The sequence below is a fragment of the Pseudomonas sp. MHK4 genome (assembly GCF_054600775.1).
On the sequence record NZ_BAAIAK010000001.1, the window covers coordinates 397,105 to 454,775 of the forward strand.

The following is a 57,671-nucleotide window of genomic DNA, read 5'->3' on the forward strand; positions in this document are numbered from 1 at the left end:
GCCTGGCCGTGCTGCACGACAGCTTTGCCGAGGCGCAACTGGACCTGCTGTCCGGTTCTTCCATCGTCGGCCGGATTCGCGCACTGATCACCGAGCGCTTGAGCCATGGCCAGGGACAATGCGACATGGAGTCGATCGCCGGCGCGATGAGCATCAGCAAGCGAACGCTGCAACGCGCACTGGAAAAGGATGGCACGCAATTTAAGGACGTGCAGAACCTGGTACGGCGAGAATTGGCCGACTTCTACCTGCGCCATTCTCATTTCAACATGAAGAATGTCGCGTATCTCCTTGGTTTTCATGATCACAGCAGTTTCAACAAGGCGTGCAGCCGCTGGTTCGGCATGACCCCCGGCCAGTATCGCGCCGATGAGTCATGTGCAGTGGCGCTTGCCTCTGGCGCCGGGGCGCTGCTTGTCAATGCTTGAGCAGCAGGCTGCCGAGCGCGCCATAGACGCCATAGAAACACAGTTCCTGAGCCGCATCGCGCAGATCGCGGTAGCCGTCAAGGGCATCGTGGACCTGGTTGGAAAACAGCGTCTGCCAGGCCAGTAACGGGTTGTCCGGGCTGGCGGGCTGACGATCATGGCTCACCTGCGCGGCGCTATCGGCCAGCCACCACAGCGCTGGGTTCGCGCTGCTCCAAAACACTTGCTGTTGCTGGAAGGGATGGGCCTTGCGCAGCAGTTCGGCGCCGGGCTCGTTGATCAACTGGCGTAACCACGGCCGGACGAAGCCGTCATACAGGCTGTTGTTGATCGCGGAGGCGCGATCGACCAGGGCGAATTCGCGATCGTCATCGCGCTGGGGCGTTACGTCGCCATGGATGTCGGTTATGCGTCGGCTTTCGAAACGCACGGAGCAGAGTGTTTGCGCGTCTTGCGGCACGTCATCGATAAGCATTTCATACAGCCCGGCCGGAAGCGCATTGATGGTCTCGATCGCGCCCAGCAACTGGCGGTGTTCGCGCCGCGCTACTTCACTGGAAACGAAGATGCCCAGATGACCGATGCTGGCATGGCGCAGGTACACGATGGTGCGCCCGGCGCTGTGCAACACCTGATCGCTTTGGTAGACGTCGGTGATCCAGTCGAGGGCCTGTTGCGGCGAGGTGATATTGTCACCATAGGAACAAAACACCACCACGGGCACTTCTATGCGCTTGAGATCGAGGCCGTTGCTCTTGCGTCCGGGGCCGCCGGACAGGCGATTGCCGATGAACAGGTCGTCGACGATCATTTCGATTTCCTCGCCATTGAGCAGGGTCGGGCTGCCCCACCAACGCTCGAAATCGAGAAACCGTGGCGCTTCGTTGTCGACTTCACTGAACAGATGGTAGTACTTGCCCCACCAGGCATTGGCCGGGTCGAGGTTCTCGAAATTGCTCACCAGCCAGGTGCCATCGAAACGGTCATTGCCCAGGTCGCTGCCCAGGCGCGCCATCCAGCCACCGCCCAGCAGACCGCCGGTGTAGCGCAGCGGATTGCGCCCGTTGACGCCAGCCCAGTACGACAACGGCGCGCCGTTGACGATGATCAGGCCCGGCAATTCCGGGCGGTTCGCCGCCAGGCCCATCAGCGCCCAGCCCGCCTGGCAATTGCCGATCACCACGGGTTTGGCGCTGTGTGGATGGCGCTCACTGACCACTTCGATAAAACGCGCCTGGGCGCTGGCGATGTCCGCCAGCGTCTGCCCGGGTGCAGGGGCATGGCTGAAGGCGATGAAGTAGGTGGGGTGACCGGCGCGCAGGCTCTCGCCGATGACCGAATCCTGTTTGAACCCACCAATGCCCGCGCCGTGGCCGCCACGGGGGTCGATGATGATCACTGGCCGCTGCTGGCTGTCGACCGTTTGCCCGGGCCCCGGGAGAATCTGCAGCAGCGAGTAGTTGACCGGACGCGGCAGATCCATGCCGTCGAGCAGGGTTTGATGATCGAACTTCAATAGCAACGGATACCCGGCGCGTTCGTGGGCCAGCGAGTTGTCGCCGCGCTGCCGCAAGGTATCCCAGAACAATACGCTGCGCTGGCCAAGATCCGTAAGGTATTCATTCCAGTCAGCAGCGCTGGGTGGTCTGAGTTGCCCAAGGCTTGCGGGTGCATAGGTCGTTGCGTGGCGTTGCTGCACGGCTTCGAGGATGTTGCGGGCATTAAGGCGCTGCAGATGATTGAGGTGGTTGAGCGGACCTGCGGCGGTGCATACCGGCTTATCGTGCAGCGCAATATTTGCTTCCTGACCCATCATGATCTCCTGATGCCGTACACGGGGAACGGTTCATGCGAGGCCCATTGATCGAACAGGCACTGGTTAACCGTCTGAGTGCAGGAGTCTAGCGCTAACAGGCGAGGGCTGAGCAAGGTTTATTTTGCGCTGCACAAAATAAGCATTGCCAAAGATTTTTGTGCGCTGCAATATGAAGGCTAACGCGATGACTGCCGGATCGCTGTCGCGTCCTCAGGCCCCTCCGGGCCTTTCAGTACCAGGAGTTCAAGCATGTCTTTTTTCAACCCGGAAAAACTGCAATCCGTCCAGAAAGCCAACCTCGATCTTTTGCAGCAGATCAGCGGCAAAGTCTTCGCCAGCGTTGAACAGCTGAGCCAGTTGCAGTTCAAGGCACTGCGTGAATCCACCGAAGAACAATTCGAAGGCGTGCGTAAACTGCTGGCCGTGCGCGATCCCCAGGGTTTTGCCGATTTGCAGGCTTCTTTCAGCCAACCGGGCGCGCAGACTGAACGCCTGGCCGAGTTCAACCGTCAGGTGCAGGCATTGATCGTGGGTACCCAGTCGGACATCGCCCAACTGACGTCGAGCCAGGTAGAGGCGGGTACTGCGCAGGTTCAGGAGTTTGTAGAAGAGATCAGCAAGAACGCACCGGCCGGTTCGGAGCCCGTGGTAGCGGCATTCAAATCGGGCCTGGCGAATGCCGGTACCGTGTTTGAAAACGCGCAAAAAACCGCGAAACAGGCGACAGAGTCCGCCCAGGGTAGCTTTAACGCCACAACCGAGGCCGCCAGCGCCGCCGCAGCGGAAGCTGTTGCCAAGGCTGCCCCGCAAGCAAGCACCAAGGCCAACAGCGGTAACAAGTAAGTCAAATCAGTAAGGCTGCACCGATGGCGATGGGTTTATTCCCCATCGCCATTTTTTTTGTCGGTGCCATCGGTAGTCGGCTTGGCACCGAACATGCCGAACATGTTCTGCGTATTCAGGTAAAGCGCCTTGGACTGGTCGACGTACTGGCGCATCAGGTCCTGCATCACTGGCGCCTGCTGCTGCATGAAGGTGCTCCAGGCTTCGGACGACTGCGCGCCCGTCTGCGACTGGATGTCGATCACGGTCTGGATGCTCTTGTCGAGGTAGCTGCCGAGTACGCCCTGATAAGGGCCGTAGAACTGGATGATGCCCATCAGCATGTCGCTGGTGAAGATCGGTTCACCGCCGCTTTCGGCTTCGAGGATGACTTGCAGCAGGATGCTGCGGGTCAGGTCTTCGCCACTCTTGGCGTCCACCACCTGGAACGCGACTTTATCGACGACCAGCTGGCGTATGTCCGCCAGGGTCAGGTGGCTGCTGGTGTGGGTGTCATAGAGGCGGCGATTGGGGTACTTCTTGATCAGGCGGGGCGTGTTCCGGTCGGTCATGCGGGTGTCTCGTGGCGAGCCTGGTTTGCAGGCATCTTAACCTACTATGGGCACCGCCGCGGATGTACCCGATCCACTGTAGGAGCTGGCTTGCCAGCGATGGAGGTCAACGATGACGCGGGAAGCCTGACACCCCGCGGCGCCCTTAGTTTTATCGCTGGCAAGCCAGCTCCTACAGGGGAACGTGTGCATTTGAAGATGCACGCTCATCCTGTAGGAGCTGCCGCAGGCTGCGATCTTTTGATCTTGATTCGGCTTACCAGATCGGCAACGTATAGCTGACGATCAGGCGATTTTCATCCAGGTCGCTGCCAAAATTGGTCGAGCGAACCGTCGCGTTACGCCATTTCACCCCGACGTTTTTCAACGCACCGCTTTGTACGACATAACCGATGTCGGTATCGCGCTCCCATTCCTTGCCCTCGGGGCGGTTGTTGCCCAGGTCGATGTTGTCGCCGGTGAGGTAGCGGGTCATGAAGGTCAGGCCGGGCACGCCCATGGCCGCGAAGTTGTAGTCGTAGCGTGCCTGCCAGGACTGTTCGTCCTTGCTGGCGAAGTCGCCGATCTGCACGAAGTTGACCAGGAACGCATCGGCGCCGTTGATGTAGGCGAAACCGGTGTCGCCGCTCATGCCTTGGTAGCCCAGGCCGAAGGCATGGCCGCCGAGGCTGTAGGTGAACATGGCGCCGATTGCGTTGTTGTCGACATTGCTGCCGCCATCGTCGCTGGAGCGGGCGTAACGCAGGTCGGTCTTCAAGGACTGGCCGGTGGTCACGGGCAGTACGTAGGTCAGGTTGACCATGTGCTGGTCGTAGAAATTGTCGAGATGGCCGTAGGCGTAGCCGGTGGTGAGGTTGCCGGTCCACTTGTAGTTGAGGCTGGCGAAATCGAAGCTGTCGCTGCCCACATGTCGGCTGGTGATGCCCTTGGCGCCGGTGCGGGTGATGCCCATGTCCTCATAGTTCGAAGAGTCGCGCTGGTTGACCTGGGTCAGTCGCCCGGCGTCCACGGTCAGGTCTTTGATTTCCAGCGAGGTCAACTGACCGCCTTCGAAGGTTTGCGGCAGCAGCCGTGAGTCGTTGGCCAGAACCGTCGGCAGCTTGGGCAGCAGCGTGCCGAGCTTGAGCGTGCTTTTCGAGGCGCGCAGCTTGGCGGTCAGGCCCAGTTCGCCGTATTCGTCCTGGGCACCTTTGCGCGTGTCGCTGTGGCGTTTGAGCAGTCCCGAACCGGCGCGATCGGGGCTGGAGTCGAGTTTGACGCCGAGCAGGCCGATGGCGTCGAAACCGACGCCGACCAGACCTTCGGTAAAGCCTGACTCATAGCGCAGCAGGAAGCCCTGGGCCCATTCCTCCTGTTTCGATTGCGCGGCGTTGGCCTGGCGAAAGTCACGGTTGAAGTAGAAGTTGCGCAGTTCCAGGCTGGCCTTGCTGTCCTTGATGAAGTCAGCAGAAGCAGGCGTAGCGAGGCTGATGACGCCGCCGGCCAATAGAAGGCGGGAAGCGAGAATGCGAGTGCTGCGGTCCATGGTGAAGCCCCTTGGTTTTTTATTCTTGAAATGACGGGCAGAGCAGCCCCTGCCGTGGTGGCAAGGGCTCGGGAGATAAAAACCGCGTACGCCGAAAGAGAGGAGCTGGCGCCGCGGCGGTTCAATCGTTAGAACTGTTCGGCGCACAGGCCATACAGCGAGGCGCTGCCAGCACGAATGGATTGCTCCAGGCCGAGGATGCGGGGCAACAGGCGGTGTATGTAGAAGTCGGCGGTGGCGATTTTCGCGCCATAGAAACTGTCGTCTGCGCTGCGTTTTTGCCCGGCAACCTGCGCCATGCGTGCCCAGAGCCAGGCGTAGGCGACGTAACCGAACAGGTGCAGATACTCCATCGAGGCTGCACCGGCTTCGTTGCGGTTGGTGGCGGCCCGATCCTGCAGCCAGTCGCTGATGTCCTCCAGCCGCTGCACGGCATCGAGCAGCTGTGTGGCATAGGGTGCGTCGGGCTGAGCGGCGAAGCGGCGAATCTCGCTGGTAAATTGCCCAAGCGCAACACCCTTGTCGGCGAGCACTTTGCGCCCGAGCAGGTCCAGCGCCTGGATGCCGTTGGTGCCTTCGTAGATCTGCGCGATGCGCACATCACGAACCAATTGTTCCTGGCCCCACTCACGAATGTAGCCATGGCCGCCGAACACCTGCTGGCCGTGGATGCAGCTTTCCAGGCCGGTATCAGTGAAAAATGCCTTGGCCACCGGTGTCAGCAGCGCGACCAGGTCCTGTGCGCTTTTTCGTTCCCCGGTATCGTCGGAAAACTTCGCCAGGTCCAGTTGTTGCCCGACATAGCTGGCGAACGCGCGACCACCTTCTGTCATGGCTTTCATGCTCAGCAGCATGCGTCGCACGTCGGGGTGAACAATGATCGGGTCGGCCACTTTGCCCGGGGCCATGGCACCTGTCGGCGAGCGGCTCTGAATGCGTTCGCGGGCGTACGCCACGGCACTCTGGTAGGACGCTTCGGCGCAGCCGATACCCTGGATGCCGATGGACAGGCGTTCGTAGTTCATCATGGTGAACATCGCCGCCAGGCCCTTGTTCTCCTCGCCGACCAGCCAGCCGCTGGCACCGTCGAAGTTCATCACGCACGTCGCCGAGGCCTTGATGCCCATCTTGTGCTCGATTGAACCGCAACCCACGGCGTTGGCAGCGCCCAGGGAACCGTCGGCGTTGACCAGTACCTTAGGCACGACAAACAGCGAAATGCCTTTCGGGCCGGCAGGCGCATCCGGCAGTTTGGCCAGCACCAGGTGAACGATGTTCTCGGTCAGGTCCTGATCGCCGCCGGTGATGAAAATCTTGCTGCCGGTGATGCTGTAGCTGCCGTCTGCCTGGGGCTCGGCGCGGGTGCGGATCAGTCCAAGGTCGGTGCCGGCATGGGCTTCGGTCAGGCACATGGAACCGGCCCAGCGGCCTTCATACATTGGCGGCAGGTAGAGGTTTTTCAGGGTCTCGCTGGCATGGGCATCCAGCGCCAGGCAGGCGCCGGAGCTCAACGCCGAATACAGCGCAAAGCTCGAGTTGGCGCCGTAGAGCATCTCTTCGAACTGCACCGCCAGCATCTTCGGCATGCCCATGCCGCCGAACTCGGCGTTGCCGGACAGCCCGACCCAGCCGCCTTCGATGTAGGTGGCGTAGGCCTGCTTGAAACCGCTGGGCGTGGTGACTCGACCTGCATGCCACTGCGCGCCTTCTTCGTCGCCGCTGCGATTCAAGGGCGCAATCAGGTGCGAGGTGACTTTCGCCGCCTCCTCGAGAATGGCGTCCGCGGTATCGGCGTCGACGCTGTCGGCCAGGGCCGGCAGGCGTGCCCACAGGGCCGGGGCGTCAAAGACTTCATGCAACACAAAGCGCAGGTCGCGCAGGGGGGCTTTGAATTCGGGCATAACATGAACCTCAAAAGGACGATTGTGCGATGGACAGGGCCGCGCATTGGCAGACCCTGTCCTTACAATCAATGACTGGAAGCGCTGGCAGCACCCAGGCCGGTCTGGGCGCGAACGAACTGGTCGGCGTAAGCGTCACGTTCCTTCTCGGCGCGCACACTGCGGTCGAGCCTGGACACCACGACAATCACCAGGAACGCCAGCGGCATGGAGAACAGGGCAGGGTGGTCGTACGGGAAGATGGCGTGGGCATGACCGAGCACGGTCACCCACACCGCGGGCGACAGGATCACCAGCACCAGTGCGCAGATCAGGCCGGCGAAACCGCCGATAATTGCGCCCTTGGTCGTCAGGCCTTTCCAGTACATGGCCATGATCAGCACCGGGAAGTTGGTCGATGCGGCAATGCCGAAGGTCAGGCCCACCAGGAACGCGACGTTCATCTTCTCGAACAGGATGCCCAGCAGGATCGCGATGATGCCCAGGCCCACGGTCGCCATGCGCGTAACACGCATTTCCTGTTTCTCGCTGGCCTGGCCTTTCTTGAACACGGTGGCATAGAGATCGTGGGAGATCGCCGAAGCACCGGCCAGGGCCAGCCCGGAGACCACCGCCAGGATGGTGGCGAACGCCACAGCCGCGAGGAAACCGAAGAACAGGTTGCCGCCGACCGCCTTGGCCAGGTGCATGGCAACCATGTTGCCGCCGCCGATCAGGGCACCGCCGACTTCACCGTTGACGTAGTACTGCGGATCGGTACCGATGATCACCATCGCGGCAAAGCCAAGGGTGCAGACCACGAGGAAGAAGAAGCCGATGAAGCCGGTGGCATAGAACACCGACTTGCGGGCTTCCTTGGCATTGGGCACGGTGAAAAAACGCATCAGGATGTGCGGCAGGCCGGCGATGCCGAACACCAGGCCCAACGACATCGAGGCGGTATTGATCGGGTCGGCGAGCATCGAGCCCGGACCCATGATGTTCCAGCCACTGGCGTGGGCCTGGACGGCCTTGTCGGCCAGGGTCTCGTAGCTGAAACCGAACTGCGACATTGCCATGACCGCAAGCGTGGTGCCGCCGGCCAGCAACAGCACGGCCTTGATGATCTGCACCCAGGTGGTCGCGATCATGCCGCCGAAGATCACGTAGACCAGCATCAACGCACCGACGATAACCACCGCCACCGGGTAGTCGAGGCCAAACAGCAGCTTGATCAACTGGCCCGCGCCCACCATCTGCACGATCAGGTAGCAGCACACCACGGTCAACGAGCCGAAGGCCGCGAAGATTCGCACCTTGTTCTGGTCCAGTCGATAGGAAACGATGTCGGCGAAGGTATAGCGTCCCAAATTGCGCAGACGCTCGGCCATCAGGAAGGTGATGATCGGCCAGCCGACGAAGAAACCGATGGTATAGATGAAACCATCGTAGCCCTTGGCAAACACCAGGCTGGATAGCCCCAGCAGGGTGGCTGCGGACATGTAGTCACCGGCAATCGCCAGGCCGTTCTGGAATCCGGTGATGCCACCGCCCGCGGTGTAGAAGTCGGAGGTGGACTTGGTTTGGCGCGCAGCCCACCAGGTGATGGCCAGCGTGCCCAGCACGAAGACGAAGAACATGCCGATGGCATTCAGGTTGAGCGGTTGTTTTTCCACCACGCCCAGCGCTGGCGCGGCAATGGCGACGGAAAACGGCAACAGGCCGGCGGCGGCGAGGGCAAATATACGCAACAGGTTCATCACTTGCTCTCCTCGAGAATGGTGGCGCCCAGTGCGTCGAATCGGGTGTTGGCGCTGTACACGTACCAGCCGGTCAACAACCAGGAAAACACGATGATCGCCGCGCCCACCGGCATCCCCAGCGTCAACATCCGATGTTCCCCAAGCGGCGCGTGCAGCCACTGCGGGGCAAAGGCCACCACCAGCATGAACAGGTAATAGATGCCCAGCACGGCGGCGCTCAGCGACCAGGCCAGGCGCGAGCGGCTGCTCACCAGTTGCAGGAATTTGGGATTGCTGCGAATGCGTTCGCAGCGCTGAGTGTCGGTTGAATGGATATCGGTCATCGCTAGCTCCACTTTGTTTTTGTTATCAGTCAGTGGGGGCCCGGCAGCCGAATTCGGCGTGCACGAGCCCGAAGCGGCAGGTCAATCACCTGCCGCCTGGGGGGTACAGCGTTGTGTTCGGTTAGAGCGCCTTGGCCCGGTCGCGCAGCACGTACTTCTGCACCTTGCCGGTGGATGTCTTCGGCAACAGGGTGAAGATCACCGTGCGCGGTACCTTGAATCCGGCCAGGTGTTCACGACAGAAACTGATGATGTCGGCTTCGCGAACGTCCTGGTGATCGGCCTTAAGGGTCACGAAGGCGCAGGGCGTTTCACCCCATTTTTCATCGGGACGGGCGACCACGGCCGCTTCCATGACGCCCGGGTGGCGGTAGAGCACGCCTTCGAGTTCGATGGTGGAGATGTTCTCGCCGCCGGAGATGATGATGTCCTTGAGCCGGTCCTTGATCTCGACGTAGCCATCGGGATGACAGACCGCCAGGTCGCCGGTGTGGAACCAGCCGCCTTCGAACGCTTCGGCGGTCGCGGTCGGGTTCTTCAGGTAGCCCTTCATCACGGTGTTGCCGCGCATGAAGATTTCGCCGATGGTCTGGCCGTCACGTGGGGTGGGCTCCAGTGTCGTCGAGTCGCCGACCATCACGCCCTCGAGCGTCGTATAGCGCACGCCCTGGCGGGACTTGATCTGTGCCCGTTCATCCAGGGGCAGTTCGTCCCATTCGGCATGCCAGGCGCACAGCGTCACCGGGCCATAGGTTTCGGTCAGGCCATAGACGTGAGTGACCTTGATGCCCATCTCTTCCACCGCGCCGATTACTTTGGCCGGCGGCGCCGCGCCTGCGACCATGGCATCGACCGGGTGATCGATGGCCGCTTTCGCCGATTCGGGCATGTTCACCAGGGCATTGAGCACAATGGGCGCGCCGCACAGGTGAGTGACCTGGTGCTCGCGGATCAGCGTGAGGATTTTCTGCGGGTCGACCCGGCGCAAAAACACGTGCACACCGGCCATGGCGGTAATGGTCCAGGGGTAGCACCAGCCGTTGCAATGGAACATCGGCAGTGTCCAGAGGTACACCGGATGGTTGCCCATGGCCCAGGTCATCTGGTTGCCCAAGGCATTCAGGTAGGTGCCGCGATGGTGGTAAACCACGCCCTTGGGATTGCCGGTGGTGCCAGAGGTGTAGTTCAGCGAGATGGCTTGCCACTCATTGGCCGGCCATTTCCAGTCGTAGGCAGGATCACCTTCGGCCAGCAACGCTTCGTAGTCCAGGTCGCTGACGGCCTGGCCTTCGCCGTATTCCGGGTCATTGACGTCGATCACCAGCGGCGGGTGATCCAGCATGCCGATGGCCGCGTGAATCACGCTGTGAAACTCGCGGTCGGTAATCAGCACCTTGGCTTCGCCGTGTTGCAGCATGAAGGCGATGGCCTCGGCATCCAGGCGTACGTTGAGCGGGTTGAGCACGGCGCCGATCATTGGCACGCCGAAGTGCACTTCAAGCATTTCGGGGATGTTGGGCAACATCACGGCCACCGTGTCGTCCTTGCCGATACCGCGGCCGGCCAACGCCGAGGCCAGGCGTCGGCAACGGGTGTAGGTCTGTGCCCAGGTGCGACGGATCGAGCCGTGGATCACGGCGGGATAATCCGGGTAAACGTTGGCGGTGCGCTCGATGAAGCTGAGCGGAGACAGGGCAATATGGTTGACAGCCGAAGGGCCTAGCCCTTGTTCATAGATCGACATGTACGGGTACTCGGTGGCTGATTGTTAGCTCTATAGGTGCCGCGGCGGTTTAAGCGCCGGGGTCGCCTTTTATGTCCGGAGTACCTTATATAACATTCAGCCATGGATATGGAAGTACAACCTAGGCAGTATAGTATATATACTATAGTTTCTTCTTTCGGCACCAAATCCAATGCCGCGAAACTTCCCAGGCCGGTATATGCTTGGTTTTCCTGACAAAGTGGAACCGCAATGACCCTGACTCCTGTTCGACTGCACAGCTGGTTGCGCCTGCAACGCGAAGGTGTGTCCCTGGCTGCCCGGGCCGACGCGTTGTGTCATGCGCTGCAGGATTGCCCGGAAGTGCAGCGGGCGGTGTATCTGAGTTGGCAACCCAATGCGCTGATCTACAGCCATGAGGGGGCGGCCCAGCATTTCCCGCCGGGCCTGGGCGATCCGGCGCTGGCCAGCGATCAGTTGCTGTTCGAGCAGTTGGTGGAGGCCGGGCGCCTCGATCTGGCACAGGTCCGCCAGCTCGATTGCTGGCTGGCCGGCCGCCTGCGCCGAGCCGCCATCAGTCATGGCCAGGTGTTCGACCTGGCCTTGCAGCCGGGGCAGGCGGGCTTGCTGCTGGTGGAGGTGTGCGAGGGTGTGAGTCTTGACTGGCTCGGCTGGGTGCGGGATTTGCTGACCACGCTGCTAAGCAGCGTCAACGGCATGCTGCGCGGCTCGCCGCTGCTGGGCCACGATCCTCAACCGAGCCTGTTGCTCGATGCACAGGGCCGACCGCTGGAGTTCAACGCGGCGCTGTTGGCGCTGCTGGCCGAGAAGCCATTGGCTGATGTCTTGGGCTTTCTACCGGTCAATCATCGGGTGCTGGTGCGCGCCTGCCTGGATCAGCAACGGGCCATTGAAGGCGTCGAGGCTCAGTTCGAAACGCAGATCCTGATCTGGACATTCATTCCCGACCCGCAGGATAACCGCGTGCTCGCCCGATGCCGCGACGCCACGAGCCAAGTGCTGGCGGAACGTGAAGCGGCCACCGCACGTCGGCTGTACCGGCTGATCATCGAAAACACCACCGACCTGATTTCCCGCCACACCCCGCACGGGCGCTTCCTCGATGCGTCGCCCGCGTCCTGGACATTGCTTGGCTACTGGCCGGAAGAATTGCGCGGGCAAATGGCCCAGGGCCTGTTCCATGGCCAGGATCTGGCCGGCCTGATGCAGCGCGCCCGGGATGCATTGGAGCAGGACGGCTATCACACCATGACCTATCGCATCCGCCATCGCGACGGCCATTACCTGTGGTTCGAAACCGCCAGCCGGGCCATTCGCGAAACCTACACCGGGACGGTGGTCGAAATAGTCAGCGTATCCCGGGACATTACGGCCCGGGTGCTCGCCGAGGAGAATAAACGACGCCTGGCCGAAGTGGTCGAAGCCAACACCGACCCGGTGCTGTTTATCGCTCCCGAGGGCCATGTCACCTACCTCAATCCCGCCGCGCGCCACATCCTTGGGATTGCAGAGCAGCAAGCAATGCCGACCCTGGCCGATCTGTTCGCCAGCGGTGATTTGGCACGCCTGCAACGGGATGGCTGGAGCAGCGCCGAACGCGACGGCGTCTGGAGCACCGATGCACGCTTGTTACCAACGGGCGGCGGCACGTCAGTGCCGGTGTCGCTGGTGTTGCTGGCCCACCGTTCCGCCGGCGGCGAGCGTTATTACTCGCTGGTGGCGCGGGACATGACCGAACGGGAACTGCGCGAAGCGCAACAACGCCGTCATCAGGATGAACTGGCCCACACCGCGCGCCTGGTCACACTCGGTGAACTGGCTTCGGGCATCGCCCACGAAATCAACCAGCCGCTGGCTGCCGTGGTTAATTACGCCAACGCCAGCCAACGCTATCTGCAGACACTGGCCGCCAATCCCCAGGCTGCCGCCCGGGTGGCGCAAGGCCTGGAGCGCATCACCCATCACGCCACCCACGCTTCCGAAGTGATCCGTCGCTTACGTTCCTTTTTACGCAAGGGCCAGCGTCGCATGCAGGCGCTGAACCTGACCGACGTTGCCCGCGAAGCCGTGCGCTTGTGCGCCTGGGAAGCCAGTAATTGCCAAGTGACAATCGAGGATCGCCTGCCGGATAATCTGCCGCCCGTTTATGCCGACCGCGTGTTGCTGGAACAGGTGCTGCTCAATCTGTTGCGCAATGCCATCGACGCCAACCGTGACCGGCATCCCGACCAGCCTTCGCTGATCGTGATGGCGGTGGAGCAGGGCAGTGGCGCCAGCGTGGAAATCAGCGTGCAGGACCAGGGGCCGGGCGTCACCGAGCCCGAGCTCGAGCAGATATTTACCCCGTTCTATACCAGCAAGCCCGACGGCCTGGGGCTCGGATTGTCCATGAGCCGCAGCATCATCGAAGGTTTCGGTGGCGAACTGAACGCCCGGCGCAGGCCTGTCGGGCTGCTGATGTGTTGCCGATTGCCGCTTGCACCCAACAAAACAACAACAGGAATGACGTAATGGCAGGTGTGGCGGAGCACGTGGTGTATGTGGTCGACGATGACCAGGGGATGCTCGAATCGACGGTCTGGTTACTGGAGTCGGTCGGCCTGACGGCCCTGCCGTTTACCAGTGGCGTCGAGTTTCTCGAGGCCTGCGATGCCAGCCTGGATGCCTGTGTGCTGCTCGACGTGCGCATGCCCGGCATGGGCGGGTTGAACGTGCAGGAAGAAATGCGCGTCCGCCAGCTGAATCTGCCGATCATCTTTGTCAGCGGGCACGCCGATGTGCCAATCGTGGTGCGTGCGTTCAAGGCCGGTGCCCATGATTTCATCGAGAAGCCCTATAACGAGCAGTTGCTGCTGGACAGCGTGCAACAAGCGCTGGGCAATTGTGCTGCGCATCGCTGCGGCAATCAGGGCCAGGAGGCGTTGCAGGCCCGTTTGCTCACGCTCACACCGAGAGAGCGCGACGTCATGTTGCCCTTGGTGCAGGGCTACACCACCCGCGAAATCGCTGAGCAACTGGGCGTCAGTGCCAAAACCGTCGACCTGTATCGTTCTCGCGTGATGAAACGCATGCAGGCCAACACATTGCCCGACCTCGTGGGCATGGCCATCGCGGCAAACATGGTGGATCCACTGAAGCTGCGTTGATCCTTCACGTTGTCAATTGTGCGTCTATGCTGGGCTAACCGAGTTTTCCTTCAGTTAACTGCCAGGAGATGTCCATGGTACCCATGCCGCTGTCAGAGAAGGCCTTGTCCCGCGGGTTGCTCGATATCTTGATCCGCGCCGGACTGATCGTCGTGCTGGTGCTGTTCTGCTTTGAGATTTTCCGTCCGTTTCGCGACTTGATGCTGTGGTCGATCATTCTCGCGATCACCCTCTATCCCTTGCAAACACGGCTCAGGGGACCGATGGGAGAAAAAGACGGACGCATTGCGACGCTGATCGTGCTGGTAGCCATCGCCATCCTCATGGTCCCGATCTACCTGATGGGTACCTCGATTGCCGATTCGGTCGAAAACGCCATGACCGTGGTTCGGGACGAAGGCATCAGCATTCCACCACCGTCCGAATCCGTCGCCAGCTGGCCATTGGTGGGTAAACCGTTGTCGGCGCTGTGGCTGCAGGCTTCCACCGACCTGCCCGGGCTGACGGCGAAGTACATACCGCAAATCAAGGATGTCAGTCTGTCGTTGCTGGGCAAGGTGGCTGGCGTCGGCATGGGTTTGCTGATGTTCATTGTCGCGCTGATCATTGCCGGGATCTTCATGGCCTATGGCGAAGCGGGTAGCCGCGCCTCGGTGCAGATCGCCTCGCGGATCAGCGGACCGGAGAAAGGCCCCCAAGTGGCCGCACTGTGCACCGCAACCATCCGCGCCGTGGCGCTCGGGGTGGTCGGCATTGCGTTCATCCAGATGCTGCTGGTGGGGCTCGGGTTCGTGTTCAAGGGGGTTCCCGGCGCCGGGTTGCTCGCATTGGCGGTGCTGCTGCTGGGTATCATGCAGTTGCCGGCAACCTTGATAACGGTACCGGTCATTGCCTTTGTCATCGGTACCGAAGGGGCCAACACCATGACCATCATCTTCTCCATCTACGTCTTCGTCGCAGGCCTGGTGGACAACGTGCTCAAGCCATTGATGCTGGGGCGCGGGGTCGACGTGCCGATGCCGGTGATATTGATCGGCGCCTTGGGCGGGATGGTCACCGGCGGCATCCTTGGCTTGTTCATCGGCCCGGTGGTGCTGGCGGTGGGTTATCAGTTGTTCTGGCAGTGGGTGCAGGATCCGCCACCGCCGGTGGTGGAGGAACGGCTGTAAAGAGGGTCGAAAAGGGACCGGCACGCCGTCGGCCGGTTCCGGGTTCAGAGCCCGAGGTAACAGCAGTAGACAAGGGCCAATGCGGCGGCGACACCGAAGGCCCCCAGCGCCTTGATGATCAAGGGGTGCGTGGACTCGGGGTTGATCACGGGCTGCAGGCGGGGATCCGGGAAGGCCACCGGTTGATAGCACCCGCGCATGATTGCCAGGTAGGTGTAGCGCAAACCGATCAACAGGAACAGGCTCGCCAGGCTGAGGAGCAGGGTGGCGAAGGTCGCAGGTCCGGTCGCCGTTTTCCCGTGCTCATTTTCGCAGGCCGCGCTGTCGACTTCCACGACACTGATTTGCCCATGATCCGTCGAAGGGCGTACGGCTTCATTGAGCAGCCTGGCCTGTTGCACCAGGTCCAGGGTCTGGTACTGCCAGAGCGTCGTTGAGCCTTCCCGGCAGTAGGTGAACGTCCCAGGGCTTTGCGCGGCAACGATGCATGCGTCGTCAATCCCACGCTTCTTGAGCGTTTCCATGGCTGTTCTGGAGAAATCCAGATCGAGCACCGGAGCAATCCCCGTGGCGCAAACCGCGCCCGAGACCAGCAGTCCCCCCACAACGCCGATAGTTGAAGTTTTCAAGGCTGGATTTCCTGGTTTTTATTGGCTTTTTTGTCAGGGACGCGGAGCTTGAATGAACCTGCCAGTAGTGGAGTCTAGAACGCGTTAGTCACTTTGATAAGCATGCGCATTTAAAAAATTGAACGGGTCGGACTATTCGCAGTCATCGGCAACGGCCTTCTCGGCGCGCTGGATTTCCTGCTTGATGTCGGTGGTGATGCGCTGTTCCTTGCGTTCCTGAACGAGGAACTTTTGCTCGCCCCGGGATTTGACCTCTGCATCTTCGGCATGGATCTGTTTCTCGATGGCGGCAGAATGCTGGTCGATCACGGCATCGACCTCGGCTTCGTTCTTTGCCGTATCCAGCGCCGAGACCAGTTTGCCGGCCTCGGCCTTTTCAGCTTCGGCGTAGGCTTCGACCGACAACCCGGCGGCCAGGGCCCGCGCCTGTACTTCCAGGTCCTTGAGGTGCTGGCGCGCTAACGTACAGACCGCTTCCTGGCGCTGACTCTGGAGCGTTTTCCAGGTGTGCAACCCATAGACAGCGGTACCGATGACGACGACGGTAACAGCGACCCCCAGTAGCTTGGCTTTCATTCCATCCCCTCAAGTGGCCACGAAACAGCCTTAGGCAATGATTCCCGAATCCATTCGGGGGAAAGAAAAGCGTAGCAGACTGGGTGGCACTCCAGTGCCATATGGTTGGCAAGAAAGGCTTTGCAGGAGAAAACTCGCGCTTACGCTGGGTTACTTTCGCTTGACTGGTTGGCGGCGCACCAACGATTTCGTCCCTGTTGTTTCGCCGCATAAAGCAAGGCATCTGCGGCTTTGATCAAGGTAGCCGGCGTCACGCCCTCGACGCTCGGCCGGCTGGTGGTAATGCCCGCACTGGCCGTGACCCTGCCCAAGGGATGGGCATTATGCTCGATGTCCATTGATCGAATGGCTTGCAAAACCTCTTCGGCGACCTGGGCTGCGCCCGCGCCATCGGTGTTGGGAAGCAGTACTGTAAATTCCTCTCCACCGTACCTGACGGCCAGGTCCCCTGGTCTTTTGACCACCCTCTGGATCGCCGCGCCTACCGCGGCCAGGCAATCATCGCCGGCGGCGTGCCCATAGCTGTCGTTGTAGCGCTTGAAGTAATCGACATCGAGCATGATCAATGACAGCGTGGAGCGCTGGCGTGCGGCCAGGCGAATCTCGTCAAGCAGCGCAGTATCCAGGCGCCGACGATTGCCCAGGCCGGTCAGGCTGTCGGTCAGCGCCATGTCACGCATGGCCTGGTGCGCGTGACGCAACTTTCTTTCCGTGACCATTCTCTGGCGCAACTGACTGAGGACGATGAGCCCGAACACCGCGAGCACCCCGATCAGCACCACCAGCACACACCCGGTTTTCAATAGATCACGACGCCAGGGGGCGGTGATCGATTCACGGGAAAGTCCGGCTTCCACCACCAGCGGGTAGGTGGTCAAGGCACGGTAAGCGTACAGGCGTTCGGTGTCGTCCACGACGGCCTTGACTTCGGCGATGCCTTGGTTGGCGCTGGGTAGATAGCGCTTGAAAATTTCGCTGTTCGCCAGGCTCTTGCCGACCACGGAGGCAATGAACGGACGCCGAACCAGGATGCTTCCGCTGCGCGTGGCCAGCACCAGGGCACCCTTGTCATCGATCTTGAAATCGCCGTAGTAGTCGACGAAGTAGCTGACCTTGATCGTCCCCAGCAGAACGCCGGCGAAGGAGCCATCCGGATTGTTCAAGCGCCGGGAGATGGGGATGATCAGGTCGTTGGTGGATCGACTGGTGACCACCTCGCCGATGCGCACGTTTTTATCTTCGTGCGTGCGGTGATACTGGAAGTAATCGCGGTCGGCGTTGTTCACGGGCTCCGGCGTAACGTCCTTGTCTGTCACTATCCATTGCCCGTCAGGGCCGTAGATGAACAGGCCATGCAGCTGCGGCATGATTTTCGATTGCTGGACCAACAGCTTGTGGATACGCGGGACGTCGATATTCTGCAAGCCGTCGCCTTCCACCCGTTCAGCGAGCGCGGCGGTCAGTACATCCACTTGCCGGATGGCATCTTCGGCGTGCTGCGCCGTGGCTCGCGCCAGGTTCGTCACCGAGTCGCGGGCAGAGGCGAAGGCTGACCGGTAATCACGCCACGTGCGCCAACCCTCAACTGCCAGAAACGCCAGGACCACCACCAGCATGAAGCTCACGGTGAGTCGGAAGACAGCTCCAGCCCGCAACGTTCTTGCAGAGACATTCTCAATGCCGCCATCGACCAGGGGGGCGGGCTGCTTGCGTCCAGGCATCAACCTCTCCTTTTGCGAGCGATCCGGACACGCCGCTCACCCTCTTCAACTGCCCGGGCTCGTCGAAACACTGGGCTATACAAGACCGACAAATGACAGGATAACCAGCACGATCACGACGGCACCAACGATGTAGATAATATTGTTCATGGGGACCACCTCTGTATCTCAAGGGATAACGACACCGGGGTGTCTAGTACAAATGACACCTGCGTTCACCCTTGCGTTCCGCAATCGGCCACCATCAGCCCTCGTGTTCGTCTCTGGTTCTCGTGTGAGCCTGCTGATAGATGTGGTTGACCATCGCGAAAAACAGGCCCGTGGATAACCCGCACATGAGAATGCCGGTCAATCCTTCGATTGGCGCGAGCAACCGCCAGGGCGTTGCCAGCACCACCTCTCCGTAGCCAATCGTCGCGTAGGTGACGGCCGAGAAGTACAGGGCCGTTTCGAGATCGGGCAGGCATTGCTGCCACAGATAAAACGCTGCCCAGATCGAGATTTCCGCCAGGTGGAGCAAAACCAGGTAAACGGCCACCCAGGCCAACCTCCAGCTAACGGCCCAGAGTTTCGTCGCAGACTTCCTGCGATCCAGAAGCCTGAGCATCAGCGCGATGCCGACGGCGTGTACGATCACCGTACTGACCGCCAGCCCCCAGGCGAAAAGGATATTTGAAGACATCGGTGTTCCTCCGTCCACATCGACCCAGGCACCCGAGCGTGGCAACAAGGGGGTGCCGCTTGACTCTAGACGATGGATGGCTGGGCAACCAGCCAGCGCCTTCGCGCCTGGGGTTATTGACCCAGCAGGAGAGCGAGCTTGCTCGCGAAAAACCCGAGAGCACCGCGGGGTGTCAGGATCCCCGCGTCATCGTTGACCTTCATCGCTGGCAAGCCAGCTCCTACAGTGGATCGGGTACACCCGCCAATGATTGGGTAGAATTCAATATTCTTGAGGTGTTGCGAACTTCGACAGGTAGTAAAAAAACTTGGCTCGACATTCTGCGTTTTCGCCATGGCTGGCATTGTTGCTACTTTGCCTGACGCTTGAAGTACCCGCCCAGACCCATGCATGCCCGGCTGGCGAAAAGCAGGTGTGTCTGGACAGCTGCATCTGCCTGCCGGACCTGTGGCAGTTGCCTGATGACATCTACCAGATCGCCGCACCGGCTCTGGCACTGTGGCTGACTCAGGCCCGCGCTGAAGCAGCCATCGCCGGCACCCAACCGATTCCAGCGCATATCCGCGAGCAACTGTTGCGCTGGTACGACCCCGGCGTCCTCGATGTCGCGCGCTACAAAGTCAGCGACAACGGCCAGTTCAGCGCCGCCACCGCCATGCTGCGAAACCCCGATGTCGGTGCCGTGACGCTGATCGACATCATCCTCTTTCGCGATGCAGAAACCGCCGAACAGAACGTCGCGCTCTGGGCTCATGAACTCAAGCATGTGCAGCAGTACCAGGAATGGGGGGTAGAAGGGTTCGCCCAGCGCTATACCCAGGATTTCAATGCCGTGGAGGCGCCGGCTTATGCCATCCAGGCGCAGGTCAGGCGGGCGCTGCGGGAAGGGACTTACTGAAGAGCAAAAGATCGCAGCCTGCGGCAGCTCCTACAGGGATCGAGTCAATCTTTGGTTGCGGTGGTGACTCGTCGAGCCATCAACCTGTCCCACCTAAAACAACTCCAAAATGGCCACACCCCATGCACCCGTTACGACAAAGCCTGCATAACGAACTGCACGCGCGCCCGTCCCTGTATTTCGATGAGCCGGCCCATGTGTTTCACCTGGCGTTCCTCGGCGCCGAACAGGTGTGCAATGCCTTTCTTCGAGACTGCAGCCTGGCGGCCCTCGACCTGACTGCCGTCCAGGGCATCACCCGGCTCGATGGTCATGCGCTGAAATGGGAACGCCATGCCGAGTTTTTCACCCTGACCCTGGTGGTTACTTCTTCCAGCGATGAGTTGTCCTGGACGGCGCTGCCCGAAGTGTTGGCGCAGAAAATCCAGGCACATTTGCCGGCGCTCATCAATTCGGTGCAGATCGTGGTACGGGGTGAAGCGCAGCTGGATCTTTCCCGCTACAGCTTCAAGGACCCCTGCGGTTCCTGTGTGGGCGGTGGCGACGCGGTGGTCTGGAGCGATTTTCGCATCAGCGAGGATGGCAGCAACCACCTGTTGTTCATCAACCGGCGCCTGAACGCATACCGCCAGGGGCGGATGATACGTCGCCTGCTGGAAATCGAAACCTATCGGATGATGGCCTCGTTATCCCTGACCATGGCCAAGGACTTGAGCGCGCAGCTGGATGTCTTTGACAAGACCTTGGTCACCCTGTCCGAACGTAATGCCGACCCCAACGGCAGTAATGCCAAGGCCCTGCTGGCGGACATCTCCAACCTTTCCGCCCAGGTGGTCAGCAATACCGCGAAAACCCGCCACCGATTCAGCGCGACCCAGGCCTATGCCCAACTGGTGTTCGAGCGCCTGGGTGAATTGCGCGAAAGCCACGTGGGTGATTGCCAGCGCCTTGGCGTGTTCATCGAACGCCGCTTCAAGCCCACCGTCAGATACTGCACCGCCACCGAGCAGCGACTGGAGCACTTGGCCGAAAGCGTGGCCAACCTGGGCGATCTGCTGCAGGCACGGGTCCAGGTCGAAATGGAAGAACAGAACTCGGAAATCCTCAAAAGCCTGAACGCCCGCGCCGACGCGCAGATCAAGATCCAGCGCGCCGTGGAAGGCCTGTCGATCATAGCCATCAGCTACTACCTGCTGAGTCTGCTCAAGTTGGGTTACTCGGGACTACACCTGCTCGGTGTCGAGCTGACCCCGCGCGAAGCCATGTTGGCCATGGCGCCGCTGGCGATCGGGATTCTTGCGTGGATCATCCTTCATATCAGGAAAGTCAAAGAGCATTGAAACGACGAAAGGACGATGGGCTGCAGTCGAACAACCGGCTGAACCAGCGGGAGAAGGCGCTCAGTTCGGAAAAGCCGAGGACACCGGCAATTTCGCTCAAGGGCTGCTGGGGGTTTGTCAGGTAACGGGTCGCCAGTTCCCTGGGTACTTGCTCCAGCAGCGAAGAAAATGTCGCGCCCTCCATGACCAAGGCGGCCTGAGCGGCAAGAAAGCCCTGGTGACCGTGACCCTGGGCGGGCGTGAACACATGTTCGGCGAGGAAGCGATCCACGGCCCCCTGGATGACATGTTGCGCCCGCTGTTGCGCGGGACCTTGGCCTATGTCGGGCTGGAGGTGCTGCCACCTTTTGTCGGTTGGCACGTCCCGTACATCAGCGCGCAAGAACGCCAGGCATTTTTGCTCAGCTATCGCCAGCGCCTGGAAAACATCGAAGCGGATGAACCCATCGAGTACCCACGCTTGAGTCAGTTCGATGATCGACTGTATCCGCTCCAACCCAATACCTTGTGATGCCGCGTCTCGCAGGTTCGCCTAGGCGCTGGCATCGTCTTCATGCTCATCGGCGAAGGCCATGAGCACGTCCAGATCGAGCACATCCAGCTTGATCCGAGAGATAAAGGCGGAGAAGGCCAGGTTGGCGGCGAGCCGGCGCAGGTCGCAGGCCCAGGCCGGCACATGGACGGGTGGCTGCAGCCAGCCGGACTCGAAGAGCGGGGCCAGGCGAACGGTGTCCCCCAGGCTCAGGCGCCCGGCGAACAGATAGCCGACCAGCTCCGGTCGGTTGTCACGGATCGCGATGCGCAGCAGGGTGTGCACGCCGAGCAGACCGGTCAGGTAGGCCGCATCCTTGGTGAACGCCGAACCGCCGCGCAGATCGGCGCCGCGAAAGACCCGCTGGGTCGAACGAAAAGATTCCTCCTGGGTCTGACCGGCCGCGAGAAAGCCTTCGAACACCTGGATGAAATCGGCGCCATCCAGCGCCTGTTGTACCGCCAGCACGCGCAAGGCGAGGCGACGCAGGCGGTTGATGTCCATGCTGCCGGTGAACAGCTCAGCCAGGGTGGCGATGCCTTCCTGGGTCTGGGTGGTACGCGGCGCGCCCAGGCCAAGGCTCTTGAGGTTCGATTGCAGCGCGCCGTTCTGCGCCGTGGCCACATGCACAAAAGCCTCGTGCTGCAACAACTGGTTCTTGTCCAGTTCGCAAAACAGCGCACTGGCCCGCAGGCGAATGCGGCTCGCCCCGGCGATGGCCTTGGCCGCCAGGGTTGGATCGAGCAGCACCTTGATCCGGCCGGGGCCGAAGAAGCGGTCCAGTTCCGGTTGCATCCAGGCAGCGAAGACCTCGGCCGGAATCTCCGCCGGGCTCGGCGGGATCCGCGCACCGCCCAGAAGTGCGTCGGTAGTGTTGAGGAAGAAGTGGGCCGCATCCAGCATGCTCAGGTTCAGATTTGGGTAGGAGAAATCCGGCCGCCGGTACAGCGCCGACGAATACTGGGTAAAGGCGGGTGTGCCAATGGCACCGAGCATGTGCCCGGCCGTGGCATAGCTGCGCGCGGTCATGGCCAGGTGGCGCCCGGCTGGATGGCCCTCATCGCAGCGTTCTATAAAGCTTTCGAGCGCGTTGATGTCGGCACTGTGATCACGCGGGAGCAATTGGACCCTGGGCAACTCGGGTTGCCCGGCCCGCCAGCGCGCCAGGAAGGCTTGCTCGACTCCTTCCGGCCAGGACAGGGCGTCCAGCACGCGAATCTTGCGCACCAGGCCGGGCAGGGCGGCATCGAGTTCGGACAGGGAAAGGCTGCTCACGAAGATCTCCTTAAGAAAAGAAGTTCAATCGTAGAAGCTTAGCCGGTGTCGAGACGTCAAGCTGCCAAGCGCTCTGGCACGTTGCCTGCCCGGGTACCGACGCCAACGGCGTTCGTTAGTCCAAATCGGCGGCCTGATGCCGTTCCGGCACCTGGCTCGCCTCATCCCCCCATGTCCTGTTGACGCGCTGACCACGGATGACCGCCGGCCGATTGGCGATGTCTTCCGCCCAGCGTTGCACGTGGGTGTATTGGTCGGCCGACAAAAACTCGGCCGCCGAGTACACGTTGTCGCGCACCAGCTGGCCGTACCAGGGCCAGACCGCGATGTCGGCAATGGTGTAGTGGTCTCCGGCCAGGTAAGGGCTTTGCGCCAGTCGGCGGTCGAGGACGTCCAGTTGGCGCTTGGTCTCCATCGTAAAGCGGTTGATCGGGTATTCGAGTTTCTCCGGCGCGTAGGCATAGAAATGCCCGAAGCCGCCGCCGAGATAGGGTGCCGAGCCCATTTGCCAGAACAGCCAGTTCAGGGTTTCGGTGCGTCCGGCGGGGTCGGTGGGCAGGAAGGCGCCGAACTTTTGCGCGAGGTAAAGCAGGATCGAACCGGATTCGAAGACGCGGATCGGCGGCTCGGCGCTGCGGTCCAGCAACGCCGGGATCTTCGAGTTCGGATTGATCTCGACGAAGCCGCTGGAGAATTGTTCACCCTCGCTGATGCGGACCAGCCAGGCGTCGTACTCGGCGCCGGCATGACCAAGCGCCAACAGCTCCTCGAGCATGATGGTCACCTTCACGCCATTGGGCGTGGCCAGCGAATACAGCTGCAACGGGTGCTTGCCGGTCGGCAGCGTCTTGTCATGGGTCGGGCCGGCAACCGGGCGGTTGATGCTGGCGAACTGGCCGCCAGACGGCGCATTGTGTTGCCAGACCTTGGGCGGAACATAAGACGCTTTGCTCACGAGATGGACCCCATATGTAGTGATGATGCTGACCGCTTGCGATCGCGTGGGATAAAACAGTATGTCGCGCAAGCAATACGAGCAACTGCTGTCGATTTCACAGAGTCCCGTTCGACTATGTTTAGGGAACGCATGTGGGTCGACGTCCCTGAACGAGGACAAATCAGGAGAAAAGTATGCGCAAGCTCATCGTTGCCGCTTTCATCAGCCTCGACGGCGTCATTCAAGCACCCGGCGGGCCAGATGAAGACACCAGCGGCGAATTCCGCTTCGGTGGCTGGATCGTGCCTTATTCGGACGAGGCCTCTGGCCAGGCCATGAGGGACCTGTTCTCACAGCCATTCGAGTTGCTGCTGGGGCGTCGCACCTACGACATCTTCGCGGCCTACTGGCCGCGCATAAACGCCGGGGCACACAACTACATCGCCGACCTGTTCAACACTGTGCCCAAGCATGTGGCCACCCATCGACCCGACACGCTTGAGTGGCACAACAGTCAGGTACTGCCGGGCAACCTCGTCGACGCAATAAGTGCGCTCAAACAACAGGACGGCGCCCACCTGTTGACGCAAGGCAGCGCCGATCTGGTGCGCCAGCTGCTGGCCGCCGGGGCTGTCGGGAATTTCCACCTCGTCAATATCACTCAGTGCCATGGTTACCTCTCTCCCCAATGAAATCAGCGGCTGTATTGAGACCTCAATACGCTACGCGGTTGACCATGGGTTGATGAAGTGAAGTTTTGGGAGCTGCCTTGTAATGGTCGGCCCGGAAAAACCGGGATGCCCGGCACCCATTGTTCTTAGATCCTGACTCGCTCACTGCTTTGTGATGGGGCTCGTTGCTTTCCCCCCCCATCGCGGGTAGCGGCTGCAACCCTGCTTGCTTCGTAAGCTATCGCTGATGCGCGGTACATGGATTCCGTGCGAACGGAGCGGCAATGAAAATCAACAAAAAACAACAAGCGAGTACTGAGCGACTGGCCATCGGCATGCCCCGTGTGTTGCGCGCACACCAGCCCGATCGCGAGGCGCGTGCCTTCTTGCGCCTGGCCAATTTTTCCATGTTTTTGCGCCCCGCAGAGGATTACTCGCTGTCAAGGCTACGCCAGGGCTGGCGATTGACGGCGCTTGCTCTGGGGCGCAACCCGCCGGTGAGCTCGGTGACCGAGAAAATGATCGACGGGCCCGGTGGCGCAATCGCGGTACGTGTCTTCAAACCTGACCATGGAGAGCAGTTGCTGCCCGCGTTCATGTGGTTTTTTGGCGGCGGTTTCATCATCGGCGATCTGGACACCGCCGATGGCATCTGCCGCAGCATTGCTCTGGCCGCCAACTGCATCGTCATTGCCGTGCGCTATCGCCTGGCGCCGGAGCACGATTTGTCTGCAGGCCGCGCCGATGCCATCGCGGCGCTCGACTGGGTGGCAAAAAACGGTGCGCAATGGGGTATCGATACCAGCCGCCTGGCGATTGGTGGTGATTCGGCGGGCGGCAATCTCTGCGCCGCAGTCGCCCAGCAAAGCCTGCGCCGCGGTGGCCCGGCGCTGAGCTTGCAAGTGCTGGTTTACCCGGCAACCGAACTGGTGGACAAATTCCCTTCCTACGCGCAAAACGCGTTCGGTCGTTCCCTGCTGACCGACCACGCGGTGCAATGGATCGAGAAGACCCTGGCCCCGTCGCTCGGCACGCTGGACCTGCTCGATCCCTGGTATTCGCCACGCCGAAATCCGGACATGCGCGGCCTGGCACCGGCCGTCATCGTCAGTGCCGGTTTCGATCCGATCCGCGACGATGGTCTGGACTATGCGGCCCGCCTGCGCGCCGGCGATGTACCGGTGGAACTGTTGCACTACCGGGGACAGTTCCACGGGTTCCTCAATTTCGATTCAGTCAACGGTGCCAGCCGCGATGCACTGCAACGTATCGGCGATGCCCTGGCGAGTGCGTTTGCCCGGCAACCGCCAGCGGACAGGACAATCGAGATTGCCGACCGAATGCCACGCCGACATTCGCGCCTGCTTGCCACCGCCGACGAACTGGCGACTTACACCCTGACCACCTGGGTTGTCACCGAACGGTGGGGGAGCACCTTGTTGCGATTGCTCACGCCAAAGGCGGCCGGCGCCTGCCGGCTGCTGATCAAGCCCTGGCTCCTGCCCACCGTAATCATTCGGCGCAAAGCCATTTCCAGCCTTGATCGGCTGAGCGCACGCCAAACCTTTCCAACAGAAAAAAACTGCACTGTGAACCCTTGATCGAGGAATACGTCATGGCATTACCTGATCCGTTCAAACTGTATCGTGAAGCGATCACCCGCTTCGAAAACGGCATCAATGCCTTGGCCGCCCGCAATATCGATTCAAAAGAGCTTGGCGTGGTGATCGACCAATATTCCAGGGTCACGCTCGGATTGCAGCATCTGTCGCAGACTTCGCGGGAGCTTTTGTACAAGCGCCTGGATCTGCCCAGCCGCAACGAAGTCAACGTCCTTGCCGCTTCCTTGCGGCGTGTGGAGGACAAGCTCGACCAATTGCTTGCGGCCCCCACCAGTACGGCAATTGCGCCGCGCCCACCCCGCACGCGACGTCCACTGGCGCAAGTGCACCCGATGCCGCTCAAGCCAGCATCCAAACGTAAAAGAAAGGAAGGAGTTGGCGATGACTCGGCCGCATGACGACAGGGGCGCCGGCATGTCGCTGGTCGGTAGACTGCGCTCAGAGGCGAGCATGATGGTCCGGCGCAGCCTCAACGCAGTGGAATATCTCAGCACGCCGCCGCCGGCCGTTGGCTTGTCGCCCAAGACGCTGCTGCACCGTCGCGGCACTTTGTGCCTGTACCACTATCATGCGACCTCTGACGAGATCTACCGCGTACCGCTGCTGTTCGTCATGGCGACGACCAGCAAGGCCGCCATCTTCGACCTGACGAAGGGGCAAAGCCTGATCGAGTTCCTTCTGGCCCGCGGTTACGACGTCTATGTCATGGACTGGATTGCACCGAGCCAGGAAGAGTCCCATCTGAAGCTCGAGCATTACGTGCTCGACTTCATTCCCGATTGTATTCGCCGAGTGCAACAAGACTCGGGCGTGCAAGACATCACGCTGATCGGCTACTGCATGGGCGGTGTCCTGTCGACCCTCTACGCCGCACTGCATCCCGGCGGACCGTTGAAGAACCTGGTGTGTTTCACGACGCCTATCGACTGGACGAAGATGCCCCTGGCCAAACAACGTCACTTCAAGGCCGAGCGCTTGATCGATACCACGGGGCTTGTCCCGCCACAGGCCATCATCAAGGCCATTGAGCTGCATCGCCCCGCAGGCCGAATCGCCGGCCAGGCCAGGCTCCTGGACAACCTGTGGAACGAAGACTACGTCAAGGGTTACCGGATGATGGCGCGTTTCAATGACGAGACCTTGCCGCTTCCCGGCGAGTACTTCCGGCAGATCCATCAGGAACTGGGGCAAAGGAATTCGCTGTACGAAGGTGGCTTGCGTATCGGTGGCCAAGCGGTCGACCTTAAGAAAATCGAGGTCTCGCTACTGCACGTCATCGCGCAATACGACTCGCTGGTGCCACCGGACTGCGCGCAGCCCTTGGTGGCCCGCGTAGGTTCACGCGACAAGGAAGAACTGATGCTGCCGGGCGGCCATGTCAGCCTGGTGGCGGGGCCGGCCGCGGTCAGGCGGATGTGGCCCAAGCTCGATCAATGGTTGGGGGGACGATCCGTTTGAAACTGTAGGCTGTACCCGATCCACTGTAGGAGCGAGCTTGCTCGCGATGGTATTCCAGGCGCCAAGTGGCGTCGGCTGTACCTTTATCGCCAGCAGGCTGGCTCCCACGGGGTTCGGCGGCGGTCGATAGAGGGGAGCCACCAACAGCATTCGTTGGCGTGGGCAGGTTCAGGGGGGGCAATTCCCCCCATAGGGTGTGGGGCGGCCGTGGCGCCAGGCTTCTAATGTCTTGGGCTGCAGCGAACTCCCTCCCTAATACAAAAGAGAACCCTGAGATGCCCGGACCTTTGGCAGGTGTGAAAGTAGTGGAAATGAATGCGATCGGCCCCGCGCCGTTCGCCGCCATGATGCTGGCGGACATGGGCGCGGAGGTCATTCGCGTTGATCGTCATATGGCTGGTTTTCTCAATGCCGATGGCAGTCTGCTTGGGCGCGGGCGACGCAGTATTGCGATTGATCCGCGCAAGCCCGGTGCGACTGAGGTGCTTTTGAAGCTCATCGACGGCGTCGACGTGCTGATCGAAGGTTTCCGCCCCGGCGTCATGGAGCGCCTTGGCTTGGGCCCAGAGGTCTGCCTTGAACGTAATCCCAGGTTAATCTACGGGCGCATGACCGGTTGGGGCCAGAACGGGCCACTGGCACATTCTGCAGGGCATGACCTCAATTACATTGCGCTGTCAGGTGTACTCAACGCTATGGGCCATGCCGACCGGCCACCGACTCCACCGCTGCACCTGGTGGGTGACATGGGCGGTGGAGCGATGTTTCTGGTTACCGGCATTCTGGCAGGGCTGTTCGAGGCGCAGAAATCCGGTCTGGGGCAGGTGGTGGATGCCGCCATCTGTGACGGCGCCACGTTGCTCGCCAGCATGTATTACGACTGGCGCCATCAGGGCCAGTGGGACGATCAGCGCCAGAACAACATGCTCGATGGCGGGGCACCTTTTTATGGTTGCTACACCTGCGCCGATGGCAAGTTCGTGTCCATTGGTGCCATCGAACCGCAGTTCTATCAATTGCTGCTGGAGTTGTGCGGGATAGATGATCCGGACTTCGAGCAGCAATGGCGCAAGCAAGACTGGCCGGTGCTGCGCCAGAAGCTGGAAACGCTGTTCCAGACTCGCACCCGCGATGCCTGGACCCAACTGCTGGAAGGCACTGATGCCTGTTTTGCCCCGGTGCTGGATTTCAGCGAAGCCTTTACCCACCCGCACAACCGCGCTCGCGGCCTGTTCATGGAAACCGCCGGCGTAGTGCATCCGGCACCGGCTCCGCGTCTGAGTCGTACTCCGGCGGAGGCGGGAAGGGTGGTAAAAAACGGCGAAAACACCCTCGAAATCCTTGAGCAATTAGGCCTCAGTGATGGGCAGATCGACGAGCTGCGCAACGTCGGTGCGATTGTTTGAAGGCCATTGCCAATTGCGTGCAACCCCCCCTACCGTTGGGGGGGAGGTCACTCTGAGCAATCTTCTACCTTGGCCGCCAGTGGGTTAGTCGAGCTGTCCTTGCCCACTTTCAGCCGATTGTGAGGAGTACATCAGTGGACATCCAATTCACCCCCGCCGAACTGGCCTTCCGAGAGGAAGTCCGTACGTTTTTGCGTGACAAGCTGCCGGCCGATATCGCAACGCGCGGTCGCCACGGCAAGCGTTTCAACAAAGAAGATCAGGTCACCTGGATGCGCCTGCTCAATGAGCGAGGATGGTTGGCCGCCAGTTGGCCTGTGGAGTTCGGCGGCACCGGTTGGGGTGCGGTGGAGAAGCACATTTTCGAGCAAGAGTGTGCCGCTTTCGGCGCTCCGTGGGTCGTGCCGTTTGGCGTCAACATGGTTGCCCCGGTGATCATCAAGTTCGGTACGCCTGAACAGCAGGCGCGCTTCCTGCCCCGCATTCTCAGCACTGAAGACTGGTGGTGTCAGGGCTATTCCGAGCCGGGCGCCGGTTCCGACTTGGCGGCAGTAAAGACCCGTGCGGTGCGCGAGGGCGACCACTATGTGGTCAATGGCCAGAAAACCTGGACGACGCTGGCGCACTACGCCGACTGGATTTTCTGCCTGGTGCGCACCGACCCTGACGCGCAGCAGCAGCGCGGCATCAGCTTTTTGTTGATCGACATGAAAACCCCGGGCATCACCGTACGCCCGATCATCACCCTCGACGGTGAGCATGAAGTCAACGAAGTGTTCTTCGACAACGTGCGTGTGCCGGTGGCAAACCTGGTCGGCGAAGAAAACAAGGGCTGGACCTGCGCCAAGTATCTGCTGACCCACGAGCGCACCAGTATCGCCGGCATCGGCCAGGCCAAGCAGATGCTCGGCCGGCTTAAACAGATCGCCAGCCAGGAGCAGCGTGACGGCCTCCCATTGATCGATGACATTCAGCTGCGCATGCAAATCGTCGAGCTGGAAATCCAGCTGATGGCGATCGAAATGAGCAACCTGCGCATTGTCGCCGCTGCACGTGACGGTGGGGTGCCGGGCACCGAAAGCTCGTTCCTGAAGATCAAGGGCAGCGAAATCCGCCAGGCCATCACCTACCTGATGAGCAAGGTTCTGGGCCCGTATGCCATGCCTTTTCTTGAAGGGGAGCTGGGCTATATCCAGCAACCGGTCCTGTACCGCGACCATAGCACCACGCCATTCAGTCAGTACCTCGATATGCGCAAGACTTCGGTCTATGGCGGTTCCAATGAAATCCAGAAAAACATCATCGCCAAGATGATTCTAGAGCTGTAAGGGGTATACCGAATGGACTTCAAGCTTTGCGAAGAGCAGCAAATGCTGCAGGACACCGCGGCCCGTCTGGTGCGGGACAATTACGGGTTCGAGGCACGCGAGCAATTCGCCAAAAGTGAACTGGGCTACAGCCTTGCCTTCTGGCAGCAAATGGGCGAATTGGGCTTGACCGCCGTACCTTTCGCCGAGGAACTGGGTGGATTCGCCGGCAGTGGCGTCGACATCCAGCTGATCATGACCGAGCTGGGCCGTGGCCTGTGCCTGGAACCCTACCTGCAATCGGTAATTTTCGCCGGTGGGCTGGTGACCCAATCGGGCAGCGACGAGCAACGTAGCGAACTGCTGCCGGCCATTGCCAGCGGGCAATTGCAAATGACCGTGGCCGTCGACGAGCCGACCAGCCACTACCAGTTGCACGACGTACGTACCCGCGCCGAAGCCGTGGACGGCGGCTGGCGGCTCAACGGGCGTAAATCCGTGGTGATCGGCGGGCACAGCGCCGGATTGGTCCTGGTGTCGGCGCGCACGGCCGGTAGCGATCGCGACGAAACCGGTATCAGTCTGTTTTTGCTCGATCCACGCGCACCGGGCGTCAAGCGCCGTGACTACCCAACCATGGACGGTCGCAGGGCGTGTGAGCTGTACCTGGACGACGTTTTCGTCAATGCCGCCAGCATGCTCGGTGAGCCTGGCCAGGGCCTGGCCGCGCTGCGCTATCAACAAGGCCGCGCGGTGGCGGCACAGTGCGCCGAAGCGGTGGGCAGCATGGAGACGGTGTGCAACTTGACTCTGGACTACCTCAAGACGCGCCAGCAGTTCGGCCAGGTCATTGGAAAATTCCAGGCGCTGCAACATCGCATGGTGGACATGCGCATCGAACTGGACCTGGCCACCTCCATGGCCATCCTAGCCGCTTGCGTATCCGATGCGCCGGACAGCGACGAACGCAGCCGCACCCTGGCCGCCGCCAAGGTGTTGGTGGTGCGTGCCGCCCGCTTCATTGCCGAGCAGGGCATTCAGCTGCACGGTGGTATTGGCCTGACCTGGGAATATGGGCTGTCGCATCATGCCAAGCACTTGCTGATGCTCAGCCATCAGTTCGGCAGCGATGACCATCACCTCAAGACCTGCAGTCGACTGTTGCAGGTTCACTAAAACACGATCCTGATTTGTAGGAGCGAGCCTGCCCGCGATGGACGTTAACGATAACGCTGGGAGCCTGACACCCCGTGGCGCTCTCTGGTCCAACGCGAGCAGGCTCGCTCCTTCAAGGGGAGGGCCAGTGTACGACCAGAAAGGGCAAGAAATTGAGCCGTAGTATTTCCACACTGACGGGCATGCGCCGCAGAGTTGATGGCGGTACGCTGTTCGGTAGTACACCGCGCGCGCAGTGGGCCGAATGGATGACGCCCGACCACGACAACAGCGTCGAAATTGGCGAACGGGTACTGTTGGTGCAACAGGCCGGCAAAAACACCCTGGTCATGGCGGGTGCCGATAACTTGCTGGCGTCGCCACCACGCAGCTGCCGTTGCCAGCCGCGAATGCCGGGTCTGCTGGAAAGCCTGGCGCAACGGGGGATGGACGAAAACGCTATCGACTCAGTGGTACTGACCCACATGCAAACACATCTCTCGCCAGAGATGAACGAACGGATCAGCGAGGGCGAGATGCCGCGCCTGTTGTTCCCGAGAGCGCAGTACTTCTGCGGGGTAAATCATTGGCACCGCGCGCGTCACCCGCACCCCCTGGATCGGGCGTTGTTCGTCCCGGCCCTTGTACGCAGGCTTGAGCACAGTGGGCGCTTGACCCTGATCGACGCCAACCGTTGTGAGTCGCTCGGCGATGGCTGGCGCTTTCACACCAGCGACGGATTTACCCCGGGCCAGCTCCTGCCGGAAACCCAGCTTCCGGGCGGCCCGTTGTTTTTTTGCGGCGACCTTATTCCCGCCACGCACTGGCTGGATCTGCAAGTGACCAGCGGCCTGGATCGCAACACCGAACGGGTGGTCGACGAGAAGGAGCACCTGCTCGATCACCTGGTCGCCAGCGGCGGGCGCCTGTTCTTTGCCCGCGATCCGCAGGTGGCGATGGCCAAGATCATGCGCGACCGCAAATCGCGGTACATACCCTTTGATCAATACCGCACCTTGAACCGCTTTGAAGGGTGAAGTCCCTCATCCGCCCAACCCCTTTGCTGCGCGGTAACTGCCTCACTGACTTGCCAGCTGCGCTGGCTGGTAGTCCACGCAACTGACCAAACGCCCCCATAAAACCCGCGGTTAATCGTGATGGGCAAGCGTGCGCCAGTTCGTCGCTCATTTATCAATCCCCCCCGGATTCCCCCTCCAGCGGGTGGGCGCGCCGACCGGCAGGGCTCTTAGCATCGGTTCGCCATAAACAAAACAATTACAAGAAAACACTGAGGAAGACTTACACGTGGATATCGCCTACAGAGCGACCTGCAGTCCGTTTGCGCAACCCTCATGGCCTGCAGCACACACCTGCTCGCGTCGTACTTTTTCGCACAATTGGAGTGCCGCATGACAAAAACAATAATGCAGGGTGGTTTTCGCCCCCAACTGCTAGCGGCGGCTGTCGCCGTAGGTTTGAGCACTCAGGCCTGTGCCGTGAATTTCGAGATGGGCGAAATCAAGGGGCAGTTCGATACCTCGCTGTCGCTTGGCGCCAGCTGGGCCGTGCGTGGGGCGGACCCGGACTTTATTTCCAACTTCAACTCGCAGGGTGTGCGCGGCAATTCTTCGTCGCGGCTGTCTGACGACAATCGCCTGAACTTCAAGAAGGGCGAAACCTTCTCCAAGCTGTTCAAGGGTATTCATGACCTGGAGTTGAAGTACGGTGACAGCGGCATCTTCGTGCGCGGGAAGTACTGGTATGACTTCGAGCTGATGGATGAGCATCGGCCGTTCTATGACATCGATGACCATGGCCGCAATGACCTGGCAAAGTCTTCCGGTGCCGAGTTCCTCGACGCCTTTGTCTATCACAGTTACAACATCGGCGAGTTGCCGGGCAACGTGCGCCTGGGCAAGCAGGTGGTGAGCTGGGGCGAGAGCACCTTCATCGGCAACAGCATCAACTCGATCAACCCGATCGACGTGGCGGCCTTGCGGCGCCCGGGTGCCGAGGTCAAGGAAGGTCTGATTCCGGTCAACATGTTCTACATGTCGCAGAACATCACCGACAACTTCAGTGCCGAGGCGTTCTATCAGCTGGAATGGGAAAGCACGGTCGTCGACAACTGCGGGACCTTTTTCGGTGCCGATCCCCTGGCCAAGGGTTGCTATGACCGTCAGGTCGGTGCCGGGCTGGACCTGGCCCCAGGTGTTGCACAAAACACGGCCAATCCGCCCGGCTTCAATAACAACACCGACGACGCCTACACCCCGCGGGTGAAGGACAACGATGCCCGTGACGGTGGCCAGTACGGTCTGGCCCTGCGCTGGTTCGTACCGGAGCTCAACGACACCGAGTTCGGTGCCTACGCGATGAACTATCACAGCCGCAGCCCGTATCTGAGCACCCTGCGCTCGACCGTGGCATTCAACGCCGCCAACCCGGTGCCGGCTCTGCGCGCTTCGCGGTATTTCGTTGATTACCCGGAAGACATTCGCCTGTACGGCTTGAGCTTCCAGACCAACGTCAACGGCACTTCACTGGGTGGCGAAGTCAGTTTCCGGCCGAACATGCCGCTGCAGCTCAACAACACCGACCTGGCAGGTGCAACTACCGGTAACCCGGTCGCACTGTTGAATCGTATCGGTTACGCCACCACCACCTTGGGCGGTGAGATCAATGGCTACAAGCGGATGCCGGTGCTCCAGGCGCAGATGTCCGCCACGCAGTTTTTCGAGCAGGTCATGGGCGCGAGTCGCCTGACCCTGGTGGGCGAGGTGGGCTACAACCGCATCAATGGCCTGGGCGATTCCGATGGCACCGACGTGCGATTCGGTCGCAGCGGGATTTTCGGCGTCGGCGTCCAGCCCGGGGCGGCCAACACCGCCTGCCTGAACAGGACCACCAACCCGCAACAGGAATGCAACGACAAGGGCTTCTACACCGCTGAATCCTGGGGCTACCGCGCTCGCGCTCGCCTGGACTATCCGAACGTGTTCGCCGGCATCAACCTGGCGCCGAACCTGGCCTGGTCCCACGACGTCAACGGCAACGGCCCGAACTTCGAGGAAGGCCTCAAGGCCGTCAGCCTCGGCCTGGATGCCGATTACAAGAACACCTACACCGCCAGCCTCAGTTACACCGATTTCTTCGGTGGTGATTTCAACACCAACGGTGACCGGGACTTCGTCGCATTCAGCGTCGGTGTGAACTTCTAACGAGAAGACAGTCGAGAGAAAGCAGACATGAAAACAACAACGATGATGCAAGTGGGCGCACTGGCGCTGACCCTGCTGGCCGGCCAGGTGACGGCGGCCGTTTCCCCCGAAGAGGCTGCCAAGCTGGGCACTACCCTGACCCCGCTCGGGGCACAGAAGGAAGGCAATGCCGATGGCAGCATCCCGGCCTGGACCGGTGGCTTGAAACCGGGTGCGGCACCGGTGACCCATCGGTTCCTGGGCGATCCGTTCGCCGGTGAAAAGCCCCTGTTTATCATCACCCCGGCGAACGTCCAGCAGTACAAGGACAAGCTCAGCGCCGGTCAGATGGCCATGCTCAAGCGATATCCGGACACTTACAAGATTGCGGTCTACGCCACCCACCGCAGCGCCGCAGCACCGCAGCAGATCTACGACGCTGCGAAGAAGAGTGCGCTCAATACCCAGCCGGTCGACGGCGGCAATGGCCTGACCAATTTCAGCGAGACGCGCAACTTCGCCTTCCCGATTCCCAAGAACGGCGTCGAAGTGCTCTGGAACCACCTCACACGCTATCGTGGCCTCAACCAGCGGCGGCAGTCCATCCAGGCGACGCCGCAGGTCGACGGCTCGTACACCGTAGTCGAGTTCGAGGATGAAATGGCGTTCCCGCAGTTCATGAGCGGCGAGGACAAGACCGGCAGCGAGAACATTTTCGCCTACTACAAGCAGCGGGTGACGGCGCCGGCACGCCTGGCCGGTAACGTCGTGCTGCTCCATGAAACCATCGATCAGGTCAAGGAGCCCCGCCTGGCGTGGGTCTACAACGCCGGTCAACGCCGGGTCCGTCGTGCGCCGCAGATTGCCTACGACGGGCCGGGTACCGCCTCGGACGGCATGCGCACCTCTGACAATGGTGACCTGTTCAACGGCGCTCCGGATCGCTATGACTGGAAGCTGATCGGCAAGAAGGAGATGTACATTCCTTACAACAACTACCGCCTGGCTTCGCCCTCGCTCAAATACGCCGACATTCTCAAGGCCGGGCACATCAATCAGGACCTGACCCGTTACGAGCTGCACCGTGTATGGGAGGTGGAGGGCACCCTGAAACCGGGCGAGCGGCACATCTACGCCAAGCGTCACATGTACTTCGATGAAGACACCTGGCAGTTGGCCGAGGTCGATCATTACGACGGTCGAGGCCAGCTGTGGCGCGTCGGTGAAGGCATGGCGATGAACGACTACGAACAAGGCGCGGGGATCTACGCCGCTCAAGTGCTGTATGACCTGGTTGCCGGTCGCTATCTGGCCATGTCGTTGGGTAACGAGTTCAAGGAAGGGATCGAGTACGGCGTCCAGCCAAAACTGGCCGACTACACGCCGGCGGCGTTGCGCAACGCAGGGATTCGCTGATTACGTCGGGCATCACCCCGTCATCGGGGTGATGCCATTCCTGTAGGAGCGAGCACGCTTGCGATGGACGCAAGAACACCGCAGGGAGCCAGAGTTCCCGCGTTATCGTTCACGACCATCGCGAGCATGCTCGCTCCTACAGGTTTTCCCGTTGTTTCAGTGCGATCAGCGCCTCATAACGCGACGAGACACCCAGCTTGGTGTAGATGTTCTTGAAGTTCCACTTGATGGTTTCCTGGCTCAGGTTAAGCGTCTGGGCGATACGCTTGTTGGGCATCGACTGCTCTATCAGGCTGATGATTTCAAGTTCTCGCTTGGTGAACAGCGAGGACTCTCCCGCAGCCAGGTCTTTCGTCGCCCGTGCCGATGACAGGCCGCTGCTGGCGCAGGTCAAGGGGACGGCTGCCAGGCGGTCGCGGTAGCTGTCCAGTACCGGATCATCCGGGCAATCGAGCCGGGCGATCAGGGCCAACAGCGATGGGCCTTCATCGAGCACGGTGCGCACCAGGCCCAGCTGATAGCTCTCGCCAACCACTTCGCGCAGCAATTGCGCGGATTCCTCCTCACGCCCCAGGTCATTCAGCGCAACGGCACGCAACAGCCGCGCCTGGACGCGCCATTTGCCGCGGCTGTAGCGGCTGGCGAACTGCTCGACGATGTCCAGGGCCGCGATGGTGCGATCCGGCTCCTGCCTGACCAGGCAGATGCGCGCGCGCGACAAGGCGGCGAGGGCGCCGATTTCATGGGCGACCGGGGTGTCACCGGCGTGACGATGGGTCAATGCGTCGAGTCCTGCCCGCTGGCTTTCGCACTGACGCCAGTCGCCGCTGCCGAGCAGAATGCGCACTTGCTCGGCGAGGTTATGGGCGAGCGCGCGATCGAAGCCCCTGGCGCGAAACTCCATGGCCATCTTGGCCAGGTACGTCAGCGCACTGGCGGGCGACTCCTGCAGGAAGTTCATGCGGGCGACACTGAGCATTGCCGAGATGGTCACCGAGGGTGGCGCGAAACGCAAAAGGTCCAGGCGGTTGCTCAAGGCTTCACGCAGGTCGTCGATGCGATCGAGCTCGTAGTGCGCCTCGGCGACCGCCACTGCGCAGGTGCAGGCGCTAACCGATCGGCGACCGTGATTGCTCTCGGCGAGGAGCAGCATATCGATCAGATGCCGCGAGGCCTCGAGTACATTGCCGCAGAGCAGAATCCCATGGGCGGTGGTGGCGATGATCATCAGCGCCAGTTCGTCGTGGCTGGTACGCAGCGCTTCGCACTCGGGGCTGTTGAGGTACTGCCAGGCCTTGCGCTGCTGCCCCAGGTAGACCAGGCAGTTGATGTGCAGGCAGACGCGCATGCGTTCGTTGAAGGGGTGGGCAAAGGCGCGCTCGGGCAAGCGCTCGACCAGCTGGTTGCAGCGCGCCAGATCATCGTGCTGCAGCGCGATCGCCGCCCTGACCAGATCGATTTGCGGCGCCCACGTGTCCTTGGCCGCCGGGCTTTTCTCGAGCACCTCGATCCAGGTTTGCGCCCTGCTGGTGAGCATCGTCAGCAAGCAGCCCCAAGCGCCTTGCAGGAGCACCTTGGGGTGTTGGCTCAGTTGTTCCAGGGGCACGCAATCGAGCCAGCGCATGAACTGACCGATATGACTGAGGCTGTGGTAGCTCGGTTGTTTGCGCTCCAGCAACCGCACCAGCTCCTCGAGGTTTTCGCTGAGGACTGCATGGCGCGTGGCCTCGCTGACCATCCCGGCCTGTTCAAACCACTGCGCGGCGCGCAGGTGTAAGGCAGGCACGTCGGCGTCCGACGCCGCCAGGCGGTGTTGCAGGAACTCGGCGAACAGCGGATGCAAGCGATACCACGGCTGTTGGCTGTCCAGGTCGACCGGCAGGATGAACAGGTTGTGGGCCTCGATGCGGGCGATCAGCTCGGCCGCCTCGGCGTTCTGGCTGACATGCGCGGCCACCTGCGGATTGAAGCGGCGCAGAATCGAAATGCGCTGGAGAAATTCGGTGATTTCACGGGGCAGGCCATCGATCACGTCTTCGCTCAGATAGTCGCGCAGGTCGCTATTGCCCGGCAGCAGGCGATGGATCCGGGTGTCCTTGCGCGGATTGGCCTTGAGGGCGATGGACAACAGTTGCAGGCCGATGGGCCAGCCGTCGGTGCTGTCGTGGATGGTGTGCGCCAGCTGCATGTCGATGCCATCGTCCAGATAGGTCTTGAGGAAGGCCAGGGACTCGTTGAAGTTGAAGCCAAGATCGGTGGCGCTGATCTCGCAGAGCTCGGCCATCGCCCGCAGCCGGCCGAGCTTCAAATTGGGGTTGACCCGCGAAGCGAGGACGATGTGCAACTGCGCCGGAGCACCGTCCACGACTATTTGTATCAGACGCGAAATGCGCGGATCGACGGCGAAATGGAAGTCATCGATCATCAAGTACAGCGGTGCGCTGACCCGCGCCAACGTGTTGATCATCACCGAGGCCAGGGCGAGCAAACCGTCCAGTGACTCGCGTTCGATCAACAGCAACAGGTCGCTTTCCAGAGGCACGCCGGCGTGTTGCAGGGTACTGATGAGGTTGGCGCAGAACGATTCCAGGGCGCCATCTTCCTGGCCCAGGGACAGCCAGACAACGCTGTTGCCCTCTTTGATCAGGCTTTGTCGCCATTGGGCCATCAGCGTGGTCTTGCCGAAGCCGGCACTGCCGTTGATCAGGGTCAGTCGGCAATCCCGGGCAGCTTGCAAACGGATCAGTAGCAGTTCGCGCAGCACCGCATGACTGCTGATGCGGGGCGGCGAAAAACGGGTGGTGATCGGCGGGGAGGTCGGGGGCATGGCTGATCCAGTCTGCATTGGATTTGAAAGGCCTTGGGGGCAGTTGCCATCCCGTTGGTCATGGCGTGTCATCGATCTGCGTCGAGCAGAAAAGCGAATGAACCGACCGATCCTGTCAGAGCAATGGTGTTGTTATTGGTCAGAGATTTTAGGCCGATTACTGCAGGTTTATGCAACGACAAAATGACTCGCCGACAGGCGCAGACGGGGTTGCAGGTGGGGGGGCCACCCTCATACCCCCCGCAGGGCGCGGGTACAACCCATGAATGCCTGGCAAAGATGGTAGCTCGGTTGGTTCGGGCTATCGGGCAGCAGCAACGAGTAGCCGCGACAGCCTTAACTGATTGGGGAGAAAGTGATGTCGCACAAACCGTATGTTGCCGGGGTTGGCATGATCCCGTTCCTGAAACCCGGGGCCAGCGGCTCCTATATCCAGATGGGGGCCGAGGCGACTCGCCAGGCCTTGAAGGATGCAGGGCTTGACTATCAACGGGTGCAGCAGGCGTATGTCGGCTACGTCTATGGCGACTCCACTTGCGGCCAATCGGCGCTGTACGAGGTGGGCATGAGCGGCGTGCCGGTGGTGAACGTCAACAACAACTGCTCCACCGGCTCGACGGCGTTATACCTGGCTCGCCAGGCCGTGGAGAGCGGGGCGGTCGAATGTGCGCTGGCCCTGGGCTTCGAACAGATGCAACCGGGCGCCCTGGGGGCGGTGTTTACCGATCGCCCGGCGTGCATGGGCAAGCATCTGGAGGTCTGCGACGAGCTGACCGGCGATGCCTGTGCGATGGGGATACCCATGACCCTGCGCCAGTTCGGCGGTGCCGGTCGCGAGCACATGCAGCGCTACGGCACCGAGCTGAGCACCTTTGCGGCGATCCGCGCCAAGGCCAGCCGGCACGCGGCCAACAACCCGCTGGCGCTATTCCGCAAAATCGTCACCACCGAAGACGTGATGAACGACCAGGTACTCTGGCCCGGGGTGATGACCCGCCTGATGGCGTGCCCACCGACCTGCGGTGCAGCCGCCGCGATCATTTGCAGCGAAGGGTTCGCGAAAAAGCACGGCCTGCGCACTGACGTGGTGATCCTCGCCCAGTCGATGACCACTGATCGTGCGATTGCCTTTGAACCGGCATCGATGATCCAGGCGGTCGGTTTCGACATGACCCTGCGCGCCGCCCGCGAGGTGTATGAGCAGGCCGGCGTCGGTCCGCAGGACATCCTGGTCGCCGAGATGCATGACTGCTTCGCCCACAACGAACTGCTGACCTACGAGTCCCTGGGCCTGTGCCCGGTGGGTGGCGCAGAGAAGTTCGTGCTCGATGGCGACAATACCTACGGCGGTCGCGTGGTGACCAACCCGTCCGGCGGCCTGCTCTCCAAGGGCCACCCGTTGGGCGCGACGGGCCTGGCGCAGTGCTACGAGCTGACCCATCAACTGCGCGGCACCGCCGACAAGCGACAGGTCGAAGGGGTCAATCTCGCACTGCAGCATAACCTTGGCCTGGGCGGCGCCTGCGTCGTCACGCTGTACGGCCGCGCCTGATGGCCCTCGCGTGCGCCTTCATCGGCGCACGCACTCGCTGCGGCAAATCAGCACGCGCCCGACTGTATTAAACTGTTGCTCTGTTCTTGAAAAAGCTTCTCTGCGGAATTCAACCGATGCCCACTCCACCCCCAGGCACCAGGCTTCACCTGCCCGCTGACCGGGTGCTGCAACTCATCCCCGACACCAAGGTCATCGCACCTCGCGGGGCTCGCCAGCTGCTGCCTCGCGCGCTGCTGATGGGGCGCCTGATGGAAGCGCGCCGACAGCGTTGCGTGACCGTCCAGGGGCCGGCCGGGAGTGGCAAGACCAGCACCTTGCTGGCCTGGCGCCGCGAACTGGTGGCGATTGATTTCGACGTGGCCTGGCTGTCGCTGACCGGCGAGGACAACGAGCCGGCGCGGCTGGCCAACTGCCTGCTGGCCAGCATTGCCGAAGTCGATGCCGCACTGGCCCGGGAAGCCGCGCAGCTGCTCGGTGAGGGTGGCGGCGAGCTGGCGTTGGAACACTGGATCATTGTGCTGCTGCAGGCGGTTGCCCGGTACGGCAGCGACCTGGTGCTGATGATCGATGATGTGCATCACCTTAATGATCCCGACATTTTCAAGTTGCTGGGCTGGCTGCTCGACTATGCGCCGGCGAACCTGCACCTGGTGCTCGGCACGCGCAGCGCCTTGCCGGCCACGCTGCCGCTGGCCCGTTTGCGCACCCAGGGCCAATTGAGCGAGTACGACTTGCGCGACCTGCGCTTTAGCGTTGAAGAGTCGGAGCGCTACCTGCGCCAGTTTGGCGAGATCAGCAGACACGATGCCGAGCTGTTGCACGAGCTCACCGATGGTTGGGTAGCGGGCCTGCAGCTGTTCGCGATTGATTTGAAAACCAGGCACGGCGGCGGCTTCAGCCGCATGCAGGTGCGCGGCGCCGGCGCCTTTGCGCAGTACTTCGAGCAGGAAGTGCTGGTGCACCTGCCGCTCGCCGACCGGCAATTGCTGACCTGTTCTTCGATCTGCAACCGCTTCAGCGCGCCCCTGTGCGCCCGGCTTGTCGGCAAGCCTCAGGCGATCGCCGGGATGATGAGCCAGTTGACGCGCCTGGACAGTGATAACCTGTTCATCACCCAGACCAGGAGCCACGATCGGGAAACCTGGTACCGCCTGCATCCATTGTTGCGCGAGGTGCTGCGTGAACACCTCAGTCGTCAGCCCGAAGAAGAGCAGAAAAAACTCCATGCACTGGCGCGCGACTGGCTGTTTGAACAAGGCCATATCGACGAGGCGGTTCGTCACGCGGTACTGGCCGGCGACTTTCAGATCGCCGCCGACATTGTCGAAGCCTGTGCCCATGAATTGATGGCCCGGGGATCCCTCAGCCAGTTGCCCAACCTGCTGCGCAAGCTGCCCATGGAGCAGATGCGCGAGCGTTACAGCCTGCAGCTGGTCATGGCCCAGTTGCAGCTGCATGCGCACAACTTCGAAGAAGGACAGCAGATCCTCGATCACCTGGAGGCTCACCAGCACCTGCTCAACACCCAGCAACGCCAGGGCCTGCTGGTGACCCGCGGGACCCTGGCGATGCAGCGCGACCTGACCGAGGCGGCGTGGTCGCTGGCGCCGGAACTGGAAGCCATCCCGGAGGACGCCGACGACCTGATCCTGACCGGTCGTGCCTCGATTCTAGCCTGGCTGTACCTGTTCAGTGGCGATCACCAGCGGGTGCGCGCGATCATCGAGCACAGCGACCGCCCGAACACGTCGCCGCGCCGGACCCTGATCGGCCGTTGCATCTATGGCGTCAGCCTGGTCCACGAGGGGCGCATCAGCGAAGCGGAAAATACCTTTCGCAACACCATGGAAGAGGCCAAGCCCCATGGCAGCAGCGCGGCAGTTGCCGGGCATGCGGCGGCAGCGTTCCTGGCCGGCCTGTTGTACGAGCAAAACAACCTGGGGGATGTTTGCCAGTTGCTGGAGCCGCGCCTGGATATCCTTGAGCGCATATCCCTGCCCAACATCGTCCTGCACAGTCTGCTGGCGCTGAGTCGGGCTTACTGGCTCAAGCGCGAGCCAGGCCAGGCGCTGGTCTATCTGCAACGCCTGAAAGACTACGCCCAGCGCTACGACCTCGGTCGCTTGCTGGGCTGGGCCCTGTATGTGCGCATGCGCTGGCACCTGGAGAGCTTCCAGACCGATCAGGCCGAAGGGCTGTTGGCCGAGCTGCAGGCGCTCGCCACAAGGAATGCCGGCATCTTTCGCGGCACGCCGTTGATCACGCATTTGCTGGCCATGCGCGCCGCGGTCGAGTTGAGTCTGTACCAGCGCCAGTTCACCCAGGCGATCGAGCAGATCGAACCGCTGCTCGCCCTGTGTGAAACAGCCACCCATTGGCAGCTGGCCACGGTTGTGCGCCTGCAACTGTCTATCGCCGAGAATGGCCGAGGGCACGACGAGCAGGCCCGATTGCACATGATGACGGTCCTGCGCGAGGGGCACCGCCTGGGCCTGGTGCGCAGCCTGCTCGATGTGGCGCCGCAACTGCCACGGATGCTCGGCGATCTGCTGCAAGCGAGCGCGCTCGACCCGGTACTCGCGTTTTACGCGCAGCGCCTGATCGACGCGGCAAGGCCCGCTGCGAGCGTCGAGGCAAAGGCGGTTTCACCGATGGCGAGCCTGAGCGAACGGGAGACCGAGGTGCTGCAGTTGATGGCACAGGCCATGACCAACAAGAAGATCGCCCGCACCCTTGGCGTGTCGCCGGAGACGGTGAAGTGGCATATCAAGAACCTGTTCGCCAAGCTCAACGTCACCGGCAGGGTGGAAGCGATTGCCAAGTGGCGTGACCTGAATATCGGATAGTTGCAAAACACCGCAGCCCCGCGCCCCCTGTGTGAGCGAGCATGCTCGCTCACACAGGTACAGGTATTGCTTCAGTTGACGTTGCTCTGGCGGTTTTCCCAGAACGGTTTGCGCAATTCGTTTTTCAGCACCTTGCCAACACTGGACATCGGCAGGGCGGTGCGAAACTCTATGCTGCGCGGCAGCTTGTAGCCGGCAATCAGCCCACGACAGTGGGCGACCACTTCGTCTGCGCTGATGCTGGCGTCGGGCTTGAGGACGATGATGGCATGCACCGTCTCCCCCCATTTTTCGCAGGGGATACCAATCACCGCAGCTTGGGCAACGACCGGATGGCTGACAATGGCGTTCTCCACTTCGGCGGTGAAGATATTCTCGCCGCCGCTGACGATCATGTCCTTGAGACGGTCGCAGATGTAGATGAAACCCTCGGCGTCCATGTAGCCACCGTCACCGGTGTGCATCCAACCGCCGCGCAAGGCCTCGGCGGTGGCCTCGGGCTTGTTCCAGTAGCCGAGCATCACGTTCGGCCCGCGCACCAGGATTTCACCGACCGTGCCCCGTGGCACCTCGCGGTCCTCGGCATCGGCGATGCGGATTTCCACGCAGCTGATCGGCAGCCCGGCCGAATACATCTTGCCGCTGCGCTGATGTTCCTCGCAGTGGTACTCGGCAGGCAGCATGGTGATGCCCGGGGCCATTTCGGTCATGCCGTAGCCTTGAGCGAACTGGGCTGTAGGGAAAGTCTGACGGGCGCGATTGAGCAAGACAGGTGTGATGGGCGAGGCGCCGTAGGTGATTTCCCGAAGCGAGCTCAGGTCCAGTGCCGTATGGGTCGGATTTGCCTGGTGCCAGTCGAGGAGCATCTGCAGCATGGTCGGCGCTAGAAAGGTGTCAGTGACGTGCTCATTGCTGATCTGCTCGAGCACCTCTTGCGTTTTAAAGGCCGGCAGCACGATATGCATCCCACCGCTTAGGAACAGCACGACCATTGCGGCCAGGTCGGCCAGATGGAACATCGGCATGGCATGCAGGTAGCGAGTATGTGTGCCATAGCCCACGCGATCCTGGTTGGCGAGGGCAGAAATACCTATGTTGTTGTGACTGAGCATGACGCCCTTGGGGAAACCGGTGGTGCCTCCGGTATAGAAGATCCCCAACAGAGCGTCTCCACTTCGGTGTGCATCTTCTACCGGTTCATTTTCGGCGATCAGTGTTTCGTAATTGAGCATGCCTTCAGGTGTCTCGCCGTCACCGGCGTAGATCATCAATCGGATACTCTTCGCCTCGGCGGCGACTTGAGTACCCAGCTTTTGAAAGGCGTCATCGACGATCAACGCGCAGGTCTGCGAGTCATCCAGGGAGTAGATGATCTCTGCTGCGCTCCAGCGGATGTTCACCGGATTGAGCACGGCATCGGCCCAGGGCACCGCCTGGTAATACTCGATGTAGCGTTGGGAGTTTAGCGAGAGCATGGCCACACGCTCGCCGCTGGCCACACCCAGGCGTTTGAGCGCGCCAGCCAGGCGGGCCACGCGGTCACCCAGCTGGGCGAAAGTTACGCTGCGGCCCTGATAACGAATGGCCGTGGCATTGGGGCGCTGCTGCCGATGGCGCTGCAGCCCTTGGGTTATGTACATCGAAACCTCCAATCTTGTTTTTGTAGCAAGTGCACTTGCGAAGGCCGGGAGCTCATTGTCCGGGCATTTTTCCCGCCGTGGGCGGCAAGCGTGCCCGGCAAGACGAACGGCCGCTTACAGGTTGCCGTAGCCACCGCCGCAGACCAGGGCCTGGCCGGTGACGTAGTTGGCTTCCGGCAGGCACAGCATGACCACGGAACCCGCCGCTTCTTCCGGCGTGCCCGGGCGGCCCAGGGGAATGGCGGCGCTGGCGGTGTCGATGCGTTCCTGCTGGACGCCGACCTTGATTTCACGGCCTTCAATGTTGACGGTCTTGCTTTCGTCGCCGGCCAGGGCCTGGGTCAGCCGAGTATCGATGAAGCCGAAGGCCACGGCGTTGACGTTGACTTTCAGGCGGCCCCATTCCTTGGCCAGGGTCTTGGTCATGCCAATGATGCCGGCCTTGGCCGAGGAGTAGTTGGCCTGACCGGCGTTGCCGCCCGCGGCCACCGAGGAAATGTTGACCACTTTGCGCAACACTTCACGGCCTTCGGCGGCGTCTTTCTTGGCCAGGGCGCTGATGATCGGTTGAGCCGCCCGGAGGATGCGGAACGGCGCGGTCAGGTGGCAGTCGATAATCGCGTACCACTGCTCGTCGGTCATTTTCTGGATCACGTTGTCCCAGGTGTAGCCGGCGTTGTTGATGATGATGTCGATACCACCGAAGTTCTGTACGGCGGTCTGGATGAAGCGGTCAGCGAAATCAGCAGCGGTCACGCTGCCGACACAAGCGACGGCTTCGCCACCGGCATTGCGAATCTCGGCGACCACTTCTTCGGCCGGGCCGGCATCCAGGTCGTTGACCACGATTCTGGCGCCATAGTCGGCCAGTTGCAGGGCGACGCTACGGCCGATACCACGACCGGAACCGGTGACCAGGGCGACTTTACCTTCGAGCTTTTTCATTGTGTGTTCCTTGAGTGTGAGGGGGTGAACGATCAGGCCAGGGCGACGATGGCTTCGCCGGCCAGCTTCTCCTCGCCGTACTGGTTGGCGCAGCGCAGGGCCAGGCGCACACGCTGCTCGCCGGCCTCAGAGAACTTCTCGATGACCTTGGCGGTGCAGGTTGGCAGGTGCCCCAGCTGGGTGATGCCGGTAAAACGCAACGACAGGCTGCGCACCTGGCTCTGCGGGACCCAGCCGGTCAGCAGGCGGCCGAGGTAGGCGGCGGACAACATGCCGTGGGCGAACACATCGGGCATCCGCGCCCGGCGGGCGAAGTCGATGTCGACGTGGATCGGGTTGTGGTCGCCCGACGCGCCGCAATAGAGGGCGAGGGTGGTGCGGTTGATCGGGCGCAACCTGAGCAACGGGATCTCGTCACCGACCTGGACAGCGGAATATTCAATGGTCATGACGACTCCTTAGCGCTGCACGAGGGAGGAGCGGATATCGGCGATATGCTCGCCATCCTGGTTGGTCACCCGGGCTTCCATGACCACGAATTGCAAGGCGCCGCCTTTTTTCTCGTAGAGGTCGCAGATGCGCCCGTCAAACGTCAGCACATCCCCGGCGTAAGCCATGCGGTGGTAAACGAAGGACTGTTCGGCGTGCAGTACCCGGCCCAGGTCGAAGCCGACCAGGTTGAGCAGATGCACGACGTCACGGCCTTCGCTTTCCAGGCACTTGAGGAAGGTCGGCGGCACCGGCAGGGATTTGTGCCCGGCGGCCTGCGCGGCGGCTTCGTCGGTGTAGACCGGATCGGTTTCACCGATGGCCTTGGCGAAGAAGCGCAGGCGGCCTTTTTCAACGTCGATACTGAACACCCCGGTGGAGTGTCCGATCAGATTTTTGTCTGCCATGTTCTCGTGGCTCCTGTTAAGCAACGCGCGCCTGTGTCAGGCGCGCGAACGGGTCATCAGTTCTTGCCAAACAGGGTGACGACGCAGGCGCCACCCAGGCCCAGGTTGTGCTGCAAGGCGATCTGCACGCCGTCGACCTGGCGTTTGTCGGCGGTGCCACGCAGTTGGTGGGTCAGTTCGTAGCACTGGGCAAGGCCGGTCGCGCCCAGCGGGTGGCCCTTGGAGAGCAGGCCGCCAGACGGGTTGGTCACCACCTGGCCGCCGTAGGTGTTGTCACCATCGATAATGAAGCGTTCGGCGCCGCCGATCGGGCACAGGCCCAAGGCTTCATAGGTCAGCAGTTCGTTGTGGGCGAAGCAGTCGTGCAGCTCGACCACGCGGATGTCCTCGGGGCCGATGCCGGCTTGTTCGTAGACCTGATTGGCGGCCGCCTGGGCCATGTGGAAGCCGGCGAAGCTGATCATCGACGGTGGATCGAAGGACACCACCGAGTCAGTGGTCATCGACTGGGCGAGGATGGCCACGTCGGTGCGCAGGCCGTGCTTTTTCGCGAAGGCTTCGCTGCACACGATCGCTGCGGCGCCACCGCAGGTCGGCGGGCACGCCATCAGGCGGGTCATGACGCCGGGCCAGATGACCTTGTCGTTCATCACTTCTTCGGTGGTGACCACGTTCTTGAACAGCGCCAGCGGGTTGTTGGCTGCGTGACGGCTGGCCTTGGCGCGGATCGCGGCAAAGGCCTGCATCGAGGTGCCATAGCGTTGCATGTGCTCGCGACCGGCGCCGCCGAAACCGCGCAAGGCCTGGGGGATGTCCGCGGCATCGGCGGTGAGCGTCTCGAGCACATGCAGGAAGCGTGCGCGCGGTCGAGGGCGGTCGTCCCAATGGGAGCGCAACGCGCCGGCCTGCATCTGTTCGAAGCCCAGGGCCAGGGCGCATTCGACCTGGCCGCTGGCCACGGCGGCGCGGGCCAGGTACAACGCGGTGGAACCGGTGGAGCAGTTGTTGTTGACGTTGACCACGGGAATACCGGTCAGGCCCACTTCGTACAGCGCGGTCTGGCCACTGGTGGAGTCGCCGAACACGTAGCCGGTGAAGGCCATCTGGATTTTGTCGTAGCCAATGCCGGCGTCCTTCAACGCGCGACGCAGGGCCTCGGCGCCCATTTCGGTGTAGGTCGGGCTGGCGCCCGGCTTGCTGAACGGAATCATGCCGACGCCGGCAACGATGACTTTGTCGCTCATGTCATTGTTCTCGATAGAAGAAGAGGGGGGTTACAGCTTGCGAGCGATCAGTTCGCGCTGGACTTCGTTGGTGCCGCCGAAGACCCGGGAGATGCGCAGGTCGACAAAGGCACGAGCAATTGGATACTCGAGCATGTAGCCGTAGCCACCGTGCAGCTGGACCATGTCGTCCAGGTGTTTCCACAGGGTCTCGGTGGCGAACAGCTTGGCGATGGCGGCTTCTTCCACGGTCAGCTTGCGACGCATGTGCTCGCTGATGTAGTAGTCGACCATGGTGCGCACCGCGACGGCGGCGGCCTTGGCATCGGCGAGCTTGAATTTGGTGTTCTGGAAATCCCACACCGTGTGGCCGAACGCCTGGCGCTCCTTGACGTATTCGAGGGTCAGGTCCAGCAGGCGCTCCAGGTGAATGGCGGCATAGATGGCGATCCCCAGGCGCTCCTGTGGCAGCTCCTGCATCATGTAGATGAAGCCTTTGCCTTCCTCTCCCAGCAGGTTGCCGACGGGCACGCGCACCTCGTCGAAGAACATTTCGGCGGTGTCGGAAGCGCGTTGGCCGACCTTGTCGAGCTTGCGGCCACGACGGAAACCTTCGCGGCTGGTTTCCACCATGATCAGGCTGATGCCCTTGGCACCCGCCTTCAGGTCGGTCCTGCAGGCGACAAGCACCATGTCGCAGTTCAGGCCGTTGCTGATAAAGGTCTTGCTGCCGTTGATGACGTACTCGTCGCCATCGCGGATCGCCGTGGTGCGCGCCGCTTTCAGGTCACTGCCGCTGCCCGGCTCGGTCATGCCCAGGGCGAGGATGGTTTCACCCGTGCAGATGCTCGGCAGCCAACGATGCTTTTGCTCTTCGCTGCCGAAGCGCTCGATGTACATGGCAATGATGTCCGAGTGCAGGCCGAAACTGACGCCGGACACGCCTGCGCGGTGCATCTCTTCGTTGATGACCGTCGCGTGGCCGAAGTCGCCGCCGCCACCGCCATAGGCCGCAGGAACCATGGTGCACAACAAGCCTTCACGACCGGCCTTGAGCCAGGTCTGGCGGTCGACCTTGCCGGCCTCGTCCCATTCGGCCTGGCGGGGTACGCATTCGCGCTCGAAGAAGCGGCGCGCGGTTTCGCGGAACATCTCGTGGTCTTCGCGAAAGATGGATCGTTGAATGTGCATTACGGACTCCATTGTCTGTAAAAGGATCGGCAAGCGACTCCTTGGGGGTGAGCCATATGCCCGGAGGACTGGAGGAATGCTGAAGTGGAGGTGGTCGCTGCATCCCTCCCCGAGGTGGGGGGGGATGAAGAGGCGGGCAATCGGGCGATCGGCGCTGCCCTACTCATCGTGGGGGGGGGAGTGGGTGACAGGGGCTTCGTAGGCTCTGCGTTGCGGGTGTTGCTTCGGCGCGGTCAGCGCCTTGACACCGAGTTCATTCCTTCCAGGAGTTGCACAATGAGACGCATAACAATCACAACACGTCGCTTCGCACGGGCGGGGGCGAGCCTGGCGTTGGCGGGTATGTCCGCCATGGCGGCGGCCCAGTCCGCACCGCCGCCCATGAACCCTTTCCTGGCCCAGACCTTCAGCAACCAGGCCCACTGGAACAGCGCACAGACCGACAGCACCGAGATCACCGTGCCCCGTGGTTCTTATGAGCTGACGCCGGAGTCGGTGACCTACCTGCCAAGCGATGCCGGCGGCATGCCGCATTTCGTCGACAAGGTCGGTGACACCATGGTCACCTGGTGGTGGTCCGGCCTGGGCCTGCGCAAGTACAACAAGGTCGACGGCAAGCTGGTCGAAGTGGCGCGCACCGAGATGCCGCTCAAGTTGCCCGGCTTTGAAAAGGTCAGCGACGAGCAACGCCTGAAACAGACCCAGGACGTCAAGCGCCTGCTCGACAGCAAGGACGAGCAGGGCCTGCTTGATTACATGCGCAACCAGCCGAACCGGATAATCAGCAGCATCAACGATCAACTGCGCGGCGGCGCCCTCTATTCGATGCTGACCCGTGAAGACGCTTTCATCGGCGCCGGTGGACGGCAGATTTTCCGCGTCGATCAGCTCGATCCGAAAAAGCCCGACTCGGCCATGGGTGCCCCCTTGGTCCGGGTGTTGCCGCAGACGCTGTACGACAACGAGAAGGTCAAGCGCGGTACGGATTTCCCGGTCGATTTCAACTTCGGCATGGGCATGACCTTCAACGGTTATCTGGTCATGAATACCGTTGGCGGCAAGGTGATCACCCTCGACCCGAAAACCCTGGAGATCGTCGACACCTACGCGGTCGACGGCGCGGACGAATTGTTCCTCAACGGCTTTGCCAACGGTGACGAGGCGGGTGGCGGCGCGGTCTATGTCGCCTCCAACCAGAACATGTATCGCCTGGTGGTGGATGCCAAGGGCAAGATTCACAGCGATGAGGCCAGCGGTGCGTGGAAGGCCGCCTATGAACGCGGCATCCGCATCTCCGCCCTGAAAGTCGCCGACGGCACCGGTTCGACCCCGACCCTGATGGGCTTCGGGCCCGACGAAGACAAGTTGGTGGTGATCACTGACGGCGCGCAGAAAATGCGCCTGGTCGCCTTCTGGCGCGACCAGTTGCCGGCCGGCTGGAAGCAGAAGCCCGGCACCCTGTCGCCGCGCATCGCCGATCAGCAGCAAGTGGACATGGGCAGCGATGTCGAGACTGTGCAGTCCGAGCAGTCGGTGTCGACCTATGGCGACTATGCCTTCGTGGTCAATAACATCATCAGCAAGGATGCGCCTTACCTTGCCCGTGACAATTACTACGTGAGCATGCTCAACGGCGCCACCCGTCCGGGGCCCAAAGGCGTTGCCATGTTGAAGTGGGACCAGCAGGGCGATGCCTGGAAACAGCTGTGGATGCGCAATGACGTGTCGTCGATCTCGACGGTGCCGATGATCAGTGGTGGCGGTCGGATGGCGATCATTGATGGCTACTTCACCCGCGACTGGAACGATCGCTACCACATCGGCATGGACCTCGACAGCGGAGACACCGTGTTGAAGATCCATACCGGCAGCGACCCGCGGTTCAATGGCATGTACTCGGCGATCAAGGTCAACGAATCCGGTGCCATCCAGTACGGCATGGCCTTCGGCCTGGTCCGTCTGGATACCACCAAAATGAAAAAAGTCGATTGACCGGCAGCGGCGCGGGATCGATGTCCCGCGCCGACCTGAAGGGCCACGATGCCCAACAATGAGAAGGTAAACCCTCCAATGAGCAAGATCGAACTACCCGAAGTGGTGCGCATGCGGGCAATCCTCGCCAGGCAGCGTACGGCTTATCTGTCGAATGACATCTGGACTGCCGAACAACGTTGCGAACTGTTCGATCGCCTGATCGGCATGCTGGTCGAGTACAAGCAGGAAATCGTCGAGGCGACGGCGGCTGATTTCGGCCATCGCAGCCACGACCTGACGCGCATCATTGACCTGTTAGGCCCGCTCGCATCGCTGAAGAAAACCAGGGCCAGAATTGCGCAATGGATGAAGCCGGAGCAGCGTGCCACCGACCGTGGCGAGGCCTGGATCCAGTACCAGCCGCTGGGTGTGGTGGGCATCGTCACCGCCTGGAATTTCCCGGTGGGCATGGTCATCCAGGGCCTGGCCAGTGCGCTGTCGGCCGGTAACCGGGCGATGGTCAAGGTCTCTGAATTGAACCCCAAGTGTGCCGAACTGATGCACCGGATGTTCAGCGCCACCTTCGCCGAGGACGAGATAGCCATCGCCACCGGTGACGCCGAGGTCGGCCAGGCGTTCTGCAGCCTGCCATTCGACCATCTGCTGTTCACTGGTGCCAGCAGCGTTGGCAAGCATGTGATGCGCGCTGCCGCCGAGAACCTGGTGCCGGTCACTCTGGAACTGGGTGGAAAGTCACCCACCATCGTGTCGCGCTCGGCCGATCTGAAGTCCGCTGCCAGCAAGATCATGGCCGGCAAGCTGTTGAATGCCGGACAGGTGTGCCTGGCACCTGATCACGTGTTTGTTCCCGAGGAGTCGATGGAGGCGTTCATCGTGCACGCCACAGCGGCGGTCGCCCGGCTTTACCCGAACCTCAAGGACAATCCGGACTACACCTCGGTGATCAACACCCGCCATTTCGAGCGGCTGCAGGGCTACCTGGATGAGGCCCGTGCGGCGGGCGTGGAATTGATCGAGGTGAACCCGGCGCAGGAAGATTTCTGCGACCAGCCTCATCACAAGATGATCCCGACCTTGCTGTGCAATCCCGGCGACGAGTTGAGGATCATGCAGGACGAGATTTTCGGCCCGTTGTTGCCGATCAAGCCGTACAAAGACATGCGCGAGGTGGTCGCCTACATCAACGCTCATCCACGTCCGTTGGGTCTGTACTACTTTGGCAGCGATGTGGCCGAAGAGCAGTTTGTCCTCGAACGTACGGTCTCGGGTGGGGTGACGATCAATAACGTGGCGCTCCACGCCAGTGTCGACAGCCTGCCGTTTGGCGGGGTTGGCAACAGTGGCATGGGCAGTTACCTCGGCCACCAGGGCTTTATCACCTTCAGCCATCCGAAGCCGGTATTGCGCGCGGCAGATGGGCCGGACATCACCCGGCCACCGTTCACTGAGCAGGTGCGGCAGATGGTTGATGCGATGATCAAGCGATAAGCCCGGGACGCGGTCCCTTGTAGGAGCGAGCTTGCTCGCGAAGGACGTCAACGATAACGTGCGCCGCCTGAATGCCTGCGTTGTCCGGACGTTTTTCGCGAGCAAGCTCGTTCCTACAGGGGGCGTGGTTTAATCGCAGGGCGAGGTCAGCAGGGTCTTGATGAGTCGAAGCAATTGTTTATGCAACAGCGCCGGGTCAGCCGTCGATGGGTCGAGCAGCAGTTGAAGAATCATGCCGCGCATCGTGCCAATCAGTACGGTGGCGGCTGTCAGTGGATCGTTGTCGGCATGGATCTCACCGTTGCCGATGCCGATTTCGATCTGCCTGGCGAGGGTCATCCGCACTGAGTTGTTGTACTCGGCCAGTATCGCTGCGGATTCCGATTCAACCGTTACACCTTCAGCCATCAAGGCGAGCAGGGCGCGGGCGTTGGTCCATTCGGCGTCGTCGCGCAGGAAGTACGCATCGATGTAGCCGAGCAAGGTGTCCAGCCCTGGTTGGCGTCGGGGTGCCTTGTCCTCGACCACCCCCATGAACCTGGTATTGACGAACCCGGCCAATGCACGCAGCAGTCCGGCTTTGGTGCCGAAGTGATGCGCTGCCAGGCCGCGGCTGTAACCGGCCTGTAGGCCGACCTCAGCCAGGGTGAGGCCAATCCAGCCCTTGCGCGCGACGATCTGGCGTGCGGCCTCCAGCATGCATTGTTCTGCCTGGGTGCGCATTTCCACTTTGGTTCGACGGGGACTGTTGGGTGTGCTTGGGTCGGGTGTGTCCATAGAGGAATGATCAATTACCGGTGAATTCAGGAACGCGACGCTCGCGCATCGCCTTGTTGCCTTCGGCAAAGTCGCGGGTGAGGACCTGCCACTCTTGCTCGGTGGCCTCGCGGTCGATGATTGCCTCCACTGCATCGGCCAGGCCTGCACGCAGTGTCTGGCGGCTCGACATGACAGCAAGGGGGGAGCTCAGGGCGATTTCTTCAGCCAGGGCGCGAGCAGCCTGACGCTCTTCGCCCGGCGCCGCAAGCACATCCGCCAGGCCGATGCGCACCGCTTGTGCGCCATCGATGCGCCGACCGGTGGCAATCAACAATGAGGCCATCTGCAGGCCAACGACGCGCGGCAGCGTAACAGAAATGCCGAAGCCCTGGTGCATGCCCAGGCGGTTGAAATTGGCTGAGAAGCGGGCCTTTTCGCTGGTGACCCGGTAGTCGCCCACTAACGCCAGGCCCAAGCCTCCACCGATGGCAGCGCCTTCTACCACCACGATCAGTGGCTTGGCCGTGCGGAACAGGCGCACGGCGTGTTGGTACAGCTGACGAGGGAGGATTTTTTCGCCGGTCTGCGCCAAACCACTGAAGTCTGCGCCCGCGCAGAACGTCTTGCCTTCGGCCTGCAGGATAACCACCCGGCATACCGGCAGCTGATCCAGGTACGCCAATGCTGCCAGCAGATCCATGATCAGTTCCTGATCGAAGAAATTCAGCGGCGGGCGGCTCAATTCGAGTGTGGCGACATGCCCCTGCAGATCAAGGGTCAGGCCACGGCCGGGAGAGAAGGGGGCGAGGGTGGTCATCAGATGCTCCGTATGGGTAGGGAATCGATGGGATCGATGGCGCTTGATCCCGTTGTGGGAATGCTGATAGCTTATTCGCTTGTTGGTCAGCCAACAAGCGACATAGTCGACTTACCCTAAAATATGATGAGCAGAAACCATGCAGGCACTCGATATCAGGCCTTGTAGGCTGGACGCCAAGACGCAAGCGCTACGCGCTGAGGTTCGTGCGTTTCTCGCCGAAGAACTGAAGCACTATTCGCCGGCCGAGCGTGCCAAAGGGCTCGTCGGTCTCGTTCCCGAGTTCACCCGCAAACTCGGCGAGCGCGGCTGGCTAGGCATGACTTGGCCCAAGCGCTACGGCGGCCACGAACGCAGTGCGCTGGAGCGCTACGTGGTTCTGGAAGAACTGCTCGCCGCAGGCGCGCCGGTTGGAGCGCACTGGGTCGCCGAACGCCAGAGCGGTCCGTTACTGATCAAATTTTCTCCAGAGGTATTGGCTCCGCAGATCGTCCCGGGCATTACCCGTGGCGAGACGCTCCTGGCGATTGGCATGAGCGAGCCTGACGTCGGCTCCGACCTGGCGGCAGTGCGCACCCGCGCGGAAAAAACCGAGGGCGGCTGGATCGTCAACGGCAGCAAGGTATGGACCTCGGGCGCCCATCTGGCTCACTACATGATCACGCTGCTGCGCACCGGTGCGAAAGAAGAGGGCAATCGCCGCGCAGGGTTGTCGCAATTACTGATCGACCTCAAGGCACCCGGCGTGACCGTGCGCCCGATCTACAACATGCTCGGCGAGCATGATTTCAATGAAGTATTCCTGGAAAACGTCTTCGTTCCCGATGATTTCGTCATCGGCCAGTTGGGCAATGGCTGGTTGCAGGTCACTGCGGAACTGGCATTGGAGCGCAGTGGTCCGGAGCGCTACCTGAGTAGTACCCAGCTGTATCTGGCCATGCTCGACGCGGCCGACCCGCAAGACAGTCGGCATGCCGTAAGCCTCGGCCGACTGGCGGCACGCTACGCGGCGCTGCGGCAGATGTCGCTGGGCGTCGCCGGCATGCTCGCCCGTGGTGAAAATCCGGCCATTCCAGCGACGGTGGTCAAGGACCAGGGCGCCTTGCTCGAACAGGCTATCCCGGAGGTCGCTCACGATCTGTTCGGCGATCAGCGTGAGCCCGGTTCCGACCTCAATCAGGTGATGCGCCTGCTGACTCAGAGCGCGCCGTCCTTTTCGCTGCGTGGCGGCACCCGTGAAATTCTGCGCGGCATTATTGCCGGAGGCCTTGGACTGCGATGACTACAGCAATGAATCTCCAGGGTGTGGACGATGGCACCCCTTCGGAACTGCAAACCATGATCGCCGACAGTGTCGAGCGTCTGTTCGCCAAACAGGTCACCCGTGAATTGCTCGAACGCTTTGATGCCGGTCACCGCGCCGATTCGCTATGGCAGATGGTCGTCGACAACGGCTTGCCTGGTGCGTTGGTAGCGCAAGACGCGGGTGGCAGCGGCGCCAGTTGGCTCGACGCCAGTCCGGTCCTGCACGCCATCGGCTATTGGCAGGCGCCTCTGCCCCTGGTGGAAACCATGGTCGGCGCAGCACTGCTGGCACAGGCCGGGATGGAAGTGCCGGAAGGTCCGATCACCCTGATTCAGGCCGGCCGCCACGGCGATCTGCGACTTGATATGGAGGGCGGGCGCCTGGAGGGCCGAGCCGTCAATGTGCCGTGGGCGCGTAGTTGTCACTGGGCTGTCGTTGCCGATGGCCCGCGCCTGGCGTTGGTCGACCTGCGTCAGCCGTCCATTACCCTGGCAGCCGGTAGCAATTTCGCCAATGAAGAGCGCGATACCCTGGTTTTCGCCAACGCCAGCAGCCAGGCCATCGGTCAACTGCAACTGCCCGATCTGCACGAGCCGGTCTGGCATCTCGGTGCATTGGTTCGCGCCTGTACGCTGGTGGGTGCGCTTGAAGCTGTCGTCGACAAGGCGGTGCTGTACGCCAATGAACGCGTGCAATTCGGCAAGCCGATTGGCAAGCAACAGGTCCTGCAGCAATACCTGGCACAGATGGCCGGAGCCACGGGCGCAGCGCGTATGGCTGTGCAAGTTGCCTTGCGTAGCGCGAGCGACCTGTTCCTCGGGGCGGCGAGTAGCAGCAAAACACTGGCGTTCGACATCGCCGTCGCCAAGGTGTGTGCCGGCGAGGCCGCGACGCTGGCCGCGTCGGTAGCGCATCAGGTTCACGGGGCTATCGGTTTTACCCATGAGCATACGCTGCATTTCGCGACCCGTCGGCTGTGGTCCTGGCGTGACGAATTCGGCAGTGATGCGCAGTGGGCCAAGGTCCTTGGGCAGGCAGCCATTGCCGCGGGTTCCGAGGGGTTCTGGGCAGGGCTGACCGATCGAAGTTTGTGAAGTGCTCCTGTGCTTGTTAAGTCACTGCGTGATCGGCCTGACTGCTCACGCCAATAAAACAATAATTTTTCGAGGTCAATCATGAAAGCTGCCGTATTCCATACGCCGGGGTCCCCTCTAACCATCGAGGAAGTCGGGATCAACAAGCCGGGGCCACGTGAAGTGCTGGTGCGCACCGTCGCTGTGGGTGTCTGCCATTCCGATTTGCATGTCGTCGACGGGATGTATCCGCATCCCGCGCCTGTAGTGCTCGGCCACGAGGCTGCCGGTATCGTCGAGCAGGTGGGCTCGGACGTGCGCACCGTCAAACCGGGCGATCATGTGGTCACCTGTCTGTCGGTCTACTGCGGCCATTGTGCTCATTGCGTCACTGGCCACTTGTCGCTGTGTGTGTCGCCGGAAACGCGCCGCAGCAAGGGCGACGAACCGCGCCTGACGTACGTGCAAAAGCCCATGCCGCAATTCGCCAATCTGTCCGCCTATGCCGAACAGATGCTGGTGCATGAGCATGCGCTGGTGGCTATTCGCCGTGACATGCCGCTGGATCGCGCCGCGCTGCTCGGATGCGCCGTCACCACGGGGACCGGAGCGGTATTCAACACTGCCAAGGTGCGCCCAGGCGAAACCGTAGCCGTTCTGGGTTGCGGCGGTATCGGCCTGGCCGCGATCAACGGCGCGGCACTGGCTGGGGCAGGTCGCATCATTGCCATCGACATGCTCGATTCGAAGCTGGAGCTGGCCAGGCAGTTTGGCGCCACCGATGTCATCAACTCCCGCAATGGCGAAACTGTCCAACAGGTGGTGGAACTGACCAGGGGCGGCGTGGATCACTCGTTCGAATGCATCGGTCTCAAGCAAACGGCCGAGCAGGCATTCGGCATGCTCAAACGCGGCGGTTGCGCCACGATCATCGGCATGATGAAGCCGGGAACCAGGCTTGAAATCGACCCTTTCCAGTTGCTGCAAGCGCGCCGCATTCAAGGTTCGATCATGGGTTCCAACCGTTTTCCGGTCGATCTGCCCAGCCTGACTGATTTCTACATGCAGGGCCGACTCAAGCTCGACGAGATGATTTC

Annotated in this window: 46 protein-coding genes and 2 pseudogenes (2 of these 48 only partly in view); 25 read left to right on the forward strand and 23 right to left on the reverse strand. The window is 61.6% G+C overall.

Annotated features, from left to right (window positions below; translation table 11 throughout):
• Positions 1-428 carry the 3' portion of an AraC family transcriptional regulator gene (locus ACYP2Q_RS01720; protein WP_459728864.1) on the forward strand. 631 nt of this gene lie to the left of the window's left edge, so only the last 428 of its 1,059 coding nucleotides appear in the window; its start codon lies beyond the left edge, outside the window; the stop codon is at positions 426-428.
• Here ACYP2Q_RS01720 and ACYP2Q_RS01725 read toward each other — a convergent pair.
• Entirely contained in the window at positions 418-2,241 is a 1,824-nt protein-coding gene (locus ACYP2Q_RS01725; protein WP_459728865.1) for a DUF3141 domain-containing protein, read from the reverse strand. The genes ACYP2Q_RS01720 and ACYP2Q_RS01725 overlap by 11 nt on opposite strands.
• 252 nt (positions 2,242-2,493) lie before the next feature.
• Here ACYP2Q_RS01725 and phaP point away from each other — a divergent pair, with 252 nt between their 5' ends.
• Positions 2,494-3,087, forward strand: a complete 594-nt coding sequence (gene phaP / locus ACYP2Q_RS01730) for a TIGR01841 family phasin (RefSeq protein WP_459728866.1) — start codon at positions 2,494-2,496, stop codon at positions 3,085-3,087.
• Positions 3,088-3,122: 35 nt separating this feature from the next.
• On the opposite strand, the gene phaR is transcribed toward phaP, so the two are convergent.
• The 6 genes from phaR to ACYP2Q_RS01760 all read right to left on the reverse strand — a co-directional run bounded on the left by phaR (position 3,123) and on the right by ACYP2Q_RS01760 (position 10,873).
• A complete protein-coding gene (gene phaR / locus ACYP2Q_RS01735) occupies positions 3,123-3,638 on the reverse strand; it encodes a polyhydroxyalkanoate synthesis repressor PhaR (RefSeq protein WP_459728867.1) in 516 nt (171 codons plus the stop codon).
• 256 nt (positions 3,639-3,894) lie between these two features.
• Positions 3,895-5,163 (reverse strand): OprD family porin, encoded by a 1,269-nt coding sequence (locus ACYP2Q_RS01740; protein ID WP_459728868.1) that lies wholly within the window; start codon positions 5,161-5,163, stop codon positions 3,895-3,897.
• A 128-nt stretch (positions 5,164-5,291) separates the two neighbouring features.
• Positions 5,292-7,064, reverse strand: a complete 1,773-nt coding sequence (locus tag ACYP2Q_RS01745; RefSeq protein WP_459728869.1) for an acyl-CoA dehydrogenase C-terminal domain-containing protein — start codon at positions 7,062-7,064, stop codon at positions 5,292-5,294.
• A gap of 68 nt (positions 7,065-7,132) precedes the next feature.
• Positions 7,133-8,803: a cation acetate symporter gene (locus ACYP2Q_RS01750; RefSeq protein WP_459728870.1), complete on the reverse strand. Its 1,671-nt coding sequence runs from the start codon at positions 8,801-8,803 to the stop codon at positions 7,133-7,135.
• The gene (locus ACYP2Q_RS01755; protein WP_459728871.1) at positions 8,803-9,129 is read right to left on the reverse strand and encodes a DUF485 domain-containing protein; all 327 of its coding nucleotides are present in this window, start codon (positions 9,127-9,129) and stop codon (positions 8,803-8,805) included. Before ACYP2Q_RS01755 ends, ACYP2Q_RS01750 begins: the two co-directional genes overlap by 1 nt.
• Before the next feature lie 121 nt (positions 9,130-9,250).
• Complete coding sequence (locus ACYP2Q_RS01760; protein WP_459728872.1) at positions 9,251-10,873, reverse strand: acyl-CoA synthetase; 1,623 nt, start codon at positions 10,871-10,873, stop codon at positions 9,251-9,253.
• A 231-nt stretch (positions 10,874-11,104) separates the two neighbouring features.
• On the opposite strand from ACYP2Q_RS01760, the gene ACYP2Q_RS01765 reads away from it, so the two are divergent.
• The 3 genes from ACYP2Q_RS01765 (at position 11,105) to ACYP2Q_RS01775 (ending at position 15,188) form a co-directional block, all read left to right on the forward strand.
• Complete coding sequence (locus ACYP2Q_RS01765) at positions 11,105-13,384, forward strand: PAS domain-containing sensor histidine kinase (protein WP_459728873.1); 2,280 nt, start codon at positions 11,105-11,107, stop codon at positions 13,382-13,384.
• The gene (locus ACYP2Q_RS01770; protein WP_459728875.1) at positions 13,384-14,019 is read left to right on the forward strand and encodes a response regulator transcription factor; all 636 of its coding nucleotides are present in this window, start codon (positions 13,384-13,386) and stop codon (positions 14,017-14,019) included. Before ACYP2Q_RS01765 ends, ACYP2Q_RS01770 begins: the two co-directional genes overlap by 1 nt.
• A gap of 74 nt (positions 14,020-14,093) precedes the next feature.
• A complete protein-coding gene (locus tag ACYP2Q_RS01775; RefSeq protein WP_459728876.1) occupies positions 14,094-15,188 on the forward strand; it encodes an AI-2E family transporter in 1,095 nt (364 codons plus the stop codon).
• 44 nt (positions 15,189-15,232) lie between these two features.
• Here ACYP2Q_RS01775 and ACYP2Q_RS01780 read toward each other — a convergent pair whose 3' ends face one another.
• From ACYP2Q_RS01780 to ACYP2Q_RS01795, 4 genes are all read right to left on the reverse strand, one after another.
• Positions 15,233-15,817 (reverse strand): hypothetical protein, encoded by a 585-nt coding sequence (locus tag ACYP2Q_RS01780; RefSeq protein WP_459728877.1) that lies wholly within the window; start codon positions 15,815-15,817, stop codon positions 15,233-15,235.
• Positions 15,818-15,949: 132 nt separating this feature from the next.
• Entirely contained in the window at positions 15,950-16,393 is a 444-nt protein-coding gene (locus ACYP2Q_RS01785; RefSeq protein ID WP_459728879.1) for a hypothetical protein, read from the reverse strand.
• A 140-nt stretch (positions 16,394-16,533) separates the two neighbouring features.
• Entirely contained in the window at positions 16,534-18,114 is a 1,581-nt protein-coding gene (locus ACYP2Q_RS01790) for a sensor domain-containing diguanylate cyclase (protein WP_459728881.1), read from the reverse strand.
• A gap of 244 nt (positions 18,115-18,358) precedes the next feature.
• Positions 18,359-18,796, reverse strand: a complete 438-nt coding sequence (locus ACYP2Q_RS01795; RefSeq protein ID WP_459728882.1) for a potassium channel family protein — start codon at positions 18,794-18,796, stop codon at positions 18,359-18,361.
• Positions 18,797-19,103: 307 nt separating this feature from the next.
• On the opposite strand from ACYP2Q_RS01795, the gene ACYP2Q_RS01800 reads away from it, so the two are divergent.
• Positions 19,104-19,694 (forward strand): eCIS core domain-containing protein, encoded by a 591-nt coding sequence (locus ACYP2Q_RS01800; RefSeq protein ID WP_459728883.1) that lies wholly within the window; start codon positions 19,104-19,106, stop codon positions 19,692-19,694.
• A 122-nt stretch (positions 19,695-19,816) separates the two neighbouring features.
• Complete coding sequence (locus ACYP2Q_RS01805) at positions 19,817-21,034, forward strand: DUF3422 domain-containing protein (RefSeq protein ID WP_459728884.1); 1,218 nt, start codon at positions 19,817-19,819, stop codon at positions 21,032-21,034.
• Here the strand turns inward: ACYP2Q_RS01805 and ACYP2Q_RS01810 are convergent.
• Positions 21,021-21,218, reverse strand: coding sequence for a helix-turn-helix domain-containing protein (locus ACYP2Q_RS01810; RefSeq protein ID WP_459728885.1), 198 nt, complete (start codon positions 21,216-21,218; stop codon positions 21,021-21,023). The two genes, ACYP2Q_RS01805 and ACYP2Q_RS01810, sit on opposite strands and share 14 nt — an antisense overlap.
• Between ACYP2Q_RS01810 and ACYP2Q_RS01815 the strand changes: the two are divergent.
• Positions 21,207-21,545: pseudogene (locus ACYP2Q_RS01815) on the forward strand (NAD(P)H-dependent oxidoreductase); the annotation flags it as partial. The gene ACYP2Q_RS01810 and the pseudogene ACYP2Q_RS01815 sit on opposite strands and share 12 nt — an antisense overlap.
• A gap of 21 nt (positions 21,546-21,566) precedes the next feature.
• On the opposite strand, the gene ACYP2Q_RS01820 reads toward ACYP2Q_RS01815, so the two are convergent.
• Both ACYP2Q_RS01820 and yghU read right to left on the reverse strand, forming a co-directional pair.
• Complete coding sequence (locus ACYP2Q_RS01820) at positions 21,567-22,841, reverse strand: flavohemoglobin expression-modulating QEGLA motif protein (RefSeq protein ID WP_459728886.1); 1,275 nt, start codon at positions 22,839-22,841, stop codon at positions 21,567-21,569.
• A gap of 115 nt (positions 22,842-22,956) precedes the next feature.
• Positions 22,957-23,796, reverse strand: coding sequence for a glutathione-dependent disulfide-bond oxidoreductase (gene yghU / locus ACYP2Q_RS01825; RefSeq protein WP_459728887.1), 840 nt, complete (start codon positions 23,794-23,796; stop codon positions 22,957-22,959).
• 176 nt (positions 23,797-23,972) lie between these two features.
• Between yghU and ACYP2Q_RS01830 the strand changes: the two are divergent.
• From ACYP2Q_RS01830 to ACYP2Q_RS01875, 10 genes and pseudogenes are all read left to right on the forward strand, one after another.
• Positions 23,973-24,431 (forward strand): annotated as a pseudogene (locus ACYP2Q_RS01830) (dihydrofolate reductase family protein); the annotation flags it as partial.
• 302 nt (positions 24,432-24,733) lie between these two features.
• Positions 24,734-26,050, forward strand: a complete 1,317-nt coding sequence (locus ACYP2Q_RS01835) for an alpha/beta hydrolase (RefSeq protein ID WP_459728889.1) — start codon at positions 24,734-24,736, stop codon at positions 26,048-26,050.
• 14 nt (positions 26,051-26,064) lie between these two features.
• Positions 26,065-26,469, forward strand: coding sequence for a hypothetical protein (locus ACYP2Q_RS01840; protein WP_459728890.1), 405 nt, complete (start codon positions 26,065-26,067; stop codon positions 26,467-26,469).
• The gene (locus ACYP2Q_RS01845) at positions 26,453-27,529 is read left to right on the forward strand and encodes an alpha/beta fold hydrolase (protein ID WP_459728891.1); all 1,077 of its coding nucleotides are present in this window, start codon (positions 26,453-26,455) and stop codon (positions 27,527-27,529) included. Before ACYP2Q_RS01840 ends, ACYP2Q_RS01845 begins: the two co-directional genes overlap by 17 nt.
• A 275-nt stretch (positions 27,530-27,804) precedes the next feature.
• A complete protein-coding gene (locus ACYP2Q_RS01850; protein WP_459728892.1) occupies positions 27,805-28,935 on the forward strand; it encodes a CaiB/BaiF CoA transferase family protein in 1,131 nt (376 codons plus the stop codon).
• Positions 28,936-29,069: 134 nt separating this feature from the next.
• Positions 29,070-30,263, forward strand: a complete 1,194-nt coding sequence (locus ACYP2Q_RS01855; RefSeq protein WP_459728893.1) for an acyl-CoA dehydrogenase family protein — start codon at positions 29,070-29,072, stop codon at positions 30,261-30,263.
• Positions 30,264-30,275: 12 nt separating this feature from the next.
• Positions 30,276-31,418 carry an acyl-CoA dehydrogenase family protein gene (locus tag ACYP2Q_RS01860; protein WP_459728894.1) on the forward strand — a complete coding sequence of 381 codons (1,143 nt, stop codon included), beginning with the start codon at positions 30,276-30,278 and terminating at the stop codon, positions 31,416-31,418.
• A gap of 152 nt (positions 31,419-31,570) precedes the next feature.
• Entirely contained in the window at positions 31,571-32,434 is an 864-nt protein-coding gene (locus ACYP2Q_RS01865; protein WP_459728895.1) for an MBL fold metallo-hydrolase, read from the forward strand.
• A 372-nt stretch (positions 32,435-32,806) separates the two neighbouring features.
• The gene (locus ACYP2Q_RS01870; protein WP_459728896.1) at positions 32,807-34,618 is read left to right on the forward strand and encodes a DUF1302 domain-containing protein; all 1,812 of its coding nucleotides are present in this window, start codon (positions 32,807-32,809) and stop codon (positions 34,616-34,618) included.
• Positions 34,619-34,645: 27 nt separating this feature from the next.
• On the forward strand, positions 34,646-36,013 hold the full coding sequence (locus ACYP2Q_RS01875; protein WP_459728897.1) for a DUF1329 domain-containing protein: 1,368 nt from the start codon (positions 34,646-34,648) through the stop codon (positions 36,011-36,013).
• Between the two features lie 136 nt (positions 36,014-36,149).
• Here the strand turns inward: ACYP2Q_RS01875 and ACYP2Q_RS01880 are convergent, their stop codons facing one another.
• Positions 36,150-38,840, reverse strand: a complete 2,691-nt coding sequence (locus ACYP2Q_RS01880) for a LuxR C-terminal-related transcriptional regulator (protein ID WP_459728898.1) — start codon at positions 38,838-38,840, stop codon at positions 36,150-36,152.
• Between the two features lie 358 nt (positions 38,841-39,198).
• On the opposite strand from ACYP2Q_RS01880, the gene ACYP2Q_RS01885 reads away from it, so the two are divergent.
• Positions 39,199-40,392, forward strand: coding sequence for a lipid-transfer protein (locus ACYP2Q_RS01885; protein ID WP_459728899.1), 1,194 nt, complete (start codon positions 39,199-39,201; stop codon positions 40,390-40,392).
• Positions 40,393-40,508: 116 nt separating this feature from the next.
• Positions 40,509-43,241, forward strand: a complete 2,733-nt coding sequence (locus ACYP2Q_RS01890) for a LuxR C-terminal-related transcriptional regulator (protein ID WP_459728900.1) — start codon at positions 40,509-40,511, stop codon at positions 43,239-43,241.
• Positions 43,242-43,312: 71 nt separating this feature from the next.
• Here ACYP2Q_RS01890 and ACYP2Q_RS01895 read toward each other — a convergent pair whose 3' ends face one another.
• The 6 genes from ACYP2Q_RS01895 to ACYP2Q_RS01920 all read right to left on the reverse strand — a co-directional run bounded on the left by ACYP2Q_RS01895 (position 43,313) and on the right by ACYP2Q_RS01920 (position 49,136).
• A complete protein-coding gene (locus ACYP2Q_RS01895; protein WP_459728901.1) occupies positions 43,313-44,881 on the reverse strand; it encodes a long-chain-fatty-acid--CoA ligase in 1,569 nt (522 codons plus the stop codon).
• 114 nt (positions 44,882-44,995) lie between these two features.
• Positions 44,996-45,826 carry an SDR family NAD(P)-dependent oxidoreductase gene (locus tag ACYP2Q_RS01900; protein WP_459728902.1) on the reverse strand — a complete coding sequence of 277 codons (831 nt, stop codon included), beginning with the start codon at positions 45,824-45,826 and terminating at the stop codon, positions 44,996-44,998.
• A gap of 32 nt (positions 45,827-45,858) precedes the next feature.
• On the reverse strand, positions 45,859-46,275 hold the full coding sequence (locus ACYP2Q_RS01905) for a MaoC family dehydratase (protein WP_459728903.1): 417 nt from the start codon (positions 46,273-46,275) through the stop codon (positions 45,859-45,861).
• A gap of 9 nt (positions 46,276-46,284) precedes the next feature.
• Positions 46,285-46,722, reverse strand: coding sequence for a MaoC family dehydratase N-terminal domain-containing protein (locus ACYP2Q_RS01910; protein ID WP_459728904.1), 438 nt, complete (start codon positions 46,720-46,722; stop codon positions 46,285-46,287).
• A 56-nt stretch (positions 46,723-46,778) separates the two neighbouring features.
• Positions 46,779-47,966, reverse strand: a complete 1,188-nt coding sequence (locus ACYP2Q_RS01915; protein ID WP_459728905.1) for a lipid-transfer protein — start codon at positions 47,964-47,966, stop codon at positions 46,779-46,781.
• Between the two features lie 30 nt (positions 47,967-47,996).
• Complete coding sequence (locus tag ACYP2Q_RS01920) at positions 47,997-49,136, reverse strand: acyl-CoA dehydrogenase family protein (protein WP_459728906.1); 1,140 nt, start codon at positions 49,134-49,136, stop codon at positions 47,997-47,999.
• A gap of 276 nt (positions 49,137-49,412) precedes the next feature.
• Between ACYP2Q_RS01920 and ACYP2Q_RS01925 the strand changes: the two genes are divergently transcribed.
• Both ACYP2Q_RS01925 and ACYP2Q_RS01930 read left to right on the forward strand, forming a co-directional pair.
• The gene (locus tag ACYP2Q_RS01925; protein WP_459728907.1) at positions 49,413-51,128 is read left to right on the forward strand and encodes a hypothetical protein; all 1,716 of its coding nucleotides are present in this window, start codon (positions 49,413-49,415) and stop codon (positions 51,126-51,128) included.
• A 78-nt stretch (positions 51,129-51,206) separates the two neighbouring features.
• Positions 51,207-52,619 (forward strand): coniferyl aldehyde dehydrogenase, encoded by a 1,413-nt coding sequence (locus tag ACYP2Q_RS01930; protein ID WP_459728908.1) that lies wholly within the window; start codon positions 51,207-51,209, stop codon positions 52,617-52,619.
• A 129-nt stretch (positions 52,620-52,748) separates the two neighbouring features.
• Here ACYP2Q_RS01930 and ACYP2Q_RS01935 read toward each other — a convergent pair whose 3' ends face one another.
• Together ACYP2Q_RS01935 and ACYP2Q_RS01940 are read right to left on the reverse strand one after the other, a co-directional pair.
• Entirely contained in the window at positions 52,749-53,396 is a 648-nt protein-coding gene (locus ACYP2Q_RS01935; protein WP_459728909.1) for a TetR/AcrR family transcriptional regulator, read from the reverse strand.
• A gap of 10 nt (positions 53,397-53,406) precedes the next feature.
• Positions 53,407-54,195, reverse strand: coding sequence for an enoyl-CoA hydratase/isomerase family protein (locus tag ACYP2Q_RS01940; RefSeq protein ID WP_459728910.1), 789 nt, complete (start codon positions 54,193-54,195; stop codon positions 53,407-53,409).
• A gap of 139 nt (positions 54,196-54,334) precedes the next feature.
• Between ACYP2Q_RS01940 and ACYP2Q_RS01945 the strand changes: the two genes are divergently transcribed.
• The 3 genes from ACYP2Q_RS01945 to ACYP2Q_RS01955 all read left to right on the forward strand — a co-directional run.
• Complete coding sequence (locus tag ACYP2Q_RS01945) at positions 54,335-55,477, forward strand: acyl-CoA dehydrogenase family protein (RefSeq protein ID WP_459728912.1); 1,143 nt, start codon at positions 54,335-54,337, stop codon at positions 55,475-55,477.
• Between the two features lie 8 nt (positions 55,478-55,485).
• On the forward strand, positions 55,486-56,595 hold the full coding sequence (locus ACYP2Q_RS01950; protein ID WP_459728913.1) for an acyl-CoA dehydrogenase family protein: 1,110 nt from the start codon (positions 55,486-55,488) through the stop codon (positions 56,593-56,595).
• Positions 56,596-56,676: 81 nt separating this feature from the next.
• Positions 56,677-57,671: the 5' portion of a Zn-dependent alcohol dehydrogenase gene (locus ACYP2Q_RS01955; RefSeq protein ID WP_459728914.1), read on the forward strand. It continues 91 nt past the right edge of the window; only the first 995 of its 1,086 coding nucleotides appear in the window; its start codon is at positions 56,677-56,679; its stop codon lies off the right edge, out of view.

What these genes read in the sequence shown, in the direction of transcription:
- ACYP2Q_RS01890 (WP_459728900.1), top strand. Translation starts at nt 40,509, where the DNA reads ATGCCCACTCCACCCCCAGGCACCAGGCTTCACCTGCCCGCTGACCGG.
- phaR (WP_459728867.1), bottom strand. Translation starts at nt 3,638, where the DNA reads ATGACCGACCGGAACACGCCCCGCCTGATCAAGAAGTACCCCAATCGC.
- ACYP2Q_RS01850 (WP_459728892.1), top strand. Translation starts at nt 27,805, where the DNA reads ATGCCCGGACCTTTGGCAGGTGTGAAAGTAGTGGAAATGAATGCGATC.
- ACYP2Q_RS01900 (WP_459728902.1), bottom strand. Translation starts at nt 45,826, where the DNA reads ATGAAAAAGCTCGAAGGTAAAGTCGCCCTGGTCACCGGTTCCGGTCGT.
- ACYP2Q_RS01925 (WP_459728907.1), top strand. Translation starts at nt 49,413, where the DNA reads ATGAGACGCATAACAATCACAACACGTCGCTTCGCACGGGCGGGGGCG.
- ACYP2Q_RS01880 (WP_459728898.1), bottom strand. Translation starts at nt 38,840, where the DNA reads ATGCCCCCGACCTCCCCGCCGATCACCACCCGTTTTTCGCCGCCCCGC.
- ACYP2Q_RS01750 (WP_459728870.1), bottom strand. Translation starts at nt 8,803, where the DNA reads ATGAACCTGTTGCGTATATTTGCCCTCGCCGCCGCCGGCCTGTTGCCG.
- ACYP2Q_RS01765 (WP_459728873.1), top strand. Translation starts at nt 11,105, where the DNA reads ATGACCCTGACTCCTGTTCGACTGCACAGCTGGTTGCGCCTGCAACGC.
- ACYP2Q_RS01895 (WP_459728901.1), bottom strand. Translation starts at nt 44,881, where the DNA reads ATGTACATAACCCAAGGGCTGCAGCGCCATCGGCAGCAGCGCCCCAAT.
- ACYP2Q_RS01950 (WP_459728913.1), top strand. Translation starts at nt 55,486, where the DNA reads ATGAATCTCCAGGGTGTGGACGATGGCACCCCTTCGGAACTGCAAACC.
- ACYP2Q_RS01725 (WP_459728865.1), bottom strand. Translation starts at nt 2,241, where the DNA reads ATGGGTCAGGAAGCAAATATTGCGCTGCACGATAAGCCGGTATGCACC.
- phaP (WP_459728866.1), top strand. Translation starts at nt 2,494, where the DNA reads ATGTCTTTTTTCAACCCGGAAAAACTGCAATCCGTCCAGAAAGCCAAC.
- ACYP2Q_RS01935 (WP_459728909.1), bottom strand. Translation starts at nt 53,396, where the DNA reads ATGGACACACCCGACCCAAGCACACCCAACAGTCCCCGTCGAACCAAA.
- ACYP2Q_RS01755 (WP_459728871.1), bottom strand. Translation starts at nt 9,129, where the DNA reads ATGACCGATATCCATTCAACCGACACTCAGCGCTGCGAACGCATTCGC.
- ACYP2Q_RS01860 (WP_459728894.1), top strand. Translation starts at nt 30,276, where the DNA reads ATGGACTTCAAGCTTTGCGAAGAGCAGCAAATGCTGCAGGACACCGCG.
- ACYP2Q_RS01775 (WP_459728876.1), top strand. Translation starts at nt 14,094, where the DNA reads ATGGTACCCATGCCGCTGTCAGAGAAGGCCTTGTCCCGCGGGTTGCTC.
- ACYP2Q_RS01840 (WP_459728890.1), top strand. Translation starts at nt 26,065, where the DNA reads ATGGCATTACCTGATCCGTTCAAACTGTATCGTGAAGCGATCACCCGC.
- ACYP2Q_RS01770 (WP_459728875.1), top strand. Translation starts at nt 13,384, where the DNA reads ATGGCAGGTGTGGCGGAGCACGTGGTGTATGTGGTCGACGATGACCAG.
- ACYP2Q_RS01760 (WP_459728872.1), bottom strand. Translation starts at nt 10,873, where the DNA reads ATGTCGATCTATGAACAAGGGCTAGGCCCTTCGGCTGTCAACCATATT.
- ACYP2Q_RS01740 (WP_459728868.1), bottom strand. Translation starts at nt 5,163, where the DNA reads ATGGACCGCAGCACTCGCATTCTCGCTTCCCGCCTTCTATTGGCCGGC.
- ACYP2Q_RS01875 (WP_459728897.1), top strand. Translation starts at nt 34,646, where the DNA reads ATGAAAACAACAACGATGATGCAAGTGGGCGCACTGGCGCTGACCCTG.
- ACYP2Q_RS01810 (WP_459728885.1), bottom strand. Translation starts at nt 21,218, where the DNA reads ATGGAGGGCGCGACATTTTCTTCGCTGCTGGAGCAAGTACCCAGGGAA.
- ACYP2Q_RS01745 (WP_459728869.1), bottom strand. Translation starts at nt 7,064, where the DNA reads ATGCCCGAATTCAAAGCCCCCCTGCGCGACCTGCGCTTTGTGTTGCAT.
- ACYP2Q_RS01905 (WP_459728903.1), bottom strand. Translation starts at nt 46,275, where the DNA reads ATGACCATTGAATATTCCGCTGTCCAGGTCGGTGACGAGATCCCGTTG.
- ACYP2Q_RS01805 (WP_459728884.1), top strand. Translation starts at nt 19,817, where the DNA reads ATGCACCCGTTACGACAAAGCCTGCATAACGAACTGCACGCGCGCCCG.
- ACYP2Q_RS01795 (WP_459728882.1), bottom strand. Translation starts at nt 18,796, where the DNA reads ATGTCTTCAAATATCCTTTTCGCCTGGGGGCTGGCGGTCAGTACGGTG.
- ACYP2Q_RS01910 (WP_459728904.1), bottom strand. Translation starts at nt 46,722, where the DNA reads ATGGCAGACAAAAATCTGATCGGACACTCCACCGGGGTGTTCAGTATC.
- ACYP2Q_RS01835 (WP_459728889.1), top strand. Translation starts at nt 24,734, where the DNA reads ATGAAAATCAACAAAAAACAACAAGCGAGTACTGAGCGACTGGCCATC.
- ACYP2Q_RS01785 (WP_459728879.1), bottom strand. Translation starts at nt 16,393, where the DNA reads ATGAAAGCCAAGCTACTGGGGGTCGCTGTTACCGTCGTCGTCATCGGT.
- ACYP2Q_RS01915 (WP_459728905.1), bottom strand. Translation starts at nt 47,966, where the DNA reads ATGAGCGACAAAGTCATCGTTGCCGGCGTCGGCATGATTCCGTTCAGC.
- ACYP2Q_RS01930 (WP_459728908.1), top strand. Translation starts at nt 51,207, where the DNA reads ATGAGCAAGATCGAACTACCCGAAGTGGTGCGCATGCGGGCAATCCTC.
- ACYP2Q_RS01885 (WP_459728899.1), top strand. Translation starts at nt 39,199, where the DNA reads ATGTCGCACAAACCGTATGTTGCCGGGGTTGGCATGATCCCGTTCCTG.
- ACYP2Q_RS01940 (WP_459728910.1), bottom strand. Translation starts at nt 54,195, where the DNA reads ATGACCACCCTCGCCCCCTTCTCTCCCGGCCGTGGCCTGACCCTTGAT.
- ACYP2Q_RS01790 (WP_459728881.1), bottom strand. Translation starts at nt 18,114, where the DNA reads ATGCCTGGACGCAAGCAGCCCGCCCCCCTGGTCGATGGCGGCATTGAG.
- ACYP2Q_RS01870 (WP_459728896.1), top strand. Translation starts at nt 32,807, where the DNA reads ATGACAAAAACAATAATGCAGGGTGGTTTTCGCCCCCAACTGCTAGCG.
- ACYP2Q_RS01920 (WP_459728906.1), bottom strand. Translation starts at nt 49,136, where the DNA reads ATGCACATTCAACGATCCATCTTTCGCGAAGACCACGAGATGTTCCGC.
- ACYP2Q_RS01845 (WP_459728891.1), top strand. Translation starts at nt 26,453, where the DNA reads ATGACTCGGCCGCATGACGACAGGGGCGCCGGCATGTCGCTGGTCGGT.
- ACYP2Q_RS01945 (WP_459728912.1), top strand. Translation starts at nt 54,335, where the DNA reads ATGCAGGCACTCGATATCAGGCCTTGTAGGCTGGACGCCAAGACGCAA.